The sequence below is a fragment of the Pseudomonas sp. EA_5y_Pfl2_R50 genome (genome assembly GCF_963970475.1).
Lineage (GTDB): Bacteria > Pseudomonadota > Gammaproteobacteria > Pseudomonadales > Pseudomonadaceae > Aquipseudomonas.
In genome coordinates, this window is the sequence record NZ_CAXAPT010000004.1 from 115343 (window position 1) to 172753 (window position 57411).

The window sequence follows — 57411 nt, forward strand, 5'->3', positions numbered from 1 at the left end:
TGGTGCAGATTGCGCCGGGTCACGACGCGGTGGTAGTCGCCGGCAGTTTGCCCCGTGGCGTGACTGCGAAATGGTTGCGTGAGTTGATCGAAACGCTTAATCAACTGGGCCTGAAAGTCGCCCTCGACAGCAGCGGCGCAGCGTTGCGCGAAGCGTTGAAAGCCAGTCCGTGGCTGATCAAACCCAACACCGAAGAACTCGCCGATGCGCTGGGTTGCGAGGTGGTATCCCACGCGGCCGAGGCGCAGGCGGCGGCGCAATTGCACGCGCAAGGCATCGAGCACGTGGTGATCTCCCACGGTGCCGACGGCGTGAACTGGTTCAGTACCGGTTCGGCGCTGCACGCCACGCCGCCCAAGGTCAGCGTCGCCAGCACAGTCGGTGCCGGCGATTCGTTGCTGGCCGGCATGCTCCACGGGTTGCTCATCGCCTCCACGCCCGAGCAAACCCTGCGCACCGCTACGGCGATTGCCGCACTGGCGGTCACGCAGATCGGTTTCGGCATCCACGATGCGGCGCACCTGACGCCGCTCGAACAGGGCGTGCGCGTGCGTCCCCTGACAGAACAATAAGAGGGTTGGTCATGAAATTAGCCATTGTTACGGCGTGTCCGAACGGCATGGTCACCAGTGTGCTGTGCGCCCGCTTGCTTGATGCAGCAGCACAGCGTCAGGGCTGGAGCACCAGCGTCGAAGTGGTCGATGCGGCGCACCCCGAACGCGAGTTGTCGGCGGCGACGATTGAAGCCGCCGAGTGGGTCTTGCTGGTCGCCACCGGGGTTGTCGACATGACGCGCTTCGTCGGCAAGCGCGTTTTCCAGATTGCTCCGGCGCAAGCGCTGCAGGATGTCGAAGCGGTACTGCGTCGCGGTGCTGAAGAGGCTGAAATTTACACTGCCCGCGAGGCTGAGCCGGTGGCTGATGCGCCGCGAGCGCCACGTATCGTCGCCATTACCGCATGCCCGACGGGTGTCGCGCACACCTTCATGGCGGCCGAAGCCTTGCAGCAGACCGCCAAGCGTCTGGGCTATGACTTGCAGGTCGAAACCCAAGGCTCCGTGGGCGCGAAAACCCCGTTGAGCGCAGCGGCGATTGCCGAGGCTGATGTGGTGTTGCTGGCAGCGGATATCGAAGTCGCCACCGAGCGGTTTGCCGGCAAGAAAATCTATCGCTGCGGCACCGGGATCGCGTTGAAGCAGTCCGAAGCCACGCTGAAAAAAGCGCTGGCCGAAGGTGTCGTGGAAAGTGCTGCGGGAGATGCGAAAGCACCGGCCAAGCAGGAAAAAACCGGTGTCTACAAACACCTGCTGACCGGCGTGTCGTTCATGCTGCCGATGGTTGTGGCGGGCGGTTTGATGATCGCGCTGTCGTTCGTGTTCGGCATCACCGCGTTCAAGGAAGAGGGCACGCTGGCGGCTGCGCTGATGCAGATCGGTGGCGAGACGGCGTTCAAATTGATGGTGCCGTTGCTGGCGGGTTACATCGCCTACTCGATTGCTGACCGTCCGGGCCTCGCGCCCGGGATGATTGGCGGCTTGCTCGCGAGCACGCTGGGCGCCGGTTTTATCGGCGGTATCGTTGCCGGTTTTATCGCCGGTTATGCGGCCAAGGCGATCAGTCGTTATGTCGCCTTGCCGCAGAGCCTTGAAGCACTGAAACCGATTCTGATCATTCCGTTGTTCGCCAGCCTGTTTACCGGGCTGGTGATGATTTACGTGGTGGGCAAACCGGTCGCCGGCATGCTCGGGGCGCTGACGCACTTTCTCGACAGCATGGGCACCACCAACGCCATTCTGCTCGGTGTGTTGCTCGGCGGCATGATGTGTGTGGACCTCGGCGGGCCGATCAACAAAGCGGCGTATGCGTTCTCGGTGGGGCTGCTGGCGTCGCAGAGTTACGCGCCGATGGCCGCAACCATGGCCGCCGGGATGGTGCCGCCGATTGGTCTGGGCATCGCCACCTTCATTGCGCGGCGCAAGTTCGCCCAGACCGAGCGCGAGGCCGGTAAAGCGGCGCTGGTGCTGGGGCTGTGCTTTATCTCCGAAGGGGCGATTCCGTTTGCTGCGAAAGACCCGCTGCGGGTGATTCCGGCGAGCATTGCCGGTGGCGCGCTGACCGGCGCGTTGTCGATGTACTTCGGCTGCAAACTGATGGCGCCGCACGGTGGTTTGTTTGTGCTGGCGATTCCCAATGCGATCAATCATGCGTTGTTGTATTTGCTGGCGATTGTGGCGGGGAGTTTGTTGACGGCGGTGGTGTATGCGCTGGCCAAACGCCCGGAAGCAGTCGAGCTGGCGCTGGACCCCGCCAAGGCCTGATGAACAACACTAATCCCCTGTGGGAGCGAGCCTGCTCGCGAATGCAAACTGCCAGCGAGATGCAGGTTGACGGGCACACCGCTTTCGCGAGCAGGTCGCTCCCACAATGGTGAGTGGTGTCATGGCGAGGTCATACAGGCGTGCTTAAGTTTTCCCTTTTTCAGGGAGAACACCATGAGCGATTTCAATCTCGGTCGCCGCCGTGTCGTGCAAGCGGTCGGCGCCGGGCTGTTGTTGCCGGGGCTGGCGCCGGCGGTGATTGCCTCGGTCAAGGATCGACCGCAACTGACCGATGGCGTGCAGTCCGGCGACCTGCAAGGCGACCGCGCGATGATCTGGAGCCGCAGCGACCGCCCGGCCCGGATGGTGGTCGAGTGGGACACCCGCAGCCAGTTTCGCAATCCACGACGTATCGTTTCGGCGCTGGCGGATGCCCGCAGCGACTTCACCGCCCGCGTCGAACTCACCGGGTTACCCGCCGATCAGGCGATTTTCTATCGCGTGTATTTCAAGGACGCCCGCAGCGGCGTCGCCAGCGAACTGTGGCTAGGTCACTTGCGCAGCGCACCCTCGGCGCGGCGTGATATTCGTTTCGTCTGGAGTGGCGACACCGTTGGCCAAGGCTTTGGCATCAACCCGGACATCGGCGGCATGCGCATCTACGAAGCCATGCGTTTGCGCCTGCCGGACTTCTTTATCCACAGCGGCGACACCATCTACGCCGACGGCCCGGTGCCGGCGCAACTGACCACTGAAAACGGCCGGGTGTGGCGCAACATCACCACCGAAGCCAAGAGCAAAGTCGCCCAGACCCTCGACGACTATCGCGGTAATTATCGCTACAACCTGATGGACGAAAACATCCGCCGTTTCAACGCCGAAGTCCCGCAGATCTGGCAGTGGGATGACCATGAAGTGGTCAACAACTGGTCGCCCGGCAAGCAGCTCGACGAGCGCTATCAGGAAAAAGACATCCACACCCTGGTCGGCCGAGCGCGCAAGGCCTGGCTGGAATACTCGCCGATGCGTTTGCAGGCGGCTGACGCGGGCGGGCGAATTTATCGCAAGCTCAAGTACGGGCCGATGCTGGATGTTTTCGTACTCGACATGCGCAGTTACCGCGAGGCCAACGACGACAACCTCGGCGCAGCAAAACCGTTCCTGGGGCGTGAGCAACTGGATTGGCTCAAGCGCGGGTTGAAGGCCTCGAAAGCGCAGTGGAAGGTCATCGCGGCAGACATGCCGATTGGCCTGGGCGTGCCTGACGGCGAGGTGAGTCCGGGTGTTGCGCGCTGGGAGGCCGTGGCCAACGGCGACCCGGGACCGGCGCAGGGACGTGAACTGGAGATTGCCGAATTGCTCGGTTTTCTGCGGGCGCAGCAGGTGCGCAATTTCGTCTTCCTCACGGCGGATGTGCATTACTGCGCAGCGCATCACTATCACCCGGATCGTGCCGCGTTTCAGGATTTTGAACCGTTCTGGGAGTTTGTTGCGGGGCCGCTGAATGCCGGGAGTTTCGGGCCCAATCCGCTGGATAAAACGTTTGGTCCGGAAGTGGTGTTCGAGAAGGCACCGACGGCGCAGAACATGTCACCGTTTGCCGGGTTTCAGTTTTTTGGCGAGGTGAATATTGAGGGGCAAAGCGGGGAGATGAGTGTGGTGTTGCGGGATTTGAATGGGGTCAGTGTGTTCGAACAGAAACTGCAGCCGGTTTGAAGATCAAAAGCCACCCTCACCAGCCCTCTCCCGGAGGGAGAGGGGGCCGAGCGAGATGTCTTGCGCGATACATCGACCTGAAAGACCGGGTTGATTATGGATTCGGCACAACGCCCTCATATCGACTTTGGATTCAGTAAGGGGCGTTCAAGTCGGCGTATTGCTCGAGCATCCCCCAATCAGTCCCCTCTCCCTCTGGGAGAGGGTTAGGGTGAGGGGCTCTTCGACAGACTCAGTACACATCCCGGCGATAACGACCCTGCTCAATCAGGCGTTCAACCTCAGCAGCGCCGAGCACTTCGTTGAGCACTTGATCGACGCCTGATGCCATCCCCTGCAGGCTGCCGCAGATGTAGATAACAGCACCCTCCGCCAGCCATTTCTTCAACTCCTCAGCCGATTCCCGCAAGCGATCCTGCACATAAACCTTCTCTGCCTGATCACGCGAAAACGCCAGATCCAGTCGTGCCAGATCGCCGTTGATCAACCACTCTTCCAGCTCCGCCCGGCACAAGTAATCGTGCTCACGGTGACGCTCGCCGAACAGCAGCCACTGACGCTGCTGAGCGTCAGCAATGCGCGCCTTGAGCAGGCTGCGCAGACCGGCCAGCCCCGTGCCGTTACCGATCAGAATCATCGGCAGCGGTTCGTTTGGCAGGTGGAAGCCACTGTTGCGCCGCACGCGCAGACTGATGCTGCCGCCCACCGGCGCATGCTCGGTCAGCCAGCCGGAAGCGATGCCCAGGGTGCCATCGGCGTGCTGTTCCTGACGCACGATCAGCTCCAGAACACCGTCCGCCGCAATCGAGGCAATCGAGTATTCACGCATGGCCAGCGGCACCATCGCATCAACCAGCGCCTGCGCATGCAAACCAACCAGATGCGCGCGGTGCTCCGGCAATTGGCGCGAAGCCAGCGCGACTTCCAGCGGCTCGTCGAGGCCATTGATTTTTACCGTGGTTTCGCCACGAATGCCGAGGCCGTCGAGGAAATGTTCGATGGCCCACGGGCAGTTGCGCGGCAGCACTTCGACCAGATCACCGGCCAGCCAACTGCTGGTGTCGGGCGCACTCAAACCGAGCAGATAAACCGGCGCGCCGCTGCTGTCCGGGTTCATCAGGTCACGGCGGGTGAGCGTCCAGTTGTCGTAGCTCGGCGCTTGCCAGGTATCGACCGGCGCCTGCCCGGTGAGCAGACCGAGTTGGGTTTGCCAGTGGCGCAGCGCATAGGCATCGCCGCTGTCGACTTCCACCGGGGCAAACAGCGTCTTGCCACCGTGTTCGCCCAGCCATTGATGCAGGCGTTTGGCGAATCCGCAGAAGTGTTGATACTGACGATCACCGAGACCGAGCACCGCGTAATTCAGACTGTCGAGCGTTGCAGCCTTGCTCAAGACTTTGCGCTCGAAGCCACGGGCACTGTCCGGCGCGTCGCCGTCGCCAAACGTGCTGACCACGAACAGCGCATTGTTCGACTCACGCAAATCCTGTTCGCTGACATTCGCCAGCGGCTGCACCTTCACTGGCAATCCGGCGGCCTGTAACTGGCCGGCGGTCTGCCACGCCAGTTGCTCGGCGAAGCCGCTCTGGCTTGCGAAACCGATCAGCCATGCCTTGGCGTCGCCGGTCGTTGGTTCGAGCCCGTTGCGCGCATCCTTGATCTGCTTTTTCTTGCGGCGGCGGTCGAGGTACAGCAGCCAGCCAGTGATGAAGAACAGCGGCATGCACACCGCCGCGACGGTGATGATGATCCGTCCGATGAGGCCGAAATAACTGCCGACGTGCAGTGCATAAATGCTGGTCAGCAGTTGCGCCTTGAAGCTCTTGTCGGCGTAACGGTCGACGCGTTTGACGATGCCGGTGGCCGGGTCGAGGGTGATCTGGTTGAGCGCGCGATCATGGGGCGAGCTGTCGAGCAGATAGAACACCGTCGCCGGTTGCCCGGCGACTGGCGGCATACGAATGTTGTACGCAGACAGACCCGGGCCTGCCGCGCTGTAGATGCTGCTCCACATCGCCGCGTAGTCGGCGGTGGGTGCCGGACCTTCCGGCGCCGGGCCGCGGCCGCCGCGCACGCGTTCGTTTTGCGGTGCATCGGACAGCAATTTGGTCAGGCCTTTGTTGTACCACTCGTAAGACCACGACAATCCGGTCAGCGCCAGCAGCAGATAAACCAACAGGCACCAGGTGCCGGCCACCGAGTGCAGATCCCAATTGAAGGCGCGGCCCCTTTTTTTCCAGTCCAGCGTCAGCCACACACGCCAGCTGTGCCACTGACGCGGCCAGCGCAGGTACAGACCGGAGAGGCAGAAAAACAGCAGGATCAGGGTGCAGGCGCCGGTGATGTTGCGCCCGGTGTCGCCCATCGCGAGGAAACGGTGCAGCTGCAGCATCAGACCGAAGAAGTCCTGGCCGACGGCATCGCCCATGAACTCGCCGGTGTACGGATCGAAGTAGCGCATCTCGCCGCGCCGCTCGCCTTTCGGTGGGGTGAAGAACACTTTGGCCGCGTGACCGCTGTCGGTCTCGACCCAGAGCATCGAAACCTTTTTGCCGGACGTCGCTTCGATACGCTCGACCAGTTCTACCGGCGGCAAGACACCGGCGACTTGTTCTTTCACTTGCAGCACGGACGGATTCATCGCCCGCAGGATTTCGTCCTGAAACGAATAGGCCGCGCCGGTGATGCCCATCAGCGCCAGCACAAGGCCTGCGGTGATGCCAAAAAACCAGTGCAACTGGAACAGGGTTTTCTTCAACACGTCACTCGCCGTCCGTTCGGAAATTGTCATCACGGCGCGCATTATGCCGTGGGTTATCGAGAAGCGTTCTTCACTACGCACAAAAGCCCCGCTCAATTGAATGAACGGGGCCGGATCTGGTGAGCAGATCTCCTGTGGGAGCTAGCAGGCCAGCTCCCCCATTTACAGCATCAGTCAGAAGTGGAAATTGGTGCTCAGCAGTGCCGTCCGGCCCGCCGCCTGATTGGCGAAGTGGGTCGAGAAGGCTTTGTCGTAGTAGGTTTCGTTGGTCAGGTTCTGCACGTTCAATTGCAGGTCGACGTTCTTGGTCAGCTTGTACGCTGCCATTGCGTCGTAACGAACATAGGAATCGACCATCGTGGTGTTGGCCACGCTGCCGAAAACGTCATCCACGTAGAACGCACCGCCACCGAGGGTCAGCTTCGGCGTGACCTGGTAAGTGGTCCACAGGCTGGCGCTGTTCTTCGGTGTGTTAGGCAGCTCGTTGCCATCGTTGGCCCGGCCCAGTGGACCGCCATCGACTTGTTCGCTGTCCATGTAGGCGTAGCCGGCGAACACTTGCCATTTGTCGGTGAGCTTGCCGCTGGCCGACAGCTCGACACCTTGCACGCGGGTCTTGCCGGCGTTTTCGTAAGAGGTGGTGTCGACCTGCACGCGGGCGTTTTCTTTCTCGGTGCGGAAGATGTCAGCGGTCAGCGACAGGCGATCATTGAGCAGATCCCACTTGGTGCCGATTTCGTAGTTCTTGGTGGTTTCCGGCTCCAGATCGCTGCTCAGCAGGTTGCCGCTGCGATCCGGTGTGCCGCCCAACGGGTTGCCTTCCTGACCTTCGCCCAGGGTGTTGCCCGGTGGCGTGGCCGAGGTCGCGTAGGACGCGTAGATGCTGCCGTTTTCCGCCGGTTTGTAGACGACGCCGAACTGACCGGTGACGAACTCGCTGGTGTCATCTCCCTTGGCGGTGGTGCGGCCAGCGTTGTTGTAGGTCTTGTAGCCGGTTTCGAAATGGTCGTAGCGCAGGCCCATGTTCACCAGCCATTGCTCGGACAGCTCCAGGGTATCGAACACATACAGCGCGTAGGTATCGGACTGGGTGTCGGTGCCGGCGTAGTTGCGCGAAATGGCGCCGTTCCACGGATCGTTCGGGTTCGGGTTCGACAGCGAGGTGCAGTTGTAGCCGCTGGCGGCGCCGATCAGGTCCGGGTTGCAGTTGGTGGTCACGGCGCTGGTGCGCGGTGTGGTGTCGGTGTTGACGTTGTACGAAGACTTCTGGCCTTGCTCACGGGTGTATTCCACGCCGGTGGAGAAGCTGTTCTTGAAGCCGGCGACGTAGAAGTTGCCGAACAGGTCAGTCTGGTTGGTGGTGGTCTCGGTGTTGCTCACGCGAGTGTTCGCACGACGCCAGACCGTACCGTTGTTGACGTTGCCCTTGCTGTCGTCAGGCTGGGTCAGGATGTAATCCTGCATGCTGGTGCCATGGCGCAGGGTGTTCTTGAGGGTCAGCGAGTCGCTCAGGTCATGCTCGATGGCAAAGGTCGCGGTGTCGGTGCGGCCCTTGCGGAAGTCGCGATCCAGACCGTAGAAATTGCTGTGATCGCCACCCGAGTACGGCTTGTCCGGATTGGACTTGGTGCGAGCTGCTGAGCCGCCGGCCGGAATGGTGTACGGCACACCCGAATCCGGGGTGTCGTTGCTTTCGAGATGGTAGTAATCGAGGTTGACGCGGGTGTCGGTGCCCAGGCCGAACGCCAGGGAAGGGGCGATACCCCAACGGTCGTAATCGACCTTGTCGCGACCGGCGACGTTGCTCTCGTGGCTCATCAGGTTCAGACGGCCGGCAGCGGTGTCGCTGAACTGGTAGTTGCCGTCGAGGGTGTAACGCTGGGTCTGGTCGGAGCCCCAGGTGAAGCCGCCATCGAACGAGTTGCCCAGGTGCGCTTTCTTGCTCACCAGGTTGATGCTGCCGCCGGCTGCGCCACGACCGCCGATGGCGGAGTTCGGGCCCTTGCTGACTTCGATGCTTTCCACGGCGAAGATTTCGCGGCTTTGCGAACCGGTGTCGCGCACCCCGTCGAGGTAGGTGTCGCCCTGTGCATCGAAACCACGGATGAACGGACGGTCACCCTGCGGGTTGCCGCCTTCACCGGCGCCGAAGGTGATGCCCGGCACGGTGCGCAGTGCGTCCTGCATGTTCAGGGCGCCAGTGTCTTTCAGGACTTGTTGCGCAATGACGGTGACCGAGCGCGGCGTGTCGACCAGCGGCGCGGTGTACTTGGGCGAGGAGGCTTTTTCGACCTGGTAGGACGTCGAATCCTGGGTTTCGCCAGTGATTGAGGTCGCGTCCAGAGCGATGGCATTGCCGGCGGCTTTGCTCTCGGTTTTTTCAGCAGCGAACACCATCTGGCCAGCAGAACTGGCGGTGATTGCCACGCCAATTGCAGAGGCGAGCAGGCGTGGTGAACTGACCGGTATTTGTGCGTGTTGACGTGCCATTTTTATTCCCCTCCCCAAGGATTTGAGGCGGCGGAATATAGGGTAAACAAGTATTCGTATCAATTGCGAAACATTGCTAACTGCGCTGAATTTACATTCTTTACAATTTAACCTTACGGTTTCTGCCAGTTCGTTCGTCTCCCGGGTTTTACACGGCCAATAAGAATCAATACCATTGCCGCCTCTTTGCCATCAGGTGACATCACCATGCTGCTGCACATCCCCGGACTGTTCGCGAAAGACGAGGTGCAGCGCATTCGCGAGGCACTGGAGCAGGCCGATTGGGCCGATGGCAAGATCACCGCAGGCTTCCAGTCGGCCAAGGCCAAGCACAATCTGCAATTGCCGGAAGGGCATCCGCTGGCCAAGGAAATCGGCGCAGCGATGCTCGAACGGTTGTGGAAAAACCCGCTGTTCATGTCCGCCGCGTTGCCGCACAAGGTCTTCCCGCCCCTGGTGAACTGTTACACGGCCGGCGGCAGTTTCGATTTCCACATCGACAATGCCGTGCGCCAACCCAAGGGCAGCATCGAGCGCGTGCGCACCGATCTGTCGGCCACGCTGTTCTTCAGCGAGCCTGAGGACTACGACGGCGGTGAGCTGGAAATCCAGGACACCTACGGCACCCAACAGGTGAAGTTGCCCGCCGGCGACATGGTTTTGTACCCCGGCACCAGTCTGCACAAAGTCAACGCGGTCACGCGCGGCGCGCGCTACGCGTCGTTCTTCTGGACGCAAAGCCTGGTGCGCGAAGACAGTCAGCGCGCGTTGCTGTTCGAGATGGACGGCGCGATTCAGCAGCTCACCCAGGACATGCCCGATCATCCCTCGCTGATCCGCCTCACCGGCACGTATCACAACCTGCTGCGGCGCTGGGTCGAGGTATGAGTTTCCTGCTGCGTCGCCAGGAAGTCCTCAGCGGCGAACAACTCAGCGCCATGCTTGCACAAAGCCCGGCCCGTGCTGCGCAGGCTATTTTGCTGGCGGCAGGTGAGGGCGAGGTTGAAGCGCAGGCGTTGCTGGGGCAAATCCTTCTGGACGGCCAGGGCATCGCCAAGGATCAAGCGTTGGCGCTGCGTTGGTTCGGCATCGCTGCGGGTCAGGGGCATCTGATGGCGCGCAACATGCTCGGCCGTTGTCATGAGCATGGTTGGGGTTGTGCGGCGAATGCCGCGATTGCCGCGCGGCATTATCAAATCGCCGCAGACGCGGGGCTGGATTGGGCGATGTACAACCTGGCCAATCTGCTGGCCACCGGGCGCGGAGTGGTGTTGGATCATGGTCAGGCACTGACGCTGTATCAGCGCGCCGCCGAAGCCGGTCACGCCAAGTCGATGAACCTGCTGGGACGTTATCTGGAAGACGGGCAGGCCTGTCGGGCCGATCCGAGCGCCGCGCACGACTGGTATCGCCGCTCGGCCGAGGGCGGCGATTTTCGCGGGCAGTTCAGTTTTGCGGCAGTGCTGGCGGGGGAGGGGCGGATTGATGAGGCGCTGGTTTGGCTCGACAAAGCGCTGGCGGGCGGTAATCTGAATTTTCTGCGGGTGGCGAGTCAGACGCTGGCTGGTGCAACAGACCCAAGGATTCAAGCCCTGGCATCCCGATATCAGCGTCGTGCCGATGAGTTAAGTCGCACCGCATAACCCCTGTGGGAACGGGCTTGCTCGCGAAGGCGTCTTGTCAGTCACCCACTCCTGCACTGATCCTGCGCTTTCGCGAGCAAGCCCGCTCCCACAATGGATTGCATCGACATACGAAAAAGCCCATGACACGTCATGGGCTTTTCACTTGCAGCTAGCAGCTTGAAACTCGCAGCTGCTCTTACACGTAGAACGATTTCAGCGGTGGAAAACCATTGAACTCGACCGCGCTGTAACTGGTGGTGTACGCGCCGGTCGACAGCCAGTACAGACGATCACCGATGGCCAGGTTCAGCGGCAGGCCGTACTTGTAATTCTCGTACATGATGTCGGCGCTGTCGCAGGTCGGGCCGGCGATCACGACTTCTTCCATTTCGCCTTTCTTCTCGGTCCAGATCGGGAACTTGATGGCTTCGTCCATGGTTTCGATCAGGCCGGAGAACTTGCCCACGTCGGTGTACACCCAGCGCTCGACGGCGGTGCGCGACTTGCGTGCAACCAATACCACTTCGCTGACCAGAATGCCGGCGTTGGCAATCAGCGAACGGCCCGGCTCGAGAATGATTTCTGGCAGGTCATCACCGAAGTCTTCTTTCAGGAAGCGGATGATTTCTTCGGCGTAGGTTTCCAGGCTGTTGGTGCGGGTGATGTAGTTGGCCGGGAAGCCACCGCCCATGTTGATCAGCTTGAGTTGGATGCCGTCTTCTTCTTTCAGGCGCTCGAAGATCACTTTGACCTTGGCGATTGCTGCGTCCCAGACGCTGATGTCGCGTTGTTGCGAGCCAACGTGGAACGAGATGCCGTAAGGCACCAGGCCCAGGTCACGGGCGAGGATCAGCAGGTCCATGGCCATGTCGGTCTGGCAGCCGAATTTGCGCGACAGCGGCCAGTCAGCCGTGGTCGAACCTTCGGTGAGAATACGTACATAGACTTTCGAACCCGGTGCAGCCTTGGCGATGTTGCGCAGGTCGGCTTCGGAGTCGGTGGAGAACAGACGCACGCCCTTCTCGTAGAAGTAGCGGATGTCCTTGGACTTCTTGATGGTGTTGCCGTAGCTGATACGGTCCGGGCTGACGCCGCGATCCATCACTTTGTCCAGCTCGTAGATCGAAGCGATGTCGAAGCTCGAACCTTTCTCTTTGAGCAGGTCGATGATCTCGACGGCCGGGTTGGCCTTGACCGCGTAGTAGACCTTGGCGAATTCGAAACCGGCACGCAGGTCATCGTAGGCCTGGGCGATCATCGCGGTGTCGATCACCACGAACGGGGTTTCCTGTTTGTCGGCGAACGCCTTCATTTTGTCGAATGTAGCGCGCGCGAAATAGTCTTCGACCTGGATCGACATACTTGGGAACTCCTACTGGCAAACGTTAGTAATCAATGGGTGCAAATGAACGCCCTCCGTATCCCCACTTTGGTTCGCCTACTTCCCAAGGCATGTCGCCGAAAGCAAAAAGGCCATGGGAGAAATGCAGCTTTCTTCCCTTGGCCTTGCTGTCTCGTCGTCAGTACTTGAGCCGGATGGATCGTTTCCAGCATGGACGTTCGGCGCGAACTTTAGGGCGTGAGGGGCCTGAGATCAACAAAAAATGTCGCGTTTTTGCACGCTTCTGACGTGCGTCGCGTTCATCACTCTTTGTAGCCGACCAAGATGACGGACAGATGTTCCGCCGTATTTTTCAAGTGTTAAAAATACCTGCACGTTCGCGGCTTTTGTCGGCTAAGTCGTGGGTAAGTGTGATGGCGTCAACATCGGCGACGTTGGCGGCGAGAGGTGGGGGTGAGGGGGATTTTGGCTGTTTCGCGGGTTGTCTCATACATGCTGTCCGATCTGCAGGTGTTGAGATTCTTTTCCGCTAGGCGAGTGAAGAAAACATCACGCAGATCCTGTGGGAGCGAGCCTGCTCGCGAAGGCATTTTCACAGCCAAGGTCATTGTTGACTGATCTTGCGCTTTCGCGAGCAGGCTCGCTCCCACAGGTTTCGTGTTTTATGCGACTGCGGCCTCAGCTGGCGAGACGATGCTGGTCTTGCCGCCGCGAGATTTGCCGGAGCTCAGATACTCGGCAATCGACTCTTGCGTGACCTCACCGAGGAACACTCGCTCGGCATCCATCACTGGCAACCACGAACGGTTGAACTCATACATGCGCGACAGCAGGATGCGCAGATGTTCGTCGTAGGCGGCGGTGGCGTTGAACTCACGCAGGAACTGCGCGCAGGTGCCAGTCTGGCGGTGCAGATCGCGACGCCGCACGTAACCCAGCGCCTTATTCTCGGCACAAGTGACCACCACGTAGCGACGGTCGTGCTCGTCCATCAATTCCAGTGCCTCGGCCACCGGCGTCTCCGGGCTCACCGATGGCGCGTTGTCCGCCGCATCTTCCGCCTTCACCAGCAACAGACGTTTGAGCGTGCTGTCCTGGCCGACGAAGTTGCTGACAAAGTCATCCGCCGGATGCGCCAGCAGCGTGTCGGGATGATCGATCTGCAACAGTTTGCCGGCGCGGAAAATCGCGATCTTGTCGCCCAGCTTGATCGCTTCATCGATGTCGTGGCTGACCATGATCACGGTCTTGTTCAGCGCACGCTGCATTTCGAAGAACTCGTTCTGGATCATCTCGCGGTTGATCGGGTCGACCGCACCGAACGGTTCGTCCATCAGCAACAGCGGCGCATCCGCAGCCAGTGCGCGGATCACGCCGATGCGCTGTTGCTGACCACCGGACAATTCACGCGGATAGCGATGCAGATACTGCTTGGGCTCCAGCTTGATCATGCTCATCAACTCGCGGGCGCGGTCGTGGCATTTCTGTTTGTCCCAGCCGAGCAGTTTCGGCACCACGACGATGTTCTCTTCGATGGTCATGTTCGGGAACAGACCGATCTGCTGGATCACGTAACCGATGTTGCGACGCAGGGTCACTTCGTCGAGATCGGTGGTGTCTTCGCCGTTGATGAGGATCTTGCCCGAGGTGGGTTTGATCAGGCGGTTGATCATTTTCAGCGTGGTGCTTTTGCCGCAACCCGATGGCCCGAGGAACACACAGATTTCGCCTTCATTGACGGTCAGGCTTACCGAATCCACGGCTTTGACATCTTTGCCGTTGCTCTGGAAAGTTTTGCTGAGGTTTTGAAGTTCGATCATTTGAGGAGTCCTTTTGGAGTCAGCGAACGTTGCAGCCACTGCAGGAAGAGGTCAGCGAAAATGGCCAGGAGACTGACCAGCAGTGCGCCGACGATCAGCATCGACATGTCACTGCGGCTGATGGAAGCGAGGATCAACACACCGAGGCCGCCGGCGCCGATGGTCGCGGCGATGGTCATCACACCGATGTTCATCACCACGGCAGTGCGCACGCCAGCGAGGATCACCGGCACGGCGATTGGCAATTCGACCATGCGCAGGCGCTGGCCGAACGTCATGCCGATGCCGCGTGCGGCTTCACGGATGCCCGGTTCGACGCCGGTCAGGGCGAGGTAGGTGTTGCGCATGATCGGCAGCAGTGAATAAAGGAACACGGCGGTGATCGCTGGCATCGGGCCGAGGCCTTGGCCGAACCTGGAGTAGAACGGCAGCAGCAGGCCGAACAGGGCAATCGACGGCACGGTCAGCAGCACCGTGGCGCTGGCTTGCAAGGGGCCTGCGAGGGTCGGGAAACGGGTCATCAGAATGCCCAGCGGCACGCCGATGAGGATCGCCAGGGTCACGGCGATGCCGACGAGAGTGATGTGCTGCCAGGTCAGGTGCATTACCTGCTGCCAGTCGAGGTGGGAAAAGGCGTTCAGAAATTCCATGACTTTTCCTCCTTAGTTAAGTGGATGCTGGCGCAGGAAATCGGCGGCAACGGACGATGGGCTTTCGTGATCGACGTCGACCCGCGCATTGAGCTGGCGCATGGTTTCATCGTCGAACAGTTCGGCCAGCGGCTTGAGTTGCCCGGCCAGTTTCGGGTTGGCGTCCAGCGTTGCCTGACGCACAACCGGCGCGGCGGTGTAATCGGGGAAGTAGTGCTTGTCGTCTTCCAGCAGCTTCAGGCCGAACGCGCTGAGGCGACCGTCGGTGGTGTAGACCAGACCGGCAAACACCTGACCATTGCGCAGCGCGGTGTAGACCAGCCCCGCGTCCATCTGGCGAATGTTCTCGCGGGTCAGGTTCATGTCGTAGAGATCGACCATGCCGATCAGCCCGTCAGAACGGTTGGCGAACTCGGTGTCCAGCGCCACCAGATGATTGCTCTTGGCTTCGGCGCGCAGGACTTCGTTCAGCTGACTGATGTTGTTGATCTGCGGATATTCCTCAGCCACTTTTTTCGGCAGCGCGAGGGCGTAGGTGTTGCTGAATTTCGACGGGGTCAGCCAGATCAGGCCTTTTTTCGCGTCGAGTTCTTTTACCCGGGCGTAGGACTGAGCGCTGTCGAGTTTTTCAGTGACATGGTTGTAGGCCACCAGCGACACGCCGGTGTATTCCCAGAGCATGTCCAGTTGCCCGCTTTCGTGGGCACTGCGGGCGAGGTTGCTGCCCAGACCACCGGTGATCTGCGCGTCGTAACCTTTGCTGCGCAGGTATTGCGCGGTGATTTCGGCGAGCAGGGTCTGCTCGGTGAACACCCGGGCGCCGAGGCGAATCACTGGTTTGTCGGCGGCTTGCGCGACACCTGCGAACAGCAGGATGCAACCTAAGATCAAACTAAGTCGTTTCATATTCATTCCTTCGCAAAAGCCTTAAGACGGGCGCAAACCGCGTTCCAGCCAGAGACGGCTGGCGAGGGTGACCACGCCATCGAGCAGCAAGGCGAGCAGCGCGGTGCACGCGGCGCCGAGCAGCAGTTGCGGCTGATTGTTCAGGGCGATGCCAGGGAAAATCAGGCTGCCGAGGCTGTTGGCGCCGATCAGGAAGGCCAGCGGCGCGGTGCCGACGTTGATCGCCAAAGCCACACGCACACCACCGACAATGATCGGCACGGCGTTGGGCAATTCGACTTTCCACAGCACTTGACGCGGGGTCATGCCGATGCCGACGGCCGCTTCTTTCAGCGAGCCCTGCACGTTTTTCAGGCCTTCGTAGGTATTGCGCACAATCGGCAGCAACGAAGCGAGGAACAAAGCGAAGATCGCCGGGCCACTGCCGATGCCGAGGATGCCCAGGGCAATCGCGAGCACGGCCAATGGAGGCACGGTGTTGCCGATATTGAAGATCTGCATGAAGCGTTCGGCGCGGCCGACCATGCTCGGGCGACTGAGGAAGATGCCGGCGGGGATGCCCACGACAAGGGCAGCCAGCATTGAAGCGAGGACGAGAATCAGATGAGCTTGCAGGTAAAACAACAAATCGTCGCGGTAGTGTTCGATCGTGTTGATGCCGATCCAGTGGACCAGCAGGGCCAGGAGCGCGATCACCACCGCACCTCCCATCAGCCCTTTGCCATAGCGGATAGCCACAGGCGGACTCCTTTTTTTGTAGTCGGCGAGCGCAGTCCCGAGTGGCATGCCAAGCCTTGGCTGCCGGGAAAGTCGTTCGCGAAAAGTAGCCGCTTTTCAGGACCGGAAAGCGGTCTGAAAGCGAGCCATGAGCGCAGCCTCGTCAGGCTAACTTGCTGATTTTTCAGCCCCTGACGAAATGTCGTAACAGGGGATGGACGTCTCCGTGCTTTAAAAGGTTCCCATCTGAGACAGCATTTGGCCACCCCTAATGCGCTCAACGGTTCGGTTATTGCATCGAGTTGGGCTATAATCGCCGCCCTTTTTTGAATCACCGCCAGGCGATTTCCCATGACCAACCAGGCCGCCGAAGTCGCGAAACGCCGCACTTTCGCCATTATTTCCCACCCCGATGCCGGTAAAACCACGATCACCGAGAAGCTCCTGTTGATGGGCAAGGCGATTGCAGTGGCCGGTACGGTGAAATCCCGTAAATCCGATCGCCATGCGACATCCGACTGGATGGAGATGGAAAAACAACGGGGTATTTCCATTACCACGTCGGTCATGCAGTTCCCGTATCGCGAACACATGATCAACCTGCTCGACACCCCGGGCCACGAAGACTTCTCCGAAGATACTTACCGCACCCTGACGGCGGTGGACTCGGCATTGATGGTCCTCGACGGCGGTAAAGGTGTCGAGCCACGGACCATTGCGCTGATGGACGTCTGCCGTCTGCGTGATACGCCGATTGTCAGCTTCATCAACAAACTCGACCGTGACATCCGCGACCCGATCGAACTGCTCGACGAAATCGAAGCCGTTCTGAAGATCAAGGCCGCGCCGATCACCTGGCCGATCGGTTGCTACCGCGACTTCAAGGGCGTGTACCACCTGGCTGACGACTACATCATTGTCTACACCGCCGGTCACGGTCACGAACGCACCGAAACCAAAATCATCGAGAAGCTCGACTCCGACGAGGCGCGTGCGCATCTGGGCGACGAGTACGACCGTTTCATCGAGCAACTGGAACTGGTTCAGGGTGCCTGCCACGAATTCAACCAGCAGGAATTCCTCGACGGTCAACTGACCCCGGTGTTCTTCGGTACGGCATTGGGCAACTTCGGCGTTGACCACGTACTCGACGCTGTCGTTGATTGGGCGCCGCGCCCGCTGGCCCGTGTCGCCAACGAGCGTACCGTCGAGCCGGTGGAAGAGAAGTTCTCGGGCTTCATCTTCAAGATCCAGGCGAACATGGACCCGAAACACCGCGACCGTATCGCCTTCATGCGTATCTGCTCCGGCAAGTACGAGAAGGGCATGAAGATGCGCCACGTGCGTACCGGCAAAGACGTGCGCATCGGCGATGCACTGACGTTCTTCTCCTCCGAGCGTGAGCAACTGGAAGAGGCCTACGCCGGCGACATCATTGGTCTGCACAACCACGGCACCATCCAGATCGGCGACACTTTCAGTGAAGGCGAAGTCCTCGGTTTCACCGGTATTCCGCACTTCGCCCCGGAACTGTTCCGTCGCGTGCGTCTGCGTGATCCGCTGAAATCCAAGCAACTGCGTCAGGGCCTGCAACAGTTGGCCGAAGAAGGCGCAACGCAGGTGTTCTTCCCCGAGCGCAGCAACGACATCATTCTTGGCGCCGTCGGTGTGCTGCAGTTCGATGTGGTCGCCAGCCGTTTGAAAGAGGAATACAAGGTTGAGTGCTCTTACGAGCCGATCACCGTGTACTCCGCGCGCTGGATTGAATGCGAGGACAAGAAGAAGCTTGAGGAGTTTTCCAACAAGGCTGTGGAGAACCTGGCGCTGGACGGCGGTGGGCACTTGACCTACCTCGCGCCGACTCGGGTTAACCTGGCGTTGATGGAAGAGCGTTGGCCGGATGTGAAATTCCGGGCGACGCGTGAGCATCACTAAGCGCTGAATTGGTTTGTTCGAAGCCCCCTCGGTGTATGCCTTGGGGGCTTTTTTTTGCTTTTGTTTTGGGTGTATATCCGTTTTTGCCACTCGACCTGTTGAGTGGTGAAGAGCGGGTGTTCGGCTTTGGGTTTGTGGTGTTCTTGCCCCTCACCCCAGCCCTCTCCCCAAGGAGAGGGAGCCGATTTGTGGGCTTTTCAAGATCTGAGTTCAACGTGGTATCGCACGTCGACGTAGCTCTTTCAAACAGCTCGGTCAGTCCCCTCTCCCATTGGGCGGTCCGACGTTTCGGGAGGGTTAGGGTGAGGGGCTTTTGATCTTCGGCACGGTTATATCGCGCGCAATGGCTGTAGGACGACTCCGTTTTTTGTGATGTCGATGTTCTCGAGCGCGACAACCGCCGTGCTGACCGTTAGTGTTCCAGCTCCACGCACGTCGCTTTGAGAGGTCAATGGAATGACGAGTCGTCTGACTCACCTGCTGCGCCTCGGCGGTTATTTCGGTGTGATGGCCTGGGTGCTTGCGGCGCTGTTGTTCATCAATCGCCTGAGCAGCATGGTCAAGTTGTTCATGGCGCTGTACCTGCGCCAGGAGCTCGGGCTGGCGATTGAGACGGTTGGCTGGCTGCTGTCGGCGTATGGCGCGGGCTTGCTGATCGGCTCGATGCTCGGCGGCTGGCTCAGTGATCATGTGCGCACGGCGCGGCTGACGGCGGCGCTGTTCTTCATTTCGGCGTGGGTGCTGATTCTGCTGGGGCTGGTGACGCAAGTGCCGTTACTCGCCGCGTTGTTGTTGCTCAGCGGCACCCTCGATGGCGCCATCCGCACCCTCCATCAGCGCCTGATCATGGAGTATTGCGAGCCTGCACAGCGCTCTCGCGCCCAAGCGCTGAGCCGGGTCGCGCGAAATCTTGGGATGGCTGCTGCCGGTATTGCCGGCGGGGTGTTGGCGCAGACGGATTTCCGTTGGGTGTTTTTTGTCAGTGCGGCAATGACGTTGCTGGCGTTGCTCTGGTTTGTGCGCACCACCTGGCGCCGCGCGGTGCTCGAACCCGATGAGGTGGCCGTGGCAGGCACCGGCACAGGCGCGCCGTTGCGCGACACGGCATTCCTCTGGCTACTGGGCGCGGCCGTGTTGCTGGGGATGGCCTTCGACACCGTCTACAGCACGCTGGGCAACTATCTGCGCGACTATTACCACTTGAGTACCGAGGCCATCGGTTGGCAGTTCGGGCTCAACGCGATGCTGGTGGTGGCGCTGCAGATTCCACTGACGCACTGGGGCGAGCGTTGGGGCGCGCGTCGGCAACTGCTGGCGGGCTGTGTGTTGCTGGCCGTCGGGCTGGGCATGCTGCCGTTTGGCTCCGGGTTGTTTTACGTGTGTTTGTCGACCGTGATCTGGACGTTGGGTGAAGCTTTTTTCATGCCGCCGATGAATGTGCTGGTCATGCAGCATGCGCAGGGTGGCAAAAGCGGCCAGTATTTTGGTCTGTTTTTCATGAGCTGGAGCGCGAGCGCACTGCTGTCGCCGGTGCTCAGTGGTCAGTTGTATGGGCACTTCGGAGGGCACAGCGTATGGCTTGCGAGCGCGACACTGGCACTGTTGACCTTGCCGCTGATCTACCTCGCGACGCGCTCAGTGACCCAGGCCAAGGCGCTGACCGCCAGCAAAAACGCCTCCTCGCTTAGCTGATTCGGTTATAGCCGTTATTCACAAGTGATCTGCCGGGCCGGGGCATTTACAGGGCCGGGTTAGCGTCCTGTCTGGTGAACCTCGCTGATCGGAACTAGATTTCATCCAGCGCCGGATCGGCATCCAGGCTTCAACCACGAATGGATGGAAATGACTATGAGCATTTTTCAACGCATTGTGCTGTTGCTTAAGGTTTTGGTGCTGTTGACGCTTGGCACCACGGCGGCCTGGGCGAGTGCCACCACGCCACCCCAAGGATTTAATACGGCCCAAGGCGACGCCGGTGTAATCATGCTGGCCAAGTCGGAAGCCGAACCGGGCGATCAGGATCAGGCTGGCAGTGAGAACGATGATGATTCGACCACCGACGAGCCAGACACGGACGATGACGAAGGCGACAGCCAGTCGTAACTCGCGGGCAAAAGAAAACCCCTTCCGCTGCGATTGATGTATCAGCAGTGGAAGGAGGTTTCATTGACACATGTATCAAAGTTATTAGAGCGACCTGGGTGGGCTTGCATTTTTACATGCATCGATTTTTCAAGGTTTTTGAGTTTTATTCATTTTTTCGAGACTAAAGCATCTGTTTATTTCAATTCGATTGGTAGTACCTGTCAGAAGTGACAGTGGTCGGCTCGTCTTTGTAATGGTTTAATTTTTTTGCAGTTTTTAAATTAAACAAAGAGGAATTGGCCATGATTGCGGCGAAAAATATTACTACGGGCAAGCTAAAGGTTGAAGTTGGCAAGGGCGAACGTTTTGTTACGGATAAAGTTTCTTGTGTTGTGTATACGGGGTCTCTTTTGCTAAGAGGATCTGGTGATAATGATCGAGAAGAACTTAAAATACAAATCTCAGAGGGGGGTGAAATTGAGCAAGGTGTCGAGTATAAGTTTGATGGGTTAACTCAAAGTAATGCCACTTACACGGACCATCATGGGGTGGCTTGGTATGTGAAGGGCGGGCGCATTAAACTCACGACTTTTGATTTGAAGAATCAAACTGCAATTTTTGATTTTGATTTTAAGGCCTTTAATGAAGAAGGCGTCGAGAAAGACTTGAATGGTGATGGGGCGTTTCAAGGCTTTAACACGTCTTCATAAAATTCCGCTTCGGTTTAGATTTAAGAACATCGATGGCAGGGTAGTGTTTGGCTACTTCATGAATACGTCAATTTACCTTTGGAACATATGTTTTTGCTCTCCAAAGAGCCGTACAACGAAGGCGGCAGTTTCGTAAATCGCGGGCAAAAGAAAATCCCTTCTTCCCGACTGATGCGCAATCGAGAGAGAAGGGGTTGGTTAACACTTCAAGTACAACTCAATTCCCTTGTAGGCGTGAGCCTGCTCGCGATAGCGGAGTCTCAGTCGATGCAGATGTTGACTGGAACAACGCCATCGCGAGCAGGCTCACGCCCACAGGTTTTCATGCAGCGCCGTCGAGGAACTGCTCGGCGTAGTGGCAAGCCACTTGCCGGTTGTCCAGTTGACGCAACAACGGTTCTTCCGTGCTGCAACGCTCGGTCGCATACGGGCAGCGCTTGTGGAAAGCACAGCCTGGCGGCGGATTCAGCGGGTTGGGCAGTTCGCCGACGATCTTGATTTTCGGCTTGTCCGGGTCTGGGTGAATGGTCGGAGTCGCCGAAAGCAGCGCCTGGGTGTACGGGTGCAGAGGACGGGTGTAGATGTCCTCTTTCGGGCCCATTTCCACTGGACGACCGAGGTACATCACCATCACGTGATCAGCCACATGACGCACCACCGCAAGGTTGTGCGAGATGAACACGTAGGCGGTGTTGAACTCCTGTTGCAGATCCATGAACAGGTTGAGCACCTGCGCCTGAATCGACACGTCCAGCGCCGAAGTCGGTTCGTCCGCCACCAGTACTTTCGGTTGCAGCATCATTGCGCGTGCCAGGGCGATACGCTGACGCTGACCACCGGAGAACATGTGCGGATAACGCTGGTAGTGCTCTGGACGCAAGCCGACCTGCTTCATCATCGCCTGAACTTTCTCGCGACGTTCGGTGGCGCTCAGGTTGGTGTTGATCAGCAGCGGCTCGGCCAGTTGATCGCCGATTTTCTGCCGTGGGTTCAGCGACGCGTAAGGGCTTTGGAACACCATCTGCACGTCTTTGCGCAATTGCTTGCGTTGCGCCTTGTCGGCGCCGGCCACTTCCTGTCCGGCGATTTGCAGCGAACCCGATGACGGCTCTTCAATCAGCGTCAGGGCGCGGGCGAGGGTGGATTTGCCGCAGCCCGACTCTCCCACGACGGCGAGGGTCTTGCCGGCTTCCAGTTCGAACGACACGCCGTTGAGCGCGCGTACGGTCGCATGGCCCTTGAACAGGCCACGGGAGACTTCGTAGTGACGGGTCAGGTCGCGGGCGGTAAGTACGACGGCCATTACGCCACCTCCTGGTTCAGCGGGTAGAAGCAGCGGGCGAGGCTGTGGGCTTTCGGATCAAGGCCCGGACGCTGCGCGCGGCAGCTGTCCTGCACGTAGGGGCAGCGAGGCGACAGCAGGCAACCCTGCGGACGGTCATAGCGGCCCGGAACGATGCCTGGCAGGGTCGACAGACGTGAAGCGCCGAGACTGTGCTCGGGAATCGCCTTGAGCAGCGCTTCGCTGTAAGGGTGTGCCGGGATGTCGAACAGTTGCGGCACCTGACCGACTTCAACGGCTTGTCCTGCGTACATCACGCAGACGCGCTGAGCAGTTTCCGCCACGACGGCGAGGTCGTGAGTGATCAGCACCAGGCCCATGTTCTGTTCTTTCTGCAACGCCAGCAGCAGATCCATGATCTGTGCCTGAATCGTCACGTCCAGCGCCGTGGTCGGTTCGTCGGCGATCAGCAGTTTCGGCTCGCCGGCAATTGCCATGGCAATCGCAACACGCTGGCTCATGCCGCCGGACAGTTGATGCGGGTAGGCGTCCATACGGCTGGCAGCGCCCGGGATTTCGACTTTTTCCAGCAATTCGATGGCACGCTTGCGCGCTTGCTTGCCGGACATTTTCAGGTGCAGGCGCAGCACTTCTTCGATCTGGAAACCGACGGTGTAGCTCGGGTTCAGCGCGGTCATCGGGTCCTGGAACACCATCGACAGGTCTTTGCCGACGATCTGCCGACGCTGGCGGTTGCTCAGCTTGAGCATGTCTTTGCCGTCGAAGCTGAGGGCGTCGGCGGTGACGATGCCGGGATGCTCGATCAGCCCCATCAGCGCCATCATGGTCACGGATTTACCCGAGCCCGACTCGCCAACAATGGCCAGCACTTCGCCCTTGTCGACTTTCAGGTCGAGGCCATCGACCACCGGGGTGGCGTTTTTGTCGCCGAAGCGAACGTTGAGATTCTTGATTTCTAGCAGTGACATGGGAATCTCCTCAGGCGGCGTTCTTGAGTTTCGGGTCCAGCGCATCGCGCAGACCGTCGCCCATCAAGTTGATTGCCAGCACGCTGAGCAAAATGGTCAAACCAGGCAGACTGACTACCCACCAGGCGCGTTCGATGTAGTCGCGGGCCGAGGCCAGCATGGTGCCCCACTCAGGGGTTGGCGGTTGTACGCCAAGACCGAGGAAGCCCAGCGCCGCAGCGTCGAGAATCGCCGAGGAGAAGCTCAGGGTCGCCTGTACGATCAGCGGCGCCATGCAGTTCGGCAGCACGGTGATGAACATCAGACGAGGCAGGCCGGCACCGGCCAGGCGCGCAGCGGTCACGTAATCGCGGTTCAGTTCGCCCATTACGGCGGCACGGGTCAGACGCACGTAGGACGGCAGCGAAACCACGGCAATCGCGATCACGGTGTTGATCAGGCCAGGGCCGAGGATGGCGACAATCGCCACAGCCAGCAGCAGCGACGGCAGGGCCAGCATGATGTCCATCAGACGCATGATGGTCGGGCCGATCATCTTCGGGAAGAAACCGGCGAACAGACCCAGCAGAATCCCCGGGATCAGCGACATCACCACGGACGACAAACCGATCAGCAGCGACAGGCGTGAGCCCTGGATCAGGCGCGACAGCAAGTCACGACCCAGTTCATCGGTGCCGAGCAGAAACTGCATCTGGCCGCCTTCCAGCCACACCGGTGGCGTCAGCAGGAAGTCGCGGTATTGCTCGCTCGGGTTATGCGGCGCGACCCACGGCGCGAACACCGCGCAGAAGATGATCAGCAGCATGAACAGCAGGCCGGCAACCGCACCCTTGTTCTTCGAAAAGGCTTGCCAGAATTCTTTGTACGGCGACGGGTACAGCAGGCTTTGATCCGCGTTGGTGGCGGAAGTCGCTACTGAGGAAGTTGGAGTGCTCATTGAATTGGACCTCAGCGCTGATGACGGATGCGTGGGTTGGCAAAGCCGTAGAGGATGTCCACTACGAAGTTGACCAGAATCACCAGGCAGGCGATTAACAGGATGCCGTTTTGCACAACCGGGTAGTCCCGGGCGCCGATGGCTTCGATCAGCCATTTACCGATGCCGGGCCAGGAGAAGATGGTTTCGGTCAGAACCGCGCCGGCCAGCAATGTGCCGACTTGCAGGCCGACCACGGTGAGTACCGGAATCAGCGCGTTACGCAGGCCGTGGACAAACACTACGCGCGACGGCGACAGGCCTTTGGCCTTGGCGGTGCGGATGTAGTCTTCGCGCAGCACTTCGAGCATCGACGAGCGGGTCATCCGCGCGATGACCGCCAGTGGGATGGTGCCGAGCACGATGGCCGGCAGGATCAGGTGATGCAAGGCATCGAAGAAAGCGCCGACGTCATCGGCCAGCAGCGTGTCGATCAGCATGAAACCGGTGCGCGGCTCGATGTCGTAGAGCAGGTCGATCCGTCCGGATACCGGCGTCCAGCCCAGGCTCACCGAGAAGAACATGATCAGGATCAGGCCCCACCAGAAGATCGGCATCGAATACCCCGCGAGGGAGATGCCCATCACCCCGTGGTCGAACAGCGATCCTCGCTTGAGGGCCGCGATCACCCCGGCCAGCAGCCCGAGAATGCCCGCGAACAGCAGGGCGGCCATGGACAGTTCCAGGGTCGCCGGGAAGAGGGAGGTGAACTCGGTCCACACGCTCTCACGGGTGCGCAGGGATTCGCCGAGATCGCCTTGAGCCAGTTTGCCGATGTAGTCCAGATACTGGGCGTACAGCGGCTTGTTCAGACCTAGGCGTTCCATTGCCTGAGCGTGCATTTCGGGGTCGACCCGACGTTCGCCCATCATCACTTCCACGGGGTCGCCCGGAATCATGCGAATCAACGCGAAAGTCAGCAAGGTGATGCCGAAAAACGTGGGGATCAATAACCCCAGTCGGCGGGCAATAAAACTAAACATCGTGTGTGGTACCTCATCAGCCGGTTAGGCGTGCCCGGCGTCTCTGGGGTCAGGGACGCCGGGAGTTTCTTATCTACTTCACCTGGGTGGTGGCGAAGTTATTCGTGGTGAGAGGGCTGATGTGATAACCCTCTACGTTGTTGCGCATTGCGGTGAACATCCTGGTGTGGGCCATGCTGATCCATGGCTGATCCTGATTAAACAGCACTTGCGCCTGTTCGTAGAGTGCGGCGCGTTCGGCCGGATCTACTTTAGCCCGTGCCTCATCCAGCAGTGCCTGGAATTTTTCGTTGCACCAGCGCGCATAGTTCTCGCCATTTTTTGCCGCTTCGCAACTGAGCATAGGCGTCAGAAAGTTATCCGGGTCGCCGTTGTCGCCCGCCCATCCGGCCGAGACCATATCGTGTTCGCCAGCCTTGGCGCGTTTGAGCATTTCGCCCCATTCCATCACGCGGATGTCGATCTTGATCCCGACTTTCGCCAGGTCAGCCTGCATCATTTGCGCGCCGAGCATCGGGTTGGGGTTGGTCGGGCCGCCACCGTTGCGGGTAAACAGGGTAAACACGGTGCCTTCCGGTACACCGGCTTCCTTGAGCAGGGCGCGGGCCTTGTCGAGGTCGCGTGGCGGGTTTTTCAGGTCGTGGTTGTAGCCGAGCAGGGTCGGCGGGTACGGGTTGACCGCGACCGACGCATTGCCTTTGCCGAACAGCGCGTTGACATAAGCTTCCTTGTCGAACGCGATGTCGATGGCTTTGCGCACGCGCACGTCGCTCATGTACTTGTGCTGGGTGTTCATGGCGATGTACGAGACGGTCATCGCGTCCAGTTCATCGACTTTCAGGTTGCTGTCTTTCTTGATGCTCGGGATGTCATCCGGTTTCGGATACAGCGCGATCTGGCACTCGTTGGCCTTGAGCTTCTGCAGGCGCACGTTGTTGTCGGTGGCGATGGCCAGGATCAACGCGTCAGCCGGCGGCTTGCCACGGAAGTAGTCCGGGTTGGCCTTGAAGCGCACCTGAGCGTCCTTGGCGTAACGCTGGAAGATGAACGGGCCGGTGCCGATTGGCTTGTTGTTCAGGTCGCCAGTCTTGTTGGCCTTGAGCAACTGATCGGCGTATTCGGCCGGGTAGATCGAGGAAAACGCCATCGCGATGTCGGCCAGGAACGGCGCTTCGCGGCGGGTCAGGGTGAACTTGACGGTGTTGTCGTCGACTTTTTCGACGTTTTTCAACAGTTCCTTGAAGCCCATGCTTTCAAAGTACGGGAAGCCCACGCTCGACAGTTTGTGCCACGGGTGATTCGGGTCCAGCTGACGCTGGAAGCTCCAGACCACGTCGTCGGCGTTCATGTCGCGGGTCGGCTTGAAGTATTCGGTGGTATGAAACTTGACGCCTTTGCGCAGGTGGAACGTGTAGGTCAGGCCGTCTTCGCTGATGTCCCAGGACTCGGCGAGTGCCGGGATCACTTCAGTGGTGCCGGGCTTGAAGTCGGCCAGGCGGTTGAAGATGGTTTCGGCCACAGCGTCCGCCGTGACTGCAGTCGTGTACTGGACCATGTCGAAGCCTTCCGGACTGGCTTCGGTGCAGACCACCAAGGGTTTGGCCGAAACGCCGATGGCGGCGCTCAACAACGCGGCAGCGACGGCCGCACGTAGGGGAAGCATTTTCATCGATAACCCTCTGCAATCGGTTGAAGACAAAAACCGAACGGCCGACTCCTCATGAGTCAGCCGTCGGTTGGCGTGTTTTTACAGGATGTTGAACGGAATCGTCGTCACGAGACGGAACTCGTTGATGCTGCCGTCAGCCTGGTTTTCGCTGGCGCGGTGGGTGGTGTAGGTCGCGCGGATGGTGGTGGCCTTGAGCGGACCGCTCTGCACGGCGTAGGAAGAACCGATGCCGTATTCGTAGTGGTGCTCGCCGTCCATGTTGCGGACATCGTAAGCGGTGCCGACGTAGTGAGTACCGTCGATGCCCCAGCCGCGGGCGCTGTAGGCGTTGAACTTCAGGCCCGGAATGCCGTACTCGGCCATGTTGATGCCGTAGGCGATCTGGAAGGATTTCTCGTTCGGTCCGTTGAAGTCGGACAGCAGGGAGTTGGCCAGGTAGATACCGTTGGTTTCGTGCAGGTAGTCGAAGTACTCGTTACCGTTCACTTCCTGATAGGAGAAGGTCAGGGTGTGCGCCTGGTGAGTCAGACCGAACGACAGCGAGTAGGTGTCGTTGTCGATCTCGCCCATCAGCTTTTTGCCTTCGTCGACGGTCTTGTAGTAGTTCAGGCCGGTGGTCAGGCTCAGTACCGAGCTGTCGCCCAGTTCGTGAGTGGCGCCGAAGTAGTACTGGTTCCAGAAGTCTTCAGCCTGGGTCGCGTAGAGGCTGGTTTTCAGGCTCTTGAGCGGCTGGTAGTTCACGCCGGCGGTGTTGACGTGATCGGTTTCAACGCCGGTGTTGCTGTATTCGGTACGGAATTTCGACAGGCTCTGTTCGGTACGTGGTGACACGCGGTCGAAGGTGGCGAGGTCGAACGACAGGTTGTCGAATTCTTCACTGTGGATCGCCACACCTTCGAAGCTCGAAGGCAACGGACGGTTACCGATGACGTCGACGATCGGGCTGCTGAAGTTCATGCGGCCGGCGGTCAGGGTGGTATTGGAGATCCGTGCCTTGACGTTGGCCAGGCCCAGTTTGCTCCACTGGTCAACCGCGTCGCCGTTGGAGTGGGCGAGGGTACGGTTGGAACCGCCCTTGATGTCTTCGCGGCTGCGATCCAGCGCGATGGCGTTGTAGGCCGCGACTTCGGTGCTGAAACCCACGGTGCCTTGGGTGAAGCCCGAGGTGTAGTTCAGGATGGTGCCCTGAACCCAGTTGATCCGGCGCGAACCGTTCAGGGTTTCGCCATGGCGCTCATAGTTGAAGGTGCCGCCGCGCTTTTTTTCTTCGTTGGCGTACCAGTTGCGGGTCGAACCCGACAGGCTCTGGCCATCGATGAAACCTTTGGCTTCGGACTGGGCGCTGGTGCTGGCCAGTTGCGTCGGCATGAAGTCCTGGCTGACGCTTTCAGCGTGGGCTGCGGCGGTGATGCTGCTGATGGCCAGGGCCAGTATCGCGGTGTTGCTCAGTTTCATGGGTGAAGCTCCTTTACTTTCTTTTTATGCCGGCTTTTTTTGGTATGCCGGTTATTGGTTTAGAACTCGTTCACACATCGCAAACGTTTGCAGAAAGACGGATAGGCGAATTTCGGCAATGCGCTTGCGTGAGGGGCTAGACAGCGCCCCCCAGCGTTGCGGCTAATCATCTGGTTTAATCGATACCGACACCCGAGAACACGTTGCGACCGAACGGGCTGACTTTGAAGCCCTCGATCCTCGTGCTTAACGGTTGGTTGACCGTCGAGTGGGCCACTGGCGTGATCGGCACTTGCTGTTTAAGCAATTGCTGAGCCTGTTTGTAGAGCACGGTGCGCTGGTCGCGGTCGGTGACGACCTTGGCCTCTTTGATCAGCTTGTCGTAAGCCGGATCGCACCACATGGAGTAGTTGTTGCCGCCGATAGCGTCGCAGCTGTACAGCGTGCCGAGCCAGTTGTCCGGATCACCATTGTCCCCGGTCCAGCCGATCAGGCTGATGTCGTGCTCGCCGTTCTTGGTGCGCTTGATGTACTCGCCCCATTCGTAGCTGACGATCTTTACTTTCAGACCGATTTTGGCCCAATCCGCCTGGAGCATTTCGGCCATCAGTTTGGCGTTGGGGTTGTACGGACGCTGCACCGGCATCGCCCACAAGGTGATCTCGGTGCCTTCCTTGACGCCGGCAGCCTTGAGCAGCTCTTTGGCTTTTTCCGGGTTGTAGGCGGCGTCCTTGACGGTGTCATCGTAGGACCACTGAGTCGGCGGCATCGCGTTGACTGCCAATTGACCGGCGCCCTGATAAACGGCGTTGAGAATCCCTTGTTTATTCACCGCCATGTCCAGCGCCTGACGCACTTCAAGCTGGTCGAAAGGCTTGTGGCGGACGTTGTAGGCGATGTAGCCGAGGTTGAAGCCCGGCTTGGAGATCAGTTGCAGTTTCGGGTCGTTCTTCAGCGCTTCGACATCAGCCGGGCGTGGATGCAGGGTGATCTGGCACTCGCCGGCCTTGAGCTTCTGCACTCGGACCGAGGCGTCGGTGTTGATGGCGAAGATCAGGTTGTCGAGCTTGACCCGGCTCGGGTCCCAGTAGTTTTTGTTGCCGGTGTAACGGATGTTCGAGTCTTTCTGGTAGCTCTTGAACACGAACGGCCCAGTGCCCACGGGCTTCTGGTTGATGTCGCTCGGCTTGCCTTCGGCCAGCAGCTTGTCGGCGTATTCAGCAGACAGGATGGCGGCGAAACTCATGGCGATGTTCTGGATGAACGCGGCGTCGACGCTGTTGAGCGTGAATTCCACGGTCAGCGGCCCGGTCTTCTCGACCTTGGCGATGTTCTTGTTCAGGCTCATCCCGTTGAAATACGGGAATTCGGTTGGATAAGCCTTACGGAATGGCTGTTGCGGATCGAGCATGCGGTTAAACGTGAACAGCACATCATCGGCGTTGAAATCGCGAGTCGGTTTGAAATACGGCGTTGTATGAAATTTCACGCCTTCGCGCAGGTGAAAGGTGTACTTGAGACCATCCTCGGAAATCTCCCACTTGGTGGCCAGACCCGGTACGACATTGGTCGCGCCTTTTTCGAACTCGACCAGACGGTTGTAGATCGGTTCGGCGGCATCGTTGTCGGTGGCCGTTGTGTACTGCGCGGTATCGAAACCCGCCGGGCTGCCTTCGGAGCAGAACACCAGGCTTTTGCTGGCGGCGAGACTGGCGGACGAGGCGGCCAACAGGCCGGCGCCCAGCAGTGCGGAAAAAACCAAGGTATGGCGCATATGACGCTCCCTCTTTTTTAGTGTTGTGCAATGCACCGCGGTCTCATCCAGAGACGTTGTGGTTGCATTGAGCTCAATCCAATACGTGCAGCGAGCCGGTGGCCCACGCAGAAACTGGTCAGAACCCGACGGTAGGGGCCGCGGGTCTGGCAGTAAATGCGTAATTGCCTGAAAACTTGTAGGAAAAGTCGACGCGTCCTATACCGGTGCAGTCATCCGCAGCGGAATTGGATGTAGGCAAATTCCTTAATTTCCGGCAGGTAACGCAACGGCGACGTTAAAAACGTCGCCGCTGCAGTGCCTTATTTGCTGACGCTGACGCCGTAGAAGGAATTCAGGCCGAATGGGCTGATCTTGAAATCCTGCACGTTGGCGCGCATGGGTTGGTACACCGTCGAGTGAGCGATAGGTGTCATCGGGACTGCATCTTTGAGGACGTGTTGCGCCTGTTTGTACAGTTCGGTGCGCTTGGCCTGGTCGGTTGTCCGCTTGGCTTCTTTCACGAGGCCGTCGAACTTCTTGTCGCACCACTTGGAGAAGTTGTTGCCGCTGAGCGAGTCGCACCCGAACAGCACGTTCAGCCAGTTGTCCGGATCACCATTGTCACCGCTCCAGCCAATGATCATGGCCTGGTTCTCGCCACCTTTGGAACGCTTGATGTACTCGCCCCACTCGTAGCTGGTGATCTTCACTTTCAAGCCGATCTTGGCCCAGTCGGACTGGAGCATTTCAGCCATCAGCTTGGCGTTCGGGTTATACGGACGTTGAACCGGCATCGCCCACAGAACGATTTCGGTACCTTCCTTGACGCCGGCTTCCTTGAGCAGTTGCTTGGCTTTCTCAGGATCGTACTTGGCATCTTTGATGGTGGTGTCGTAGGACCACTGGGTCGGCGGCATGGCGTTGACGGCCAGTTGGCCGGCGCCCTGGTAAACCGAATCGATGATCTGCGGCTTGTTCACGGCCATGTCCAGCGCTTGACGTACACGCAGGTCAGCCAGCGGGTTCGCCTCGTTGCTGCCCTTGACCTTGTCCATCACGTTGTAGGCGATGTAACCCAGGTTGAAACCCGCCTGGTCAGGCATCTTCAGGGCTTTGTCTTCTTTCAGCGCTTTCAGATCGGCCGGACGCGGGAACAGAGTGATCTGGCATTCATTCTTTTTCAGCTTCTGGATACGCACCGACGGGTCGGTGGTGATGGCGAAGATCAGGTTGTCGATCTTCACGTCTTCAGGCTTCCAGTAATCCTTGTTGCCGGTGTAACGGATGTTGGAGTCTTTCTGGTAGCTCTTGAACACGAACGGACCAGTGCCGATCGGCTTCTGGTTGATGTCGGCAGCCTTGCCTTCTTTCAGCAACTGGGCAGCGTACTCGGCGGACTGCACCGAGGCGAAGCTCATGGCCATGTTCTGGATGAACGCGGCATCCACTTCTTTGAGGGTGAACTTGACGGTGTGATCGTCGACTTTATCGATCTTGGTGATGTTGGTATCCATCCCCATGTCGGTGAAGTACGGGAATTCGGTCGGGTACGCCTTACGGAACGGGTCATCCTTGTTAATCATGCGATTGAAGGTGAACAGCACGTCGTCGGCGTTGAACTCACGAGTCGGCTTGAAATACGGGGTGGTGTGGAACTTGACGCCTTCACGCAGGTGGAAGGTGTAAGTCAGGCCGTCATCGGAAATGTCCCACTTGGTCGCCAGACCAGGAATCACGGCGGTGCCGCCGCGCTCGAACTGGGTCAGACGGTTGAACATGGTTTCGGCTGAGGCGTCGAAGTCGGTTCCGGTGGTGTACTGGCCTGGGTCGAAACCGGCCGGGCTGCCTTCGGAGCAGAACACCAGGTTAGTCGCAGCGGATGCGAACGGTGCGGAGGCTAACAAGCCTGCGCCGACTAAAAACGGAATGACCGCGTGTTTAAGCATGTTGGCCTCATGATTTGTTGTCATTTTTTAGTTGTGAGGTACGACCTCGTGAGTCGTGCCTGCGGATACTTATGCAGGGGCCATACCCAATGCAAGATCCAGAGCGACTGCCAGCCTCAAAGCGTGGCACGAACGTACCTTAATGTCGCATCCGTATAACTTCTGACGCATTTGACCGTTTGCGGACAGTTTTTACGGTGCAAATGAGGCCCCAAAATGGTGCGCTGGTCACGTTGTGCGCGCCGCCTTGGGGCTTGGTGTTACTTATTTATACCCACGCCATAGAACGGGGTTAGACCGAACGGACTGATGCGGAAATCAGTGACTTCCTTTCGCAGTGGCTGGAACACCGTAGAGTTGGCAATCGGGGTAATCGGCACCTGCTGTTTAAGGACCCGTTGCGCCTGTTGATACAGTTTTACCCGTTGCGCCTTGTCGGTGGACACCTTGGCCTGCTGCACAAGCTTGTCGTAGGCCGGATCGCACCACTTGGCGTAGTTGCTGCCCTTCACCGCCGCGCAGCTGTAAAGCACGCCGAGCCAGTTGTCCGGGTCACCGTTGTCGCCTGTCCAGCCGTAGATCATGGCGTCGTGTTCACCGTTTTTCGCGCGCTTGATGTACTCGCCCCATTCATAGCTGACGATGTTGGCCTTGATGCCGATCTTGTCCCAATCCTGCTGGATCATCTGCGCCGATATGCGCGCATTCGGGTTCGAAGCGCGTTGCACTGTCATTGCCCAGAGGTTGATGGTTGTACCCGGTGCAACCCCTGCTTCTTTCAGTAGCACCTTGGCTTTTACCGGATCGTAGGGAGCGTCCTTGATGTTCGGATCATAGGACCATTGCGCCGGCGGCAAGGCGTTTTGCGCCAACTGCCCGGCACTCTGGTAGACGGCTTTGATGATCGCCGGTTTGTCGATGGCCATGTCCAGCGCCTGGCGCACTTTGAGCTGGTCGAGAGGCGCGTGGGTGGTGTTGTAGGCGAGGAATCCGAGGTTGAAACCGGCCTGTTTGAGCACGCGCAGATTCGGGTCTTTTTCCATCACTTCGATGTCGGCGGGGCGTGGGTAGCCGCTGACCTGGCATTCGCCGGCCTTGAGTTTTTGCAGGCGCACGGCGGCGTCTGGGGTGATCGAGAAGATCAGGTTGTCGATCTTCACGTCTTCGGGTTTCCAGTAGGCCTTGTTGGCGGCGTAGCGGATCTGCGAGTCCTTTTGGTAGCGCTTGAACACGAACGGGCCGGTGCCGATCGGCTTCTGATTGAGGTCGGCGGCTTTGCCGTCCTTCAACAGTTGTGCGGCGTATTCGGCTGATTGCACCGAGGCGAAGCTCATGGCGAGGTTTTGCACGAAGGCGGCGTCGACGTTGTTGAGGTTGAAGCGCACGGTGTTGTTGTCGAGTTTTTCTACCGATTTGATCGTGGTGTTCAGGCCCATGTCGGTGAAGTAGGGGGACTCGGCGGGGTAGGCCTTGCGGAAGGCATTGTCCGGGTCGAGCAGACGCTGGAAGGTGAACAGGACGTCGTCGGCGTTGAAGTCGCGGGTCGGGGTGAAATATTCCGTGGTGTGGAATTTCACGCCTTGGCGCAGGTGGAAGGTGTATTGCAGGCCATCCGGGGAGACGTCCCATTTGGTCGCCAGGCCGGGTTCGATGTCGGTCCCGCCGCGTTTGAATTGGGTGAGGCGGTTGAAGACGGTTTCGGCGGAAGCGTCGAAGTCGGTGCCGCTGGTGTATTGGCTGGGGTCGAAGCCGGCGGGGCTGGCTTCGGAGCAGTAGACCAGGGTTGTGGCGGCGTTTGCCAGTGGGGCGGTTGTGGCCAGGGCCAGGGAGATCAGGAGCGGTTTCAGGGTGGATCTTGGCATGGAGTCCCCGGGGAAATTGGAGGTGGTTGTTGGTTGAGATTAGCGGGGAATAGCGGGGTATCGGAAATATCGTTTTTCTCGGGGGAGTGTCTATCTCGGTATATCTGGGCGTTTTTTTTGGGGGCATATCCGTTGCTGCGGTAACGGCGGCTTAGGGTTCCGCCCTGACGGCGGGTCACTTTTTCCAGACGCCGAAAAAGTAACCAAAAAGGCTTGCTCCTGCGTGCGGCCCGCTCGCTGGGGCTCGGGGTTCCTTCGCTCCGGGATCGATCCGGGCGCAGCGTCTACGGTTTGCTTCGCTGCACCTCCTCTCGCTGTGTTTGGCTGCGCCAAACGGTCGCTGCGCTCCCAAGCCCGGATCAATCCCTCCACTCAGCCTTCCGACGTCGCCCGTGGATCAAGATCAAAAGCAGGCGAGCTGACACTCGGCCTATTGAGTGGTGAAGAGCGGGTGTTCGGCTTTGGTTTTGTGGTGGATTTGCCCCTCACCCCAGCCCTCTCCCCAAGGAGAGGGAGCCGATTTGTGAGCCTTTCAGAACCTTGGTTCGACTCGCTATTTCACGTCGGCGTAGCTCGCCCAAACACCTCGGTCAGTCCCCTCTCCCTCCGGGAGAGGGCTAGTGAGGGTTGACTTTTTGGCTGTTTAAATCTGTGTCAAATGACCAGAACCTTCCCACAAGGTTTTCAGGTTGTCCGTCGGACGTGGGCTCTCTAGGCTCTGGTTGTCGCTGAATGTTCAGTGATCGGGTGTGAGAACCCGCCGAGCTTGAAACTAGCACCAGTAAGACCATAATTGCCGCCGGCTTGTTAGCTGTCGCAATACCTTATGGCGGCTGTGTGCGGGCAGACTTCGGTCTGGCCGGTTTTCTGCTCACCGGTTTCTCACTCCGCACATAGCTGCCACCCTTTGCCACGTGAGAAATGGCTGAGGGCGGCTCGAATGACGAGCAGATTTTCATGAAAGATAAAATTGTCCCCGATCCACCCCTCGAACCCACAACCCCACTCGAAGAAGCCATCCGCGCCGACGACCAGATCAAAACCCGCGAAGCCATCAAGCGCGCCCTGGATTTCTACCTCAGCCCCGAACCCCTCAAACCCCGACAGCCCAGCACGATGTTCCTGATCCAGCCAAACATCGACACCGAAAGCCTGCTGGCGCATGCCTGTGAGTCACTGGCGTCGGCGAACACGTTAACCGGTAACTTTGCCGATCAGTTGGGCCGGCCCGAGCGCAATACGGCATTGGCGATTCAGCAGATCATCATGCTGGCGGAGTTGGCGGTGAATCGGGCGCTGGATCGGGTTGATCCGCCGTCATGACCTGTCAGGTCTGACAGTAGATATATCCCGCGATTGGGATGAGCATGATTGCAAGCGGCTCGCCTAGCTTGTCTTGCCGGGCGAGTCGTATCTAAGCAAAAACGCATTGAGGAGAAGCCATGGACATCGCGGGCGCAAAACAACGCGGCTATCAAGCATTGCTAGTCGCCAAGGGGACGCAGGGATCCGTCTGGCAGGTTTATCTGGCAGGACGGCTGTTTGATCATCAGGAGTTTGGAACGGAGGCTGAAGCATGGCAGCACGCTATAGATCTGATTAATGCAGACCAATACAACCATTAATCATCCGTTCAAGGCATCGACTGATTTGTAGAAGGAAACGGGATGTCCGCGATGGCAGCTCATTCACTACAAACCCAGACACAAAAAAACCGGCGATCATTCACGGATCGCCGGTTTCTCATTCAGCCCATATCAACTCACTGCATCAACACTTCAATCGAGCCATCGGCGGTCAGGCTGACCTGGCTGGTGCCGGCTTCGACTTCCGGTGTGACCGGTGCTGAATCCATGCCAGCGGCTTTCATCATCATCGGTGCGCGCAGGTACGGTTGTGGATAACCATTGCTGTTGAGGTTCAGGTTGACGATTTTATAGCCCTTGCCGCCCAGTGCATCGGTGGCCAGTTGGGCGCGGGCCTTGAAGGCGCTGACGGCTTCTTTGAGCAGTTTGTCTTCGCTGGCCTTGCGGGTCGGCTCGGCGATGGCGAAGTCCATGCCGCCCATTTTCAGGTCGGTCAGCAGTTCGCCGGTGAGTTTGGACAGGGCCGCGAAGTCTGAGCTTTCCAGGCGCAATTCGGCACGTTCGCGCCAGCCGGTGATCTTCTGGCCTTTGGTGTCGTAGATCGGGTAGCTGTTGCGGCTGCCCTGGCGCAGGGTGATGTCTTTGACTTGCTTGGCCTGGGCCAGTGCCTTGTTCATGGTGGTGCTGACGTCGGCGGCGAGTTTGGCCGGGTCGGTGTTTTGCTCTTCGGTGTAGAGCGTCACGATCATCAGGTCGCGGGCCACTTCCTGGCTGACTTCGGCGCGCAGGGAAATCTGGTTGTAGTGCAGCTCATCGGCGGCCAGGGCCGGAAGGCTGGCGATGCTGCCGACGGTCAGGGCGAGAAGGGCGGCGCTGCGGCGAAATGTGTGCATGAAAGCTCCTTGATGAGGGCGCAGGTCATCGTTCGGGGGCCTGCGTGAAACAATCAGACTCTAGCTTTTATGCTCCGGTTCGCCCAGTTACAACTTCTATACAGATGGCCGGGGCTGCTGCGCAGCCCTTCGCGAGCAGGCTCGCTCCCACCTTTGAATGCGTTCCCCTGTGGGAGCGAGCCTGCTCGCGAAGGCGTTCTTATAGCCGCGGCAAATATTTTCGCCATGTGGTCGTTTGCCGCACTTTCGCCTCTCAAGGGCGCGGCTTGGTTATACTCCGTGCGATCCGCCTGGAGCGCTCATCAGGAGAGCTCATGCTCGCCCCCGTACAACTGACTTCCGCCACTCGCCAGAACCTCTGGCGGCTGACGTTCATCCGCACGCTGGTGCTGGCCGCGCAGGCCGGCTCCGTCGGCCTGGCCTACTGGCTGCAATTGTTGCCGTTGCCCTGGGTGCAACTGGCGATGACCCTCGGCTGCTCGACGTTGCTCTGCGTGTTCACTGCCGTGCGCCTGCGCACTTCGTGGCCGGTGACCGAACTTGAATATGCGCTGCAACTGGCCTGTGATCTGGTGATCCACAGTGCGCTGCTGTATTTCTCTGGCGGTTCGACCAACCCGTTTGTTTCCTACTATCTGGTGCCGCTGACCATCGCGGCGGTGACGTTGCCGTGGCGCTATTCGGTGATCCTGTCCGGTATCGCGCTGGCGCTGTACACCGTGATGCTGACGCGGTTCTACCCGCTGGAAACCCTGCCGGTCGCCCGCGAGAACCTGCAGATCTATGGCATGTGGCTGAGCTTCGCCCTCGCTGCTGCGGTGATCACCTTCTTCGCGGCGCGCATGGCCGAAGAGCTGCGCCGTCAGGAAGAGTTACGGGCTATTCGCCGTGAAGAAGGCCTGCGCGATCAGCAATTGCTGGCTGTTGCCACTCAGGCCGCTGGCGCGGCGCATGAGCTGGGTACACCGCTGGCGACCATGAGCGTGCTGCTCAAGGAGATGCAGCAGGATCATCCCGACCCGATGCTGCAGGACGATCTGAAAGTGCTGCAGGATCAGGTCAAACTGTGTAAGGAAACCTTGCAGCAATTGGTCCGCGCCGCCGAAGCCAACCGACGTCTGGCCGTCGAGATGCAGGACGTCACCGACTGGCTCGACGAAGCGCTGAACCGCTGGCACCTGATGCGTCCGGAAGCCAGTTATCGCTTCCAGCGTCTCGGCCAAGGCACTGTGCCGCGCATGGCGCCGCCGCCGGACCTGACCCAGGCGCTGCTCAATTTGCTGAACAATGCCGCCGACGCCTGCCCGGAAAATCTCCAGGTGACGCTGGACTGGGACGCGGAAACCGTGACCATCAGCATTCGTGACCACGGCGCCGGTGTGCCGCTGGCCATCGCCGAGCAGATCGGCAAACCGTTTTTTACCACCAAGGGCAAAGGTTTCGGCCTGGGCCTGTTTTTGAGCAAGGCCAGCGTGACACGCGCCGGCGGCTCAGTGAAACTCTATAGTCATGAGGAAGGCGGCACGCTCACCGAGCTGCGCCTGCCCCACGGCGCCCGAGGAGACCAACATGAGTGACGAAATCCAAGTCGAAGGCGAAGAACTGCCGCATCTGCTGCTGGTCGACGACGACGCGACCTTCACCCGCGTCATGGCCCGTGCCATGGCCCGTCGTGGCTTTCGCGTCAGCACCGCAGGTTCCGCCGAAGAGGGCCTGACCATCGCCCAGGCTGACCTGCCGGACTACGCCGCGCTGGACCTGAAAATGGACGGCGACTCCGGCCTGGTGCTGCTGCCCAAACTGCTGGAACTGGACCCGGAAATGCGCGTGGTGATCCTCACCGGTTATTCGAGCATTGCCACCGCGGTCGAAGCGATCAAGCGCGGCGCCTGCAACTACCTGTGCAAACCGGCCGATGCCGACGACGTGCTGGCCGCGCTGCTCTCCGAACACGCGGACCTCGACAGCCTGGTGCCGGAAAACCCGATGTCGGTCGACCGTCTGCAGTGGGAGCACATCCAGCGTGTGCTGACCGAGCACGAAGGCAATATCTCCGCCACTGCCCGTGCCCTGGGCATGCACCGCCGCACCCTGCAGCGCAAACTGCAGAAGCGCCCGGTTCGTCGCTGAACCTGCGCTGAACGACTATCGCCAGCCCTCGCGATAAAACGCGCCGATCATCTATGATCGGTGCGTGTCTGTTCTTTTCTATATTGAGCCTTATCCATGAATCAGAACGCTGAATATTCCGCGGTCAACGATGCTGTGCGCGGGCAGTTTTTTCGCAAGGTCTGGGGAATCATCACGCCTTATTGGCGCAGTGAAGAGAAGGGCAAGGCCTGGACGCTGTTGATCGCAGTGATCGCGCTCTCGCTACTGAGCGTGGGCATCTCGGTGTGGTTCAACACTTGGTACAAGGACTTTTACAACGCCCTGCAAAAGAAGGATGAAGCGGCGTTCTGGCAACTGATCCTGTATTTCTGTGTGATTGCGGCTGTGGCGATTATCGGTGCCGTTTACCGGCTTTATCTGACCCAGATGCTGACGATTCGCTGGCGGGCCTGGCTCACTGAAAAGCATTTTTCCCGATGGCTTGCCGACAAGAATTACTACCACCTGGAGCAGGGCGGTTACACCGACAACCCGGATCAGCGGATTTCCGAAGACCTCAACAACTTCACCTCCAACACACTCGAACTGGGCATCGGGCTGCTGCGCAATATCGTCAGTCTGGTGTCGTTTTCGATCATTCTGTGGGGTGTTTCGGGCAGTATTGAAGTGTACGGCGTCACCATTCCCGGCTACATGTTCTGGTGTGTGCTGGTTTACGCGGTGGTGGGCAGTTGGCTGACGCATTTGATCGGTCGTCGCTTGATCGGTCTGAATAACCAGCAACAACGTTTCGAAGCCGACCTGCGTTTTTCCATGGTGCGAATTCGCGAGAATGCCGAAAGCATCGCGTTGTACAACGGCGAACCGAACGAGAATCGCCGATTGAGCGCCCGCTTCGGTAATGTCTGGCACAACTTCTGGGACATCATGAAAGTGTCCAAGCGCCTGACGTTCTTTACCGCCGGTTACAGTCAGGCGGCCATCATCTTTCCGTTTATCGTGGCTTCGCCGCGTTACCTGTCCGGCAAGATCGAACTCGGCGAGCTGATGCAGATCAGCTCGGCATTCGGCAACGTTCAGGAAAGCTTCAGCTGGTTCATCAATGCTTACCAGAGCCTCGCTTCCTGGCGCGCTACCTGTGATCGTCTGCTGAGCTTCCGTCAGGCCATGACCGATAACGAAGAGCGTGCCCCGGCCATCGATGTGCAGAATCAGGGCAGCGAGCTCAGGGTGCACAACCTCGGCCTGGATCTGGCCGATGGTCGTCATCTGCTGAACCATGCCGACATGACGGTGGAGTCGGGCGACCGGGTGATGCTCAGCGGGCGCTCCGGCAGTGGCAAATCGACGTTGCTGCGGGCGATGGGGCACTTGTGGCCGGCGGGGCACGGCAATATCCGCTTGCCGGCGGCGCGCCATCTGTTCCTGCCGCAGAAACCGTATCTGCCGATCGGCACCCTGCGCGAGGCGCTGAGTTATCCACAACCGGGCGACACCTACGCGCCGGAACGTTATGCACAAGTGCTGGAAACCTGCCGCTTGCCGCATCTGGTCGCGCGGCTGGACGAGGCCAATCACTGGCAACGCATGCTTTCGCCGGGCGAGCAGCAACGCTTGGCCTTCGCCCGTGCATTGCTTTACGCCCCGCAATGGTTGTACATGGACGAAGCGACTTCGGCGATGGATGAGGAAGACGAAGCGACGCTGTATCAGGCGCTGATTGATCAATTGCCGGGGCTGAGCATTGTCAGCGTCGGCCATCGCAGCAGTCTGAAACGCTTCCATCCACGGCATGTGCGGATTGATAGCGGCCATTTGGTTGAACAGGCCGTGACGGCCTGATGACCGCAACTCCCCTTGTGGGAGCGGGCTTGCTCGCGAAGGCGTCCATCCAGTCGACAAATCTGTTGTCTGACACACCGCCTGCGCGAGCAAGCCCGCTCCCTCATTGGACAATGTGTGGCGAACAGTGATCGTACAACTCGCTTGAGCTATGATGGCCTCCAGCCGAATTTTCGAGACAAGATGCAGACCATGGAAAACCTGATCGACACCCCGCGCCTCCCGCGCAAGCGCCGCAGTCTGGCCCAGGAACTGGTGACGGTGCTGAGCGAGCAGATCCGCGATGGCCTGCTCAAGCGCGGTGACAAACTGCCTACCGAGTCGGCGATCATGGAAGCCCATGGGGTCAGCCGTACCGTGGTGCGCGAGGCGATTTCCCGATTGCAGGCCGCCGGGCAAGTGGAAACCCGCCACGGCATCGGCACGTTCGTGCTCGATACGCCTAGCCCGAGCGGCTTTCGCATCGACCCGGCCACCGTCGTGACCTTGCGTGATGTGCTGGCGATTCTCGAACTGCGCATCAGCCTCGAAGTGGAGTCCGCCGGCCTTGCCGCGCAACGCCGCAGCCCGGAGCAACTGGCAACCATGCGTGCGGCGCTTGATGCCCTCAACGACAGCGTTGCGCACGCCAGCGATGCGGTGGCGTCAGACTTTGCTTTCCACCTGGAAATTGCCCTGTCCACCGGCAACCGCTACTTCACCGACATCATGACCCACCTGGGCACCAGCATCATTCCGCGCACACGGCTGAATTCGGCGCGCCTGGCCCATGACGACCAGCAGCACTACATGGGGCGCCTGAGCCGTGAACACGAAGAGATTTACGAGGCGATTGCCCGCCAGGATTCCGATGCCGCACGCGCAGCCATGCGCCTGCACCTGACCAATAGCCGTGAAAGACTGCGACAGGCCCATGAAGAGGCCCAGGCGCAGGGTTGAGGCTGGATCAGTCTTTAAGCTCGATAACCCGTTGCATTGAAGTGTTTTCGTTGCCTGCACTTTCAATGGTGTACAGCAAACCCGTGTTTTTGCCAGCTTTCAGCATTTTTTCAAATGGCGCTTTCGGGATTTCAAACTCAATGGGTTCACCAGCGGAGATTGAAGTCAGTACGACAGAGTCTGACCACTGCTCGGCGCCGTCTGAGTCGTGCACTTTCAGTGTGATTTTGTCGCCGATGACCGCTTCCTGGCGTGCAGGTACAACCCCATGAGCGGGACTGATCAAGTTATGCACGTAGAGGACGTCATTGATTGCTTCATTAAGCGCAGGGGGTGGCAGCATTTGAATAGCGAAGCTTTTATTTTTCATTTTCAGAATCCCTTTGTTTGTCAAAACGAGCCGTCTGCGGCTCACGCCAATTAATGTCTTGATCGCAAAAGCCAGGCACCTGTAACAAATACCAGTCCCGACGAACGGTCACTGCTCCTGCACGATCAGATTCAGGCCTTGATCCGCAGTCAATACCTCCGAAAAGTTTCGGCTTCCTTCCAAGGTTGTCCACGATCCGGGTGGCAGTCGTCGCACCTTTCCCGGCGTTTCTCCAGCGCCCAATAAATGGATACTGAGCAGACCAGTGCGCGCGTCAGCCCTTTGAATACGGGCTTTTGCGACAAGATTGGCGGCGCCTTGAACATCGTTGTCCGACAAAAAAACACCCGCGACGATGAAATGCAGTTGACGGTTATTTTTTAAGTTGTACGATGACCTACAACTTCGGCGAAGGCTGAACGGTCCACTCAATAAAAACGTTGCTACCAGGGTGTTCGAATAATGAATCCACAAGAACTGAAGTCCATCCTCTCTGCCGGCCTGCTGTCCTTCCCGGTGACCGATTTCAACGCGCAGGGCGATTTCAACCGCGCGGGCTACATCAAACGTCTGGAATGGCTGGCCCCGTATGGCGCTTCGGCCCTGTTCGCAGCGGGCGGCACCGGCGAGTTCTTCTCCCTGGCCGCCAGCGAGTATTCGGAAATTATCAAGACTGCCGTGGACACCTGCGCCACCAGTGTGCCGATTCTGGCCGGTGTCGGCGGTTCGACTCGCCAGGCGATTGAATACGCGCAAGAAGCCGAGCGTCTCGGCGCCAAAGGTCTGTTGCTGCTGCCGCACTACCTGACTGAAGCGAGCCAGGACGGTGTTGCCGCTCACGTTGAGGCCGTGTGTAAATCGGTCAACATCGGCGTCGTCGTTTACAACCGCAACGTTTGCCGCTTGACCGCGCCGCTGCTGGAACGTCTGGCCGAGCGCTGCCCGAACCTGATCGGTTACAAGGACGGTCTGGGCGATATCGAGTTGATGGTGTCGATCCGTCGCCGCCTCGGTGATCGCTTCAGCTACCTGGGTGGTCTGCCGACCGCCGAAGTCTACGCCGCGGCCTACAAGGCGCTGGGCGTGCCGGTTTACTCCTCGGCGGTGTTCAACTTCATCCCGAAAACCGCGATGGATTTCTACCACGCGATTGCCCGTGAAGATCACGCCACCGTAGGCAAGATCATCGATGACTTCTTCCTGCCGTACCTCGACATCCGCAACCGCAAGGCGGGTTATGCCGTGAGCATCGTCAAGGCTGGCGCGAAAATCGCCGGCTATGACGCAGGCCCGGTGCGGGCGCCGCTGACCGACCTGACCGGCGAAGAGTACGAAATGCTTGCCGCGCTGATCGACAAGCAAGGTGCGCAGTAACACCCGAGAAAAAGCGAGGCCGCTGAGCAATCAGCGGCTTTTTGCGTGAAGGCTTTGAGATGTGAGGGCTGCCCCTGTGACAACTGCAAAACGCTACGACAACTACATCAACGGCGAATGGGTTGCCGGTGCCGACTACTCGGCCAATATCAACCCGTCCGAACTGAACGACACCATCGGTGATTACGCCAAGGCTGACCTGAGCCAGGTTCACGCCGCCATCGACGCCGCCCGCGCGGCCTTCCCGGCGTATTCGACTTCGGGCATCCAGGCCCGTCACGATTCGCTGGATAAAGTCGGCACGGAAATCCTTGCCCGTCGCGAAGAACTCGGCACGTTGCTGGCCCGGGAAGAGGGCAAGACCCTGCCTGAAGCCATTGGCGAAGTGACCCGCGCCGGCAACATCTTCAAGTTCTTCGCCGGTGAATGCCTGCGTCTGTCCGGCGACTACTTACCGTCGGTGCGCCCGGGCGTCAACGTCGAAGTGACCCGTGAAGCGCTGGGCGTGGTCGGTCTGATCACACCGTGGAACTTCCCGATTGCCATTCCTGCGTGGAAAATTGCCCCGGCGCTGGCCTACGGCAACTGCGTCGTGCTCAAACCCGCCGATCTGGTACCGGGCTGCGCCTGGGCGCTGGCGGAAATCATCTCCCGCGCAGGCTTCCCGGCCGGCGTGTTCAACCTGGTGATGGGCAGCGGTCGTGTGGTTGGCGATGCACTGGTGCAGAGTCCGAAAGTCGACGGCATCAGCTTTACCGGTTCGGTCGGCGTCGGTCGGCAGATCGCCGTCAACTGCGTGTCGCGTCAGGCCAAGGTTCAGCTGGAAATGGGCGGCAAGAACCCGCAGATCATTCTGGATGACGCCGACCTCAAACAAGCGGTCGAACTGTCGGTGCAGAGCGCGTTCTACTCCACCGGTCAGCGTTGCACGGCGTCGAGCCGTTTGATCGTCACCGCCGGGATTCACGACAAGTTCGTTGAGGCCATGGCCGAGCGCATGAAGTCGATCAAGGTCGGCCACGCGCTGAAATCCGGCACCGATATCGGTCCGGTTGTTTCGCAAGCGCAGCTTGAGCAAGACATGAAGTACATCGACATCGGCCAGTCCGAAGGTGCACGTCTGGTCAGCGGTGGTGGTCTGGTGACCTGCGACACCGAAGGCTACTTCCTCGCGCCCACCCTGTTTGCCGACAGTGAAGCGTCGATGCGCATCAGCCGCGAAGAGATTTTCGGCCCGGTGGCCAACATTGTTCGCGTGGCCGATTACGATGCGGCGCTGGCGATGGCCAACGACACCGAGTTCGGTCTGTCGGCGGGCATCGCGACCACGTCGCTGAAGTACGCCAACCATTTCAAGCGTCACTCCCAGGCCGGGATGGTGATGGTCAACCTGCCGACCGCTGGCGTGGATTACCACGTTCCGTTCGGTGGCCGTAAAGGTTCATCCTATGGCTCACGTGAGCAAGGCCGCTATGCGCAAGAGTTCTACACCGTGGTGAAAACCGCCTACGTAGGCTCCTGATACACGCAATACCTGTGGGAGCTGGCTTGCCAGCGATGTGGGCGACTCGCTCTGTCGTCGTACCGAGGTGATGCCATCGCTGGCAAGCCCGCTTCCACAAAAGCACTACCAAAGAAGATTCACCCGCGCATAAAAATAATCAGTGGGAGTACCTCTACATGCAATCGTCCAAGCCGACTCACGTCCGCTATTTGATCCTGCTCATGCTGTTTCTGGTGACCACGATCAACTATGCCGACCGCGCGACTATCGCCATCGCCGGTTCCAGCTTGCAAAAAGACCTCGGTATCGACGCGGTCACCCTTGGCTATATCTTCTCCGCATTCGGTTGGGCCTACGTGGCCGGGCAAATTCCCGGTGGCTGGCTGCTTGACCGGTTCGGTTCGAAAAAAGTCTATGCCCTGAGCATTTTCACCTGGTCGCTGTTCACCGTGCTGCAAGGCTTTGTCGGCGAATTTGGCATGTCCACCGCCGTCGTTGCGCTGTTCATGCTGCGCTTCCTCGTGGGTCTTGCAGAAGCGCCGTCGTTCCCAGGCAATGCGCGCATTGTCGCGGCGTGGTTCCCGACCGCTGAACGCGGCACGGCCTCGGCGATCTTCAACTCGGCGCAATACTTTGCCACCGTGTTGTTCGCACCGCTGATGGGCTGGATCGTGTATTCCTTCGGTTGGGAGCACGTGTTCATCGTCATGGGTATTCTGGGCATCGTCTTCTCGCTGGTCTGGCTGAAAGTCATCTACAGCCCGCGCGAACACCCACGCATCAACGACGCCGAGTTCAAGCACATCGCAGACAACGGCGGCATGGTCGACATGGATCAGAAGGGTAAAAAGTCCGACGGTCCGAAATGGGATTACATTCGTCAGTTGCTGACCAACCGCATGATGCTTGGCGTGTATCTGGGTCAGTACTGCATCAACGGCATCACCTATTTCTTCCTGACCTGGTTCCCCGTGTATCTGGTGCAAGAGCGTGGAATGACCATTCTCAAGGCCGGTTTCATTGCCTCGTTGCCGGCGATCTGCGGCTTTATCGGGGGGGTGCTCGGCGGGGTGATTTCCGATTACCTGCTGCGCAAGGGACACTCGCTGACCTTCGCCCGCAAAGCGCCGATCATTGCTGGCCTGCTGGTTTCCAGTAGCATCGTGGCGTGCAACTACGTTGAAGTTGAATGGATGGTCGTTGGCTTCATGGCCCTGGCCTTCTTCGGCAAAGGCGTTGGTGCGCTGGGCTGGGCGGTGGTTTCCGATACCTCGCCGAAACAGATCGCCGGACTGAGCGGTGGCCTGTTCAACACCTTCGGCAACATCGCGTCGATCACCACGCCGATCGTGATTGGCTACATCATCAGCTCCACCGGTTCGTTCAAATGGGCGCTGGTGTTCGTCGGTGCCAACGCACTGGTCGCGGTATTCAGCTATCTGGTCATCGTTGGCCCGATCAAACGTGTGGTCCTCAAAGAGCCGCCAACCCATGGCGGTGCTGAAGCCACCGGCAAATTGTCTCAAGCGCATTCCTGAGGAGCGGCGTCATGCAGTTGATTGAACATTCCGACTCGCCGCGTTACATCCGCCTGCACGAGCGGGACAACGTAGTGGTTGTGGTCAACGACCAGGGCGTACCGGCCGGCACCGAATTCGCCGATGGCCTGGTCACGGTGGATTTCGTGCCGCAGAGCCACAAGGTTTGCCTGGAGGATATTCCCGAGGGCGGTACGGTGATTCGTTACGGTCAGGTCATCGGTTACGCGTTGCAACCGATCCGCCGCGGCAGTTGGGTCAAGGAAGATCAACTGCGCATGCCGACCGCGCCGCCGCTGGACAGCTTGCCACTGTCCACCGACGTGCCGGCCGCGCAGGCACCGCTGGAAGGCTTCACCTTCGAGGGCTATCGCAATGCTGACGGCACCGTTGGCACGCGCAATATTCTCGGCATCACCACCACTGTGCAGTGCGTCACTGGCGTACTCGATCACGCGGTGAAAAAGATCAAGGAAGAGCTGCTGCCGAAGTACCCGCACGTCGATGATGTGGTGGCGCTGACCCACAGTTACGGCTGCGGCGTGGCGATTACTGCCACCGACGCCTACATCCCGATTCGCACTGTGCGCAATCTGGCACGCAACCCGAACCTGGGGGGCGAGGCGTTGGTGATCAGTCTCGGCTGCGAGAAACTGCAGGCCGGTCAGGTGATGCACGAGGACGATGCGTCGGTCGATCTCAGCGATCCATGGCTGTATCGCTTGCAGGATTCCAGTCACGGTTTTACCGAGATGATCGAGCAAATCATGGAACTGGCCGAAGTCCGCCTGAAAAAGCTCGACCAGCGCCGTCGCGAAACGGTGCCGGCGTCCGAGCTGATCCTGGGCATGCAGTGTGGCGGCAGCGATGCGTTTTCCGGAATCACCGCCAATCCGGCGCTGGGTTATGCCTCGGACTTGCTGTTGCGTGCGGGGGCGACGGTGATGTTTTCCGAAGTCACCGAAGTGCGCGATGCGATTTACCTGCTGACTTCACGCGCCGAAAGCAAAACCGTGGCCGAGGAACTGGTGCGCGAGATGGACTGGTACGACCGTTACCTGGCCAAGGGCGAGGCGGATCGCAGCGCCAACACCACGCCGGGCAACAAGAAGGGCGGGTTGTCGAATATTGTCGAGAAGTCCTTGGGGTCAATCGTCAAATCCGGCAACAGCGCCATCAGTGGCGTGCTCGGCCCTGGCGAACGCTTCAAGCAAAAGGGGCTGATTTTCTGCGCGACGCCGGCGAGTGACTTCGTCTGCGGCACGTTGCAGTTGGCCGCCGGGATGAACCTGCACGTGTTCACCACCGGACGTGGCACGCCGTATGGTCTGGCGATGGCGCCGGTGGTGAAGGTTTCGACGCGCACCGAGCTGGCGCAGCGCTGGCCCGATCTGATCGACATCGACGCCGGGCGGATTGCCACCGGGCGCGCGACCATCGAGGAGCTGGGCTGGGAGTTGTTTCACTACTATCTGGATGTTGCCAGCGGCAAAAAGCAAACGTGGGCGGAAACGCACAAGCTGCATAACGACATTACGTTGTTCAACCCGGCGCCGATTACCTGATGGTTTGGGGGGGGCAAAAGCTACCTTCATCGGAGCGTCGCCCGCCCAGCCCTCTCCCAGGGGTAGAGGGGGCCGATCCGGGAATATTTTAGAGGTACATCGACCTGAAAATGCCTTGCCGAATCCATAATCGACTCGGTCTTGCAGGTCGATGCAGGACGCAAGACACTTCGGTCAGTCCCCTCTCCCTCGGGGAGAGGGTTAGGGTGAGGGGCTTTTGACGCTTTTGGCTTATCATTAGCCCCCTAACGACGCTCACCCAAGGCTCCCCGGCATGCTGGCAATTTTCCTCGAAACCCTGAACATCACCGCGCCGGTGTTTGCCATGCTGTTTCTCGGTGTGCTGCTCAAGCGCATCGACTGGATCAACGACAACTTCATCCACACGGCCTCGTCGCTGGTGTTCAACGTGACCATGCCGGCGCTGCTGTTTCTCGGCATCCTGCATGCCGACCTGCACGCGGCGTTGCAGCCATCCCTGCTGATCTACTTTTCCCTTGCCACACTGGTTAGTTTTGCCCTGGCCTGGGGCTGGGCGATTTTCAAATGTCCGCGTGAAGATCGCGGCATCTACACCCAAGGCGCGTTCCGCGGCAACAACGGCGTGATCGGTCTGGCGCTGGCCGCCAGCATGTACGGCGATTACGGGATTTCCCTCGGGGCGATCCTCGCGGCGCTGGTGATCCTGTTCTACAACACGCTGTCGACCATCGTGCTGGCGGTGTACAGCCCGGTGATCAAGTCCGATCCGTGGAGCATCTGCAAAAGCGTGTTCAGCAATCCGTTGATCATCAGCGTGATTGCGGCGGCCCCGTTTGCCTATTTCAAGATTGGTTTGCCGGGCTGGCTGGAAACCTCCGGTCAATATCTGGCGCAGACCACCTTGCCGCTGGCGTTGATCTGCATTGGTGGCACGCTATCGCTGGCAGCGTTGCGCAAGAGCGGCAACATGGCGCTCAGTTCGAGTCTGGTGAAAATGATCGGTCTGCCGCTGCTGGCAACGCTGGGGGCGTGGTTGTGGGGATTTCGCGGGGCGGAGCTGGGGATTCTGTTCCTGTACTTCGGCAGCCCGACGGCAGCGGCAAGTTTTGTCATGGCCCGGGCGGCGCAGGGCAATCATGAACTGGCCGCAGCGATTATCGTGATGACCACGTTGATGGCGGCGATTACCACCAATGTCGGGATTTTCGTTTTGCAGTGGGGTGGGTGGATCTGATTTTGAGTTTGCGGTGTTGCTCAGGGCCTCTTCGCGAGCAGGCTCGCTCCCACATGTGAAATGCATTCCAATGTGGGAGCGAGCCTGCTCGCGAAAGCTGTTTCACGGGCGCTGAATCACTCTGGCTTTTGGTAGGTATCGATCACTTCCTGCGCCGCGCGAAATGCATCAATCGCTGCCGGCACGCCGGCATACACCGCGCAATGCAGCAGCGCCTCGCGAATTTCGTCCACCGTGCAGCCGTTGTTCAGCGCGCCGCGCACGTGGCCCTTCAGCTCTTGCGGGCACTTCAATGCTGTCAGCGCGGCGAGGGTAATCAGGCTGCGGGTCTTCAGCGGCAGCCCCTCGCGATTCCACACGCCGCCCCACGCGTGCTCATTGACGAAATCCTGCAACGGTTGGGTGAACCCGGTGGCGTTGCCCAACGCCCGGTCAACAAACGCATCGCCCATTACCTGGCGGCGGACTTCAACCCCGGACTTCTTCGATTCGGTCATGGTTTATCACTCTTGTGGTGTTGGCGGCGCCAGGCGCGAATGGACGTGAACAGCAGAAACGTCAGCAGCGTCGGCAGGACGTAAAACAGCATCAACCGCTCAAGCTTGCCGGCCAGGGGCATGCCGGTGGTGAACGACACCACGTGCAGCCCATAGGCCAGATACAGGCCGAGCAGCAACAAACCTTCGGCGCGGGTCACGCGGTAGCCGGAATAGAACACCGGCAGACACAACGCGGCGACGCCGAGCATCACCGGCAGGTCGAACGCCAGGGCGTTCGGCGACACCGACAGCGGCGTCGGCGCGATCAGCGCGGTCAGACCCAGCACGCCGAGCAGGTTGAACAGGTTGGCGCCGATCACGTTGCCCACGGCGATGTCCCGTTGACCGCGCAATGCGGCGATCAGCGAGGTGGCAAGCTCCGGCAGGGAAGTGCCGACGGCTACCACGGTCAGGCCGATCACCCGTTCCGAGAAGCCCAGATCCGTCGCTACCACCACGGCGGCGCCCAGCAGCAGATGCCCGCCGAATATCAGCAGAACCAGCCCGGCAATGATCATCAGTGAACTGCCGAGCCATGACCTCCGGGGGGGCTGCGGCTGTTGCGAATGCGGTCGCAGCGAATGTCGCGACTGCCGTAGCAGCAGGCCCAGGTACAACGCAAGGGCTCCGAGCAACAGCACGCCGTCGAAGCGGCTGAGCTCTTCATTCCACGCCAGGACGAAGACCAGAAGGCTGGCGCCGATCATCAGCGGGATGTCGAGGCGCACCAGTTGCCGCGATACCCGCAGCGGAATGACCAGCGCCGACAGGCCGAGGGTCACGAGGATGTTGAAGATGCTGCTGCCGACCACGCTGCCAACGGCGATGTCGGGATTGTGCGCCAGCGCCGCTTGCAGGCTGACGGTCATTTGCGGCGCGCTGCTGCCGAGGGCGACGATGGTCAGGCCGATGATCAGAGGGCGCACGTGCAGGCGCTCGGCCAGGCGTACTGCGGCGCGCACCATCAGTTCGGCGCCGACGATCAGCAGGCCGAGACCGGCGAGCAGTTCGATCACATTGATCAGCGGTAAATCGGCTAATCCGAAAATGGTCGGCGCTCCATCAGTCGAGGGCCTGCACGCGAACCCGCGCGGTGCCGCTGCGCAGCATGCCGAGCTGTTCGGCCGCCTCGCGGGACACGTCGATCAGGCGTCCACGGGTGTGCGGGCCGCGGTCATTGATGCGGACCACAACGGACTCATCGTTTTTCAGGTTGGTGACCTTCACCCGGGTGCCGAACGGTAGCTGGCGGTGGGCGGCGGTCAGGGAATGCTGGTTGAACGCTTCGCCGCTGGCGGTGCGTTTACCGTGGTGTCTGGCTCCGTAATAGGAGGCGACGCCGGTCTGGTCGTAACCGTGCGGGTCGATGATGTCGGTGCTGGCGCAACCGGCCAGTAAAGAGAGCAGGGCGCAGGCGCCGAGCAGACGTTTCATTCGAAAGCTCCCAGATAACAATGTGGGAGCGAGCTTGCTCGCGAAGAGGCCGTCACATTCAATATCTCTAGTGGATGTCATGACGCTTTCGCGAGCAGGCTCGCTCCCACAGGGAATAGAGCCAGGCTTTGGATCTGGCTCCATTGTGGTCAGCCTTCGAGCTTGCTTTTCAGCAGTTCGTTCACTTGCTGCGGGTTGGCTTTGCCTTTGGACGCTTTCATCGCCTGGCCCACAAAGAAGCCGAACATCTTGCCGCGCTTGGCTTCATCCGCCGCACGATACTGTTCAACCTGCTCGGCGTTGGCGGCGAGCATTTCGTCCAGCACCGCCGAGATCGCGCCACTGTCGGTCACTTGCTTCAGGCCACGCTTTTCGATGATCTCGTCTGCGCTGCCTTCGCCGTTGGCCATCGCTTCGAACACCACCTTGGCGATCTTGCCGGAGATGGTGTTGTCCTTGATGCGCTGCAGCATGCCGCCCAGTTGCTCGGCGGAAACCGGCGACTCGTCGATGTCCACGCCTTGCTTGTTGAGCAGGCTGCCCAACTCGACCATCACCCAGTTCGCCGCCAGTTTGGCGTCGCCGCCGATGGCTGCAACCTTCTCGAAGTAGTCCGCTTGCTCACGGCTGGTAGCCAGCACGTTGGCATCATACGCCGACAGACCGAACTGGCTCTGGAAGCGCTCGCGTTTCTGCGGTGGCAGTTCCGGCAGGGTGGCGCGCACCTCGCCGAGGAACGACTCTTCGATGACCACCGGCAGCAGGTCCGGATCGGGGAAGTAACGGTAGTCGTTGGCTTCCTCTTTCGAACGCATCGGACGGGTCTCGTCCTTGTTCGGATCGTACAGACGGGTCTGCTGGATCACTTTGCCGCCGTCTTCGATCAGCTCGATCTGACGCTGGATCTCGGAGTTGATCGCCTTCTCGATGAAGCGGAACGAGTTGACGTTCTTGATCTCGCAGCGCGTGCCGAATTCAGCCTGGCCTTTCGGGCGCACCGAGACGTTGCAGTCGCAGCGCAGCGAACCTTCGGCCATGTTGCCGTCGCAGATGCCCAGGTAACGCACCAGCGCGTGGATCGCCTTGACGTAAGCCACGGCTTCCTTGGCACTGCGCATGTCCGGCTCGGAAACGATTTCCAGCAGCGGCGTGCCGGCTCGGTTCAGGTCGATGCCGGTGGCGCCGTTGAATTCTTCGTGCAGGCTCTTGCCGGCGTCTTCTTCAAGATGCGCGCGGGTGATGCCGACACGTTTGACCGTGCCGTCTTCCAGGGCGATGTCCAGGTGGCCCTTGCCAACGATCGGCAATTCCATCTGGCTGATCTGGTAGCCCTTCGGCAGGTCCGGATAGAAATAGTTTTTACGCGCGAACACGTTGTGCTGACCGATCTCGGCGTCAATCGCCAGACCGAACATCACCGCCATGCGCACCGCTTCCTGGTTCAGCACCGGCAAAACGCCGGGCATGCCCAGGTCAATCAGGCTGGCCTGGGTGTTCGGCTCGGAACCGAAGGTGGTGGAACTACCGGAAAAGATTTTCGACCGGGTGGTGAGCTGAGTGTGAATCTCCAGCCCGATCACGACTTCCCATTGCATGTGTGTCTCCTCAGAAGCCGGTTGGGGTGCGGGTGTGCCAGTCAGTGTTGAGCTGATACTGATGGGCAACGTTCAACAGGCGACCTTCCTGGAAATACGGCGCGAGCAACTGCACGCCAACCGGCAGACCGTCGACAAAACCGGCCGGCATCGACAGGCCCGGCAGGCCCGCGAGGTTGGCGGTGATGGTGTAGACGTCTTCCAGATAGGCAGCGACCGGGTCGCTGTTCTTGGCGCCGAGTTTCCAGGCCGGGTTCGGCGTGGTCGGGCCGAGGATGATGTCGACCTCATTAAAGGCCGCCATGAAGTCGTTTTTAACCAGACGACGGATCTTCTGCGCCTTCAGGTAATAGGCATCGTAGTAACCGGCGGAAAGGGCGTAGGCGCCGACCATGATCCGGCGTTGTACTTCAGGGCCGAAGCCTTCGCCACGGGAGCGCTTGTACAGGTCGATCAGGTTTTCCGGGTTCTCGCAGCGATGGCCGAAACGCACACCGTCGAAACGCGACAGGTTGGAAGAGGCTTCTGCCGGGGCGATCACGTAGTACGCCGGAATGGCGTGCTGCATGTTCGGCAGGCTGATTTCCTTGATGACGGCACCGAGCTTCTGCAGCTCCTTGATGCTGTTCTGGATCAGATCGGCGATGCGCGGGTCGAGACCGGCGCTGAAGTATTCCTTCGGCACGCCGATGCGCAGGCCTTGCAGCGATTGGCCGAGGCTGGCGGAGTAATCCGGAACCGGCTCATCGATGCTGGTGGAGTCGTTCTGATCGAAGCCGGCCATACCTTGCAACAAAATCGCGCAGTCTTCGGCGGTGCGAGCCAACGGGCCGCCCTGATCGAGGCTGGAGGCATAAGCGATCATGCCCCAGCGCGAAACGCGACCGTAGGTCGGTTTCAGGCCGGTGAGGTTGGTGAAGGCCGCTGGCTGACGGATGGAACCACCGGTATCGGTGGCCGTCGCCGCCGGCAACAGACGAGCGGCAACTGCGGCCGCCGAACCGCCGGACGAACCGCCCGGTACGTGTTCGAGGTTCCACGGGTTTTTCACCGCGCCGTACCAGCTCGACTCGTTGGCCGAACCCATGGCGAATTCGTCCATGTTGGTCTTGCCCAGGGTCACGGCGCCGGCGGCAGCCAGTTTCGCGACGACCGTGGCGTCATACGGCGCCTTGAAGTTGTCGAGCATCTTCGAGCCGCAGCTGGTGCGAATGCCCTGGGTGCAGAACAGGTCTTTGTGCGCGATCGGCGCGCCGAGCAGGGCGCCGCTCTCACCGTTGGCGCGGCGTGCATCGGCGGCTTTCGCCTGCTCGAGGGCCAGCTCTTCGGTGAGGCTGATGAAACTGTTGAGCTGCGGATCGAGCTGGGTGATACGCGCCAGCAGGACTTTGGTCAGCTCTTCTGAGGAAAACTTTTTATCGGCGAGACCGCGGGCGATCTCGGCCAGAGTCATTTGATGCATTGCAGGCTCTTTCCCTTTAGTCGATGACTTTCGGAACCAGGTACAGGCCGTTTTCGACCGCTGGTGCGATGGACTGGTAAGCCTCGCGGTTATTGGTCTCGGTCACGACATCGGCGCGCAGGCGCTGACTGGCTTCCAGCGGGTGGGCCAGAGGCTCGATACCGTCGGTATTAACAGCCTGCATTTCGTCGACCAGCCCGAGAATGCTGTTGAGGGCGGAAGTGATATGTGGAAGATCGGCATCATTGAGGCCAAGGCAGGCCAGATGTGCGATTTTTTCCACGTCGGAGCGTTCTAGCGCCATCGGGATTCTCCTGTGGAAAACAGAACGGACGACGTCCGTGTGTTAGATTGTCGGAACACTACCGCACTTCTACGGTCATAAGGCCGCGATTGTGGGGCTTGGTGCACAGAAAAGCGGCCAATTTAACATATTGGCGCCTTGCCCAAAATCCCTGTCGTTGTTAGAGTTTGCCGCACTTTTTTACCCACGCGTTGCCTAGGGTCCCTTTCCCATGTTCAAGAAACTGCGTGGCATGTTTTCCAGCGATCTTTCCATTGACCTGGGCACTGCCAACACCCTTATTTACGTGCGCGAGCGCGGTATCGTCCTGAATGAACCATCGGTTGTGGCCATTCGGACACACGGTAACCAGAAAAGTGTCGTTGCTGTCGGCACCGAAGCCAAGCGCATGCTCGGTCGCACGCCAGGCAACATTGCTGCCATTCGTCCGATGAAGGACGGCGTAATTGCCGACTTCAGCGTCTGCGAAAAGATGCTGCAATACTTTATTAACAAGGTTCATGAAAACAGCTTTCTGCAGCCTAGCCCTCGTGTGCTGATCTGCGTTCCATGCAAATCCACCCAGGTTGAGCGTCGCGCCATCCGTGAATCGGCCCTCGGTGCCGGTGCCCGCGAAGTGTTCCTGATCGAAGAGCCAATGGCGGCCGCGATCGGTGCCGGTCTGCCGGTAGAAGAAGCGCGTGGCTCGATGGTCGTCGATATCGGTGGTGGTACCACTGAAATCGCGCTGATTTCCCTCAACGGTGTGGTGTATGCCGAATCCGTGCGTGTGGGCGGCGACCGCTTCGACGAAGCGATCATCACCTATGTGCGCCGCAACTACGGCAGCCTGATCGGTGAGTCCACCGCCGAGCGCATCAAGCAGGAAATCGGCACGGCCTACCCGGGCGGCGAAGTTCGCGAAGTCGACGTTCGCGGTCGCAACCTGGCCGAAGGCGTTCCACGCGCATTCACCCTGAACTCCAACGAAGTGCTGGAAGCTCTGCAAGAGTCGCTGGCTACCATCGTTCAGGCGGTGAAAAGCGCGCTGGAGCAATCGCCGCCGGAACTGGCTTCCGACATCGCCGAGCGTGGCCTGGTGCTGACCGGTGGTGGCGCGCTGCTGCGTGACCTCGACAAGTTGCTGGCCCAGGAAACCGGTCTGCCGGTGATCGTTGCCGAAGACCCGCTGACTTGCGTTGCTCGCGGCGGTGGCCGTGCATTGGAAATGATGGACAAGCACACCATGGACCTGCTCTCGAGCGAATAAGTCGCCGAGTGCAATACGTGGGTGAACGCGCAGGCAGCACTTTGCAGTGCTGCCTGTTGGCGTTTATCTTCTGTCAGTCTTCATCCAGGCCGGTTTGATGCCGTATGAATAAACAGAACATTTGCCTGGGAGGAGCGGCTTATTAAACCGCTTTTCGCCAAAGGCCCTTCGTTGGGTGTGCGCCTGTTGGTGCTGGCCGTGCTGTCGGTCGCGCTGATGGTGGTCGATGCCCGCTTCGACCTGCTCAAGCCCGCGCGCAAACAAGTGTCGCTGGTGCTGATGGACGCCTACTGGATCACCGATCTGCCCGGTCGCTTGTGGGAAGGCATCGCCAGCCAGTTCGGCAGTCGCACCGAGCTTGTCGCCGAAAACGAAAAACTCAAGACCGAAAACCTGCTGTATCAGGGTCGCATGCAAAAACTTGCTGCCCTGACCGAGCAGAACGTTCGGCTGCGCGAGTTGCTCAATTCTTCCGCGCTGGTCAACGAGAAGGTCGAAGTGGCCGAGTTGATCGGCATGGACCCCAACCCCTTCACCCATCGCATCATCATCAATAAAGGTGAGCGTGATGGCGTCGTGCTCGGTCAGCCGGTGCTCGACGCGCGCGGACTGATGGGCCAGGTGGTCGAGTTGATGCCGTACACCTCGCGTGTATTGCTGTTGACCGACACCACTCACAGCATTCCAGTGCAGGTGAACCGTAACGGTCTACGGGCGATTGCCAGCGGTACCGGCAATCCGGAACGCCTGGAACTGCGCCACGTCGCCGACACCGCTGATATCAAGGAAGGTGATCTGCTGGTCAGCTCCGGTCTCGGCCAGCGCTTCCCGGCGGGTTATCCGGTGGCAACGGTGAAGGAAGTGATTCACGATTCCGGCCAGCCATTTGCGATTGTCCGCGCCGTGCCGACCGCTGCGTTGAACCGCAGCCGTTATCTGCTGCTGGTGTTCAGTGACAGCCGCACTGCTGAAGAGCGCGCCAACGACGTCGCCCAAGCGCAGGAAAATCTCGATGCCTTTGGTGGCGGTCCAATCATTCCGGCCACGGTGTCGAAGACGGTGACCCCGGCGGCTACGGCCACACCGGCCACTCCAGCTGCAGCGGCAACGCCAGCCACACCGGCCGCCACTGCCCCGGCCAAACCGGCTGCGAGCAAACCGCCGGCGGCCACCAGACCGCCAGCCGCCCAGCCTGCTGCGCGACCTGCGGCGAAACCGCCCGTCAGCGCACCGGCCACCACCGGGAGACAAGAATAATGGTCGGCGCTACTGCCTCGCGAAACGGCTGGATCGTCTGGTTGACCTTTGCCATCGGCCTGCTTCTCAGTGTCTCGCCGCTGCCGCAATTCATGGAAATCCTGCGCCCGCTGTGGCTGGCGCTGCTCCTGACTTTCTGGGCGCTGTACATGCCGCAAACGGTCGGCATGGTCACGGCGTTTTGCCTGGGGCTGGCTGAAGACGTGCTGTATGGCACGCTGTTCGGGCAGAACGCCTTGATCCTGACGTTGATTACCTTCCTCGTGCTGTCGCTGCAACAACGCTTGCGGATGTTCCCGATGTGGCAGCAATGCCTGGTGATCCTGGTGATCTTCGGCCTCGCGCAACTTGTGCAGTTGTGGCTGAGCGCCCTTACCGGTAACCGTCAGCCGACCCTTGCGCTGGTCCTTCCGGCACTGGTCAGTGCCTTGCTCTGGCCTTGGGTCAGCTTTGCCCTTCGCGGATTGCGCCGACGTTACAGAATCAATTGAGCCGGTGAAGCAGGGCACTGAACAGGGAGATGTTTTGATGAAGCCGCTTTACCTTGCCTCAGGCTCGCCGCGTCGACGTGAATTGCTCACGCAGATCGGCGTGCCGTTTACCGCCATCAGCGCGGATATCGACGAAACCCCGCTACCCG

Annotated in this window: 48 protein-coding genes (2 of these 48 only partly in view); 24 read left to right on the forward strand and 24 right to left on the reverse strand. The window is 59.7% G+C overall.

Features of this window, described 5'->3' with window-relative positions; genetic code table 11:
* The 3 genes from pfkB to AACY19_RS08520 all read left to right on the forward strand — a co-directional run.
* Window positions 1-572, forward strand: the 3' portion of a protein-coding gene (gene pfkB, locus AACY19_RS08510; protein ID WP_339449818.1) for a 1-phosphofructokinase. Its footprint begins 370 nt before the window's first position; 572 of the gene's 942 nt are visible here — the last part of the coding sequence; the start codon falls outside the window, past its left edge; the stop codon is at window positions 570-572.
* A gap of 11 nt (window positions 573-583) precedes the next feature.
* Window positions 584-2317: a PTS fructose-like transporter subunit IIB gene (locus AACY19_RS08515; protein WP_339449820.1), complete on the forward strand. Its 1734-nt coding sequence runs from the start codon at window positions 584-586 to the stop codon at window positions 2315-2317.
* Between the two features lie 174 nt (window positions 2318-2491).
* Window positions 2492-4033: an alkaline phosphatase D family protein gene (locus tag AACY19_RS08520; RefSeq protein WP_339449822.1), complete on the forward strand. Its 1542-nt coding sequence runs from the start codon at window positions 2492-2494 to the stop codon at window positions 4031-4033.
* A gap of 232 nt (window positions 4034-4265) precedes the next feature.
* Here AACY19_RS08520 and AACY19_RS08525 read toward each other — a convergent pair whose 3' ends face one another.
* Both AACY19_RS08525 and AACY19_RS08530 read right to left on the reverse strand, forming a co-directional pair.
* Window positions 4266-6794, reverse strand: a complete 2529-nt coding sequence (locus tag AACY19_RS08525) for a sulfite reductase flavoprotein subunit alpha (RefSeq protein WP_339450046.1) — start codon at window positions 6792-6794, stop codon at window positions 4266-4268.
* A gap of 174 nt (window positions 6795-6968) precedes the next feature.
* Window positions 6969-9284, reverse strand: a complete 2316-nt coding sequence (locus tag AACY19_RS08530) for a TonB-dependent receptor (RefSeq protein ID WP_339449824.1) — start codon at window positions 9282-9284, stop codon at window positions 6969-6971.
* A gap of 207 nt (window positions 9285-9491) precedes the next feature.
* Here AACY19_RS08530 and AACY19_RS08535 point away from each other — a divergent pair, with 207 nt between their 5' ends.
* Window positions 9492-10172 (forward strand): Fe2+-dependent dioxygenase, encoded by a 681-nt coding sequence (locus tag AACY19_RS08535; RefSeq protein WP_339449826.1) that lies wholly within the window; start codon window positions 9492-9494, stop codon window positions 10170-10172.
* Complete coding sequence (locus AACY19_RS08540; protein WP_339449828.1) at window positions 10169-10927, forward strand: tetratricopeptide repeat protein; 759 nt, start codon at window positions 10169-10171, stop codon at window positions 10925-10927. The genes AACY19_RS08535 and AACY19_RS08540 overlap by 4 nt, the downstream gene beginning before the upstream one ends.
* Window positions 10928-11105: 178 nt before the next feature.
* Here the strand turns inward: AACY19_RS08540 and AACY19_RS08545 are convergent, their stop codons facing one another.
* The 5 genes from AACY19_RS08545 to AACY19_RS08565 all read right to left on the reverse strand — a co-directional run bounded on the left by AACY19_RS08545 (window position 11106) and on the right by AACY19_RS08565 (window position 16338).
* A complete protein-coding gene (locus AACY19_RS08545; RefSeq protein WP_339449829.1) occupies window positions 11106-12269 on the reverse strand; it encodes a type III PLP-dependent enzyme in 1164 nt (387 codons plus the stop codon).
* A gap of 644 nt (window positions 12270-12913) precedes the next feature.
* Window positions 12914-14071, reverse strand: coding sequence for an osmoprotectant ABC transporter ATP-binding protein OsmV (locus AACY19_RS08550; protein ID WP_339449830.1), 1158 nt, complete (start codon window positions 14069-14071; stop codon window positions 12914-12916).
* Window positions 14068-14721: an ABC transporter permease gene (locus AACY19_RS08555; protein WP_339449831.1), complete on the reverse strand. Its 654-nt coding sequence runs from the start codon at window positions 14719-14721 to the stop codon at window positions 14068-14070. The genes AACY19_RS08550 and AACY19_RS08555 overlap by 4 nt, the downstream gene beginning before the upstream one ends.
* Before the next feature lie 12 nt (window positions 14722-14733).
* A complete protein-coding gene (locus AACY19_RS08560) occupies window positions 14734-15627 on the reverse strand; it encodes a glycine betaine ABC transporter substrate-binding protein (RefSeq protein WP_339449832.1) in 894 nt (297 codons plus the stop codon).
* A gap of 21 nt (window positions 15628-15648) precedes the next feature.
* Window positions 15649-16338, reverse strand: a complete 690-nt coding sequence (locus AACY19_RS08565) for an ABC transporter permease (RefSeq protein ID WP_166554532.1) — start codon at window positions 16336-16338, stop codon at window positions 15649-15651.
* Between the two features lie 357 nt (window positions 16339-16695).
* Here AACY19_RS08565 and AACY19_RS08570 point away from each other — a divergent pair, with 357 nt between their 5' ends.
* The 4 genes from AACY19_RS08570 to AACY19_RS08585 all read left to right on the forward strand — a co-directional run bounded on the left by AACY19_RS08570 (window position 16696) and on the right by AACY19_RS08585 (window position 21074).
* Complete coding sequence (locus AACY19_RS08570) at window positions 16696-18279, forward strand: peptide chain release factor 3 (RefSeq protein ID WP_339449833.1); 1584 nt, start codon at window positions 16696-16698, stop codon at window positions 18277-18279.
* A 456-nt stretch (window positions 18280-18735) separates the two neighbouring features.
* Window positions 18736-19971: an MFS transporter gene (locus AACY19_RS08575; protein WP_339449834.1), complete on the forward strand. Its 1236-nt coding sequence runs from the start codon at window positions 18736-18738 to the stop codon at window positions 19969-19971.
* A 156-nt stretch (window positions 19972-20127) separates the two neighbouring features.
* Complete coding sequence (locus tag AACY19_RS08580) at window positions 20128-20382, forward strand: hypothetical protein (protein ID WP_339449835.1); 255 nt, start codon at window positions 20128-20130, stop codon at window positions 20380-20382.
* 284 nt (window positions 20383-20666) lie between these two features.
* On the forward strand, window positions 20667-21074 hold the full coding sequence (locus tag AACY19_RS08585; RefSeq protein ID WP_339449836.1) for a hypothetical protein: 408 nt from the start codon (window positions 20667-20669) through the stop codon (window positions 21072-21074).
* Between the two features lie 322 nt (window positions 21075-21396).
* Here AACY19_RS08585 and AACY19_RS08590 read toward each other — a convergent pair whose 3' ends face one another.
* The 9 genes from AACY19_RS08590 to AACY19_RS08630 all read right to left on the reverse strand — a co-directional run bounded on the left by AACY19_RS08590 (window position 21397) and on the right by AACY19_RS08630 (window position 33992).
* Window positions 21397-22377: a peptide ABC transporter ATP-binding protein gene (locus AACY19_RS08590; RefSeq protein WP_339449837.1), complete on the reverse strand. Its 981-nt coding sequence runs from the start codon at window positions 22375-22377 to the stop codon at window positions 21397-21399.
* Complete coding sequence (locus AACY19_RS08595) at window positions 22377-23345, reverse strand: ABC transporter ATP-binding protein (RefSeq protein WP_339449838.1); 969 nt, start codon at window positions 23343-23345, stop codon at window positions 22377-22379. Before AACY19_RS08595 ends, AACY19_RS08590 begins: the two co-directional genes overlap by 1 nt.
* A gap of 10 nt (window positions 23346-23355) precedes the next feature.
* Window positions 23356-24282: an ABC transporter permease subunit gene (locus tag AACY19_RS08600; RefSeq protein ID WP_339449839.1), complete on the reverse strand. Its 927-nt coding sequence runs from the start codon at window positions 24280-24282 to the stop codon at window positions 23356-23358.
* 11 nt (window positions 24283-24293) lie between these two features.
* A complete protein-coding gene (locus AACY19_RS08605) occupies window positions 24294-25304 on the reverse strand; it encodes an ABC transporter permease subunit (RefSeq protein ID WP_007917620.1) in 1011 nt (336 codons plus the stop codon).
* A gap of 73 nt (window positions 25305-25377) precedes the next feature.
* Window positions 25378-26973, reverse strand: coding sequence for an ABC transporter substrate-binding protein (locus AACY19_RS08610; RefSeq protein ID WP_339449840.1), 1596 nt, complete (start codon window positions 26971-26973; stop codon window positions 25378-25380).
* Between the two features lie 78 nt (window positions 26974-27051).
* Window positions 27052-28428: an OprD family porin gene (locus AACY19_RS08615; protein WP_339449841.1), complete on the reverse strand. Its 1377-nt coding sequence runs from the start codon at window positions 28426-28428 to the stop codon at window positions 27052-27054.
* Window positions 28429-28603: 175 nt separating this feature from the next.
* On the reverse strand, window positions 28604-30202 hold the full coding sequence (locus AACY19_RS08620; RefSeq protein ID WP_339449842.1) for an ABC transporter substrate-binding protein: 1599 nt from the start codon (window positions 30200-30202) through the stop codon (window positions 28604-28606).
* A 302-nt stretch (window positions 30203-30504) separates the two neighbouring features.
* Window positions 30505-32130 carry an ABC transporter substrate-binding protein gene (locus tag AACY19_RS08625; RefSeq protein ID WP_339449843.1) on the reverse strand — a complete coding sequence of 542 codons (1626 nt, stop codon included), beginning with the start codon at window positions 32128-32130 and terminating at the stop codon, window positions 30505-30507.
* A gap of 260 nt (window positions 32131-32390) precedes the next feature.
* Entirely contained in the window at window positions 32391-33992 is a 1602-nt protein-coding gene (locus AACY19_RS08630; RefSeq protein WP_339449844.1) for an ABC transporter substrate-binding protein, read from the reverse strand.
* Between the two features lie 957 nt (window positions 33993-34949).
* On the opposite strand from AACY19_RS08630, the gene AACY19_RS08635 reads away from it, so the two are divergent.
* On the forward strand, window positions 34950-35315 hold the full coding sequence (locus tag AACY19_RS08635; protein ID WP_339449845.1) for a DUF6124 family protein: 366 nt from the start codon (window positions 34950-34952) through the stop codon (window positions 35313-35315).
* Window positions 35316-35434: 119 nt separating this feature from the next.
* Entirely contained in the window at window positions 35435-35617 is a 183-nt protein-coding gene (locus tag AACY19_RS08640; protein ID WP_339449846.1) for a hypothetical protein, read from the forward strand.
* Between the two features lie 137 nt (window positions 35618-35754).
* Here the strand turns inward: AACY19_RS08640 and AACY19_RS08645 are convergent, their stop codons facing one another.
* Entirely contained in the window at window positions 35755-36471 is a 717-nt protein-coding gene (locus tag AACY19_RS08645; RefSeq protein ID WP_339449847.1) for an SIMPL domain-containing protein, read from the reverse strand.
* A gap of 314 nt (window positions 36472-36785) precedes the next feature.
* Between AACY19_RS08645 and AACY19_RS08650 the strand changes: the two genes are divergently transcribed.
* The 4 genes from AACY19_RS08650 (at window position 36786) to AACY19_RS08665 (ending at window position 41364) form a co-directional block, all read left to right on the forward strand.
* Window positions 36786-38048 (forward strand): ATP-binding protein, encoded by a 1263-nt coding sequence (locus tag AACY19_RS08650; RefSeq protein ID WP_339449848.1) that lies wholly within the window; start codon window positions 36786-36788, stop codon window positions 38046-38048.
* A complete protein-coding gene (locus AACY19_RS08655; RefSeq protein ID WP_003221630.1) occupies window positions 38041-38601 on the forward strand; it encodes a response regulator transcription factor in 561 nt (186 codons plus the stop codon). Before AACY19_RS08650 ends, AACY19_RS08655 begins: the two co-directional genes overlap by 8 nt.
* Before the next feature lie 96 nt (window positions 38602-38697).
* The gene (locus AACY19_RS08660; RefSeq protein ID WP_339449849.1) at window positions 38698-40425 is read left to right on the forward strand and encodes an ABC transporter ATP-binding protein/permease; all 1728 of its coding nucleotides are present in this window, start codon (window positions 38698-38700) and stop codon (window positions 40423-40425) included.
* A 192-nt stretch (window positions 40426-40617) separates the two neighbouring features.
* Window positions 40618-41364, forward strand: coding sequence for a FadR/GntR family transcriptional regulator (locus AACY19_RS08665; protein WP_339449850.1), 747 nt, complete (start codon window positions 40618-40620; stop codon window positions 41362-41364).
* A 7-nt stretch (window positions 41365-41371) separates the two neighbouring features.
* On the opposite strand, the gene AACY19_RS08670 is transcribed toward AACY19_RS08665, so the two are convergent.
* The gene (locus AACY19_RS08670) at window positions 41372-41734 is read right to left on the reverse strand and encodes a hypothetical protein (RefSeq protein ID WP_339449851.1); all 363 of its coding nucleotides are present in this window, start codon (window positions 41732-41734) and stop codon (window positions 41372-41374) included.
* Between the two features lie 462 nt (window positions 41735-42196).
* Here AACY19_RS08670 and kdgD point away from each other — a divergent pair, with 462 nt between their 5' ends.
* The 5 genes from kdgD (at window position 42197) to AACY19_RS08695 (ending at window position 48931) form a co-directional block, all read left to right on the forward strand.
* Window positions 42197-43108 (forward strand): 5-dehydro-4-deoxyglucarate dehydratase, encoded by a 912-nt coding sequence (gene kdgD / locus AACY19_RS08675; RefSeq protein WP_007981458.1) that lies wholly within the window; start codon window positions 42197-42199, stop codon window positions 43106-43108.
* A 76-nt stretch (window positions 43109-43184) separates the two neighbouring features.
* A complete protein-coding gene (locus AACY19_RS08680; protein WP_339449852.1) occupies window positions 43185-44630 on the forward strand; it encodes an aldehyde dehydrogenase family protein in 1446 nt (481 codons plus the stop codon).
* A 158-nt stretch (window positions 44631-44788) separates the two neighbouring features.
* Window positions 44789-46150, forward strand: a complete 1362-nt coding sequence (locus AACY19_RS08685) for an MFS transporter (protein ID WP_339449853.1) — start codon at window positions 44789-44791, stop codon at window positions 46148-46150.
* An 11-nt stretch (window positions 46151-46161) separates the two neighbouring features.
* The gene (gene garD / locus AACY19_RS08690; RefSeq protein WP_339449854.1) at window positions 46162-47715 is read left to right on the forward strand and encodes a galactarate dehydratase; all 1554 of its coding nucleotides are present in this window, start codon (window positions 46162-46164) and stop codon (window positions 47713-47715) included.
* A gap of 274 nt (window positions 47716-47989) precedes the next feature.
* Window positions 47990-48931: an AEC family transporter gene (locus AACY19_RS08695; protein WP_339449855.1), complete on the forward strand. Its 942-nt coding sequence runs from the start codon at window positions 47990-47992 to the stop codon at window positions 48929-48931.
* Window positions 48932-49047: 116 nt separating this feature from the next.
* On the opposite strand, the gene AACY19_RS08700 is transcribed toward AACY19_RS08695, so the two are convergent.
* From AACY19_RS08700 to gatC, 6 genes are all read right to left on the reverse strand, one after another.
* Window positions 49048-49428, reverse strand: a complete 381-nt coding sequence (locus AACY19_RS08700; RefSeq protein ID WP_339449856.1) for a carboxymuconolactone decarboxylase family protein — start codon at window positions 49426-49428, stop codon at window positions 49048-49050.
* Window positions 49425-50486: a calcium/sodium antiporter gene (locus AACY19_RS08705; RefSeq protein ID WP_339449857.1), complete on the reverse strand. Its 1062-nt coding sequence runs from the start codon at window positions 50484-50486 to the stop codon at window positions 49425-49427. Before AACY19_RS08705 ends, AACY19_RS08700 begins: the two co-directional genes overlap by 4 nt.
* 46 nt (window positions 50487-50532) lie before the next feature.
* Window positions 50533-50904 (reverse strand): septal ring lytic transglycosylase RlpA family protein, encoded by a 372-nt coding sequence (locus tag AACY19_RS08710; protein WP_339449858.1) that lies wholly within the window; start codon window positions 50902-50904, stop codon window positions 50533-50535.
* Between the two features lie 149 nt (window positions 50905-51053).
* Window positions 51054-52499: an Asp-tRNA(Asn)/Glu-tRNA(Gln) amidotransferase subunit GatB gene (gatB, locus tag AACY19_RS08715; RefSeq protein WP_339449859.1), complete on the reverse strand. Its 1446-nt coding sequence runs from the start codon at window positions 52497-52499 to the stop codon at window positions 51054-51056.
* Between the two features lie 10 nt (window positions 52500-52509).
* Window positions 52510-53961 (reverse strand): Asp-tRNA(Asn)/Glu-tRNA(Gln) amidotransferase subunit GatA, encoded by a 1452-nt coding sequence (gene gatA / locus AACY19_RS08720; RefSeq protein ID WP_339449860.1) that lies wholly within the window; start codon window positions 53959-53961, stop codon window positions 52510-52512.
* Window positions 53962-53977: 16 nt separating this feature from the next.
* Window positions 53978-54265, reverse strand: coding sequence for an Asp-tRNA(Asn)/Glu-tRNA(Gln) amidotransferase subunit GatC (gatC, locus tag AACY19_RS08725; RefSeq protein WP_007976465.1), 288 nt, complete (start codon window positions 54263-54265; stop codon window positions 53978-53980).
* A 211-nt stretch (window positions 54266-54476) separates the two neighbouring features.
* Here gatC and mreB point away from each other — a divergent pair, with 211 nt between their 5' ends.
* The 4 genes from mreB to AACY19_RS08745 form a co-directional block, all read left to right on the forward strand.
* Window positions 54477-55514 (forward strand): rod shape-determining protein MreB, encoded by a 1038-nt coding sequence (gene mreB, locus AACY19_RS08730; RefSeq protein WP_002555108.1) that lies wholly within the window; start codon window positions 54477-54479, stop codon window positions 55512-55514.
* Between the two features lie 141 nt (window positions 55515-55655).
* Entirely contained in the window at window positions 55656-56771 is a 1116-nt protein-coding gene (gene mreC, locus AACY19_RS08735) for a rod shape-determining protein MreC (RefSeq protein WP_339450047.1), read from the forward strand.
* Complete coding sequence (gene mreD / locus AACY19_RS08740; RefSeq protein ID WP_339449861.1) at window positions 56771-57262, forward strand: rod shape-determining protein MreD; 492 nt, start codon at window positions 56771-56773, stop codon at window positions 57260-57262. The genes mreC and mreD overlap by 1 nt, the downstream gene beginning before the upstream one ends.
* Window positions 57263-57299: 37 nt before the next feature.
* Window positions 57300-57411 carry the 5' end (the start) of a Maf family protein gene (locus tag AACY19_RS08745; RefSeq protein ID WP_339449862.1) on the forward strand. Its footprint extends 485 nt past the window's final position, so the window shows 112 of its 597 coding nt (coding positions 1-112); its start codon is at window positions 57300-57302; its stop codon lies off the right edge, out of view.

What these genes read in the sequence shown, in the direction of transcription:
- AACY19_RS08565 (WP_166554532.1), bottom strand. Translation starts at nt 16,338, where the DNA reads ATGGGAGGTGCGGTGGTGATCGCGCTCCTGGCCCTGCTGGTCCACTGG.
- AACY19_RS08700 (WP_339449856.1), bottom strand. Translation starts at nt 49,428, where the DNA reads ATGACCGAATCGAAGAAGTCCGGGGTTGAAGTCCGCCGCCAGGTAATG.
- AACY19_RS08550 (WP_339449830.1), bottom strand. Translation starts at nt 14,071, where the DNA reads ATGATCGAACTTCAAAACCTCAGCAAAACTTTCCAGAGCAACGGCAAA.
- AACY19_RS08560 (WP_339449832.1), bottom strand. Translation starts at nt 15,627, where the DNA reads ATGAAACGACTTAGTTTGATCTTAGGTTGCATCCTGCTGTTCGCAGGT.
- AACY19_RS08600 (WP_339449839.1), bottom strand. Translation starts at nt 24,282, where the DNA reads ATGAGCACTCCAACTTCCTCAGTAGCGACTTCCGCCACCAACGCGGAT.
- AACY19_RS08645 (WP_339449847.1), bottom strand. Translation starts at nt 36,471, where the DNA reads ATGCACACATTTCGCCGCAGCGCCGCCCTTCTCGCCCTGACCGTCGGC.
- AACY19_RS08625 (WP_339449843.1), bottom strand. Translation starts at nt 32,130, where the DNA reads ATGCTTAAACACGCGGTCATTCCGTTTTTAGTCGGCGCAGGCTTGTTA.
- AACY19_RS08630 (WP_339449844.1), bottom strand. Translation starts at nt 33,992, where the DNA reads ATGCCAAGATCCACCCTGAAACCGCTCCTGATCTCCCTGGCCCTGGCC.
- AACY19_RS08535 (WP_339449826.1), top strand. Translation starts at nt 9,492, where the DNA reads ATGCTGCTGCACATCCCCGGACTGTTCGCGAAAGACGAGGTGCAGCGC.
- AACY19_RS08635 (WP_339449845.1), top strand. Translation starts at nt 34,950, where the DNA reads ATGAAAGATAAAATTGTCCCCGATCCACCCCTCGAACCCACAACCCCA.
- gatB (WP_339449859.1), bottom strand. Translation starts at nt 52,499, where the DNA reads ATGCAATGGGAAGTCGTGATCGGGCTGGAGATTCACACTCAGCTCACC.
- mreD (WP_339449861.1), top strand. Translation starts at nt 56,771, where the DNA reads ATGGTCGGCGCTACTGCCTCGCGAAACGGCTGGATCGTCTGGTTGACC.
- AACY19_RS08520 (WP_339449822.1), top strand. Translation starts at nt 2,492, where the DNA reads ATGAGCGATTTCAATCTCGGTCGCCGCCGTGTCGTGCAAGCGGTCGGC.
- AACY19_RS08605 (WP_007917620.1), bottom strand. Translation starts at nt 25,304, where the DNA reads ATGTTTAGTTTTATTGCCCGCCGACTGGGGTTATTGATCCCCACGTTT.
- kdgD (WP_007981458.1), top strand. Translation starts at nt 42,197, where the DNA reads ATGAATCCACAAGAACTGAAGTCCATCCTCTCTGCCGGCCTGCTGTCC.
- AACY19_RS08555 (WP_339449831.1), bottom strand. Translation starts at nt 14,721, where the DNA reads ATGGAATTTCTGAACGCCTTTTCCCACCTCGACTGGCAGCAGGTAATG.
- AACY19_RS08640 (WP_339449846.1), top strand. Translation starts at nt 35,435, where the DNA reads ATGGACATCGCGGGCGCAAAACAACGCGGCTATCAAGCATTGCTAGTC.
- AACY19_RS08585 (WP_339449836.1), top strand. Translation starts at nt 20,667, where the DNA reads ATGATTGCGGCGAAAAATATTACTACGGGCAAGCTAAAGGTTGAAGTT.
- AACY19_RS08575 (WP_339449834.1), top strand. Translation starts at nt 18,736, where the DNA reads ATGACGAGTCGTCTGACTCACCTGCTGCGCCTCGGCGGTTATTTCGGT.
- AACY19_RS08650 (WP_339449848.1), top strand. Translation starts at nt 36,786, where the DNA reads ATGCTCGCCCCCGTACAACTGACTTCCGCCACTCGCCAGAACCTCTGG.
- AACY19_RS08620 (WP_339449842.1), bottom strand. Translation starts at nt 30,202, where the DNA reads ATGCGCCATACCTTGGTTTTTTCCGCACTGCTGGGCGCCGGCCTGTTG.
- AACY19_RS08540 (WP_339449828.1), top strand. Translation starts at nt 10,169, where the DNA reads ATGAGTTTCCTGCTGCGTCGCCAGGAAGTCCTCAGCGGCGAACAACTC.
- gatC (WP_007976465.1), bottom strand. Translation starts at nt 54,265, where the DNA reads ATGGCGCTAGAACGCTCCGACGTGGAAAAAATCGCACATCTGGCCTGC.
- AACY19_RS08670 (WP_339449851.1), bottom strand. Translation starts at nt 41,734, where the DNA reads ATGAAAAATAAAAGCTTCGCTATTCAAATGCTGCCACCCCCTGCGCTT.
- AACY19_RS08570 (WP_339449833.1), top strand. Translation starts at nt 16,696, where the DNA reads ATGACCAACCAGGCCGCCGAAGTCGCGAAACGCCGCACTTTCGCCATT.
- mreB (WP_002555108.1), top strand. Translation starts at nt 54,477, where the DNA reads ATGTTCAAGAAACTGCGTGGCATGTTTTCCAGCGATCTTTCCATTGAC.
- AACY19_RS08615 (WP_339449841.1), bottom strand. Translation starts at nt 28,428, where the DNA reads ATGAAACTGAGCAACACCGCGATACTGGCCCTGGCCATCAGCAGCATC.
- AACY19_RS08545 (WP_339449829.1), bottom strand. Translation starts at nt 12,269, where the DNA reads ATGTCGATCCAGGTCGAAGACTATTTCGCGCGCGCTACATTCGACAAA.
- AACY19_RS08665 (WP_339449850.1), top strand. Translation starts at nt 40,618, where the DNA reads ATGGAAAACCTGATCGACACCCCGCGCCTCCCGCGCAAGCGCCGCAGT.
- AACY19_RS08595 (WP_339449838.1), bottom strand. Translation starts at nt 23,345, where the DNA reads ATGTCACTGCTAGAAATCAAGAATCTCAACGTTCGCTTCGGCGACAAA.
- AACY19_RS08710 (WP_339449858.1), bottom strand. Translation starts at nt 50,904, where the DNA reads ATGAAACGTCTGCTCGGCGCCTGCGCCCTGCTCTCTTTACTGGCCGGT.
- AACY19_RS08655 (WP_003221630.1), top strand. Translation starts at nt 38,041, where the DNA reads ATGAGTGACGAAATCCAAGTCGAAGGCGAAGAACTGCCGCATCTGCTG.
- AACY19_RS08695 (WP_339449855.1), top strand. Translation starts at nt 47,990, where the DNA reads ATGCTGGCAATTTTCCTCGAAACCCTGAACATCACCGCGCCGGTGTTT.
- AACY19_RS08610 (WP_339449840.1), bottom strand. Translation starts at nt 26,973, where the DNA reads ATGAAAATGCTTCCCCTACGTGCGGCCGTCGCTGCCGCGTTGTTGAGC.
- AACY19_RS08590 (WP_339449837.1), bottom strand. Translation starts at nt 22,377, where the DNA reads ATGGCCGTCGTACTTACCGCCCGCGACCTGACCCGTCACTACGAAGTC.
- AACY19_RS08530 (WP_339449824.1), bottom strand. Translation starts at nt 9,284, where the DNA reads ATGGCACGTCAACACGCACAAATACCGGTCAGTTCACCACGCCTGCTC.
- gatA (WP_339449860.1), bottom strand. Translation starts at nt 53,961, where the DNA reads ATGCATCAAATGACTCTGGCCGAGATCGCCCGCGGTCTCGCCGATAAA.
- AACY19_RS08515 (WP_339449820.1), top strand. Translation starts at nt 584, where the DNA reads ATGAAATTAGCCATTGTTACGGCGTGTCCGAACGGCATGGTCACCAGT.
- AACY19_RS08685 (WP_339449853.1), top strand. Translation starts at nt 44,789, where the DNA reads ATGCAATCGTCCAAGCCGACTCACGTCCGCTATTTGATCCTGCTCATG.
- garD (WP_339449854.1), top strand. Translation starts at nt 46,162, where the DNA reads ATGCAGTTGATTGAACATTCCGACTCGCCGCGTTACATCCGCCTGCAC.
- AACY19_RS08660 (WP_339449849.1), top strand. Translation starts at nt 38,698, where the DNA reads ATGAATCAGAACGCTGAATATTCCGCGGTCAACGATGCTGTGCGCGGG.
- AACY19_RS08580 (WP_339449835.1), top strand. Translation starts at nt 20,128, where the DNA reads ATGAGCATTTTTCAACGCATTGTGCTGTTGCTTAAGGTTTTGGTGCTG.